General features: G+C 51.0%; 52 protein-coding genes, 2 tRNA genes and 2 pseudogenes. 31 read left to right on the top strand and 25 right to left on the bottom strand.

What is annotated here, in order from left to right; genetic code table 11:
* The first annotated feature begins 208 nt into the window (after window positions 1-208).
* The 10 genes from ACEVJL_RS15095 to ACEVJL_RS15050 are packed head-to-tail and all read left to right on the top strand — an operon-like array spanning window position 209 to window position 12,181.
* Window positions 209-2,374, top strand: a complete 2,166-nt coding sequence (locus ACEVJL_RS15095) for a Z1 domain-containing protein (protein WP_071429294.1) — start codon at window positions 209-211, stop codon at window positions 2,372-2,374.
* Window positions 2,374-3,324, top strand: coding sequence for a PD-(D/E)XK motif protein (locus tag ACEVJL_RS15090; RefSeq protein WP_374738307.1), 951 nt, complete (start codon window positions 2,374-2,376; stop codon window positions 3,322-3,324). Before ACEVJL_RS15095 ends, ACEVJL_RS15090 begins: the two co-directional genes overlap by 1 nt.
* Entirely contained in the window at window positions 3,324-3,626 is a 303-nt protein-coding gene (locus ACEVJL_RS15085; RefSeq protein WP_071429292.1) for a hypothetical protein, read from the top strand. Before ACEVJL_RS15090 ends, ACEVJL_RS15085 begins: the two co-directional genes overlap by 1 nt.
* Window positions 3,627-3,676: 50 nt before the next feature.
* Window positions 3,677-3,994 (top strand): phosphoribosyl-ATP pyrophosphohydrolase, encoded by a 318-nt coding sequence (locus tag ACEVJL_RS15080; RefSeq protein WP_374738306.1) that lies wholly within the window; start codon window positions 3,677-3,679, stop codon window positions 3,992-3,994.
* Window positions 3,995-4,342, top strand: a complete 348-nt coding sequence (locus tag ACEVJL_RS15075; protein ID WP_374738305.1) for a hypothetical protein — start codon at window positions 3,995-3,997, stop codon at window positions 4,340-4,342. It abuts the gene before it with no gap.
* The gene (locus ACEVJL_RS15070; RefSeq protein WP_374738304.1) at window positions 4,339-6,636 is read left to right on the top strand and encodes a DEAD/DEAH box helicase; all 2,298 of its coding nucleotides are present in this window, start codon (window positions 4,339-4,341) and stop codon (window positions 6,634-6,636) included. Before ACEVJL_RS15075 ends, ACEVJL_RS15070 begins: the two co-directional genes overlap by 4 nt.
* Entirely contained in the window at window positions 6,633-9,914 is a 3,282-nt protein-coding gene (locus ACEVJL_RS15065) for an AAA family ATPase (protein ID WP_374738303.1), read from the top strand. The genes ACEVJL_RS15070 and ACEVJL_RS15065 overlap by 4 nt, the downstream gene beginning before the upstream one ends.
* Before the next feature lie 30 nt (window positions 9,915-9,944).
* Window positions 9,945-11,237, top strand: a complete 1,293-nt coding sequence (locus ACEVJL_RS15060) for an McrC family protein (protein ID WP_374738302.1) — start codon at window positions 9,945-9,947, stop codon at window positions 11,235-11,237.
* A gap of 33 nt (window positions 11,238-11,270) precedes the next feature.
* Entirely contained in the window at window positions 11,271-11,804 is a 534-nt protein-coding gene (locus ACEVJL_RS15055; protein WP_374738301.1) for a GDSL-type esterase/lipase family protein, read from the top strand.
* On the top strand, window positions 11,801-12,181 hold the full coding sequence (locus tag ACEVJL_RS15050) for a rhodanese-like domain-containing protein (RefSeq protein ID WP_374738300.1): 381 nt from the start codon (window positions 11,801-11,803) through the stop codon (window positions 12,179-12,181). The genes ACEVJL_RS15055 and ACEVJL_RS15050 overlap by 4 nt, the downstream gene beginning before the upstream one ends.
* A 70-nt stretch (window positions 12,182-12,251) precedes the next feature.
* On the opposite strand, the gene ACEVJL_RS15045 is transcribed toward ACEVJL_RS15050, so the two are convergent.
* Genes ACEVJL_RS15045 through ACEVJL_RS15025 form a run of 5 tightly spaced genes read right to left on the bottom strand, consistent with a single transcriptional unit; the run spans window position 12,252 to window position 14,483 of the window.
* Window positions 12,252-13,121, bottom strand: coding sequence for a hypothetical protein (locus ACEVJL_RS15045; RefSeq protein ID WP_374738299.1), 870 nt, complete (start codon window positions 13,119-13,121; stop codon window positions 12,252-12,254).
* Window positions 13,111-13,536: a hypothetical protein gene (locus ACEVJL_RS15040; RefSeq protein WP_374738298.1), complete on the bottom strand. Its 426-nt coding sequence runs from the start codon at window positions 13,534-13,536 to the stop codon at window positions 13,111-13,113. The genes ACEVJL_RS15045 and ACEVJL_RS15040 overlap by 11 nt, the downstream gene beginning before the upstream one ends.
* Before the next feature lie 10 nt (window positions 13,537-13,546).
* The gene (locus tag ACEVJL_RS15035; RefSeq protein WP_374738297.1) at window positions 13,547-13,873 is read right to left on the bottom strand and encodes a DUF5720 family protein; all 327 of its coding nucleotides are present in this window, start codon (window positions 13,871-13,873) and stop codon (window positions 13,547-13,549) included.
* On the bottom strand, window positions 13,860-14,228 hold the full coding sequence (locus ACEVJL_RS15030) for a DUF7768 domain-containing protein (RefSeq protein WP_256319204.1): 369 nt from the start codon (window positions 14,226-14,228) through the stop codon (window positions 13,860-13,862). The genes ACEVJL_RS15035 and ACEVJL_RS15030 overlap by 14 nt, the downstream gene beginning before the upstream one ends.
* 48 nt (window positions 14,229-14,276) lie before the next feature.
* Window positions 14,277-14,483, bottom strand: a complete 207-nt coding sequence (locus ACEVJL_RS15025; RefSeq protein ID WP_374738296.1) for a DUF6017 domain-containing protein — start codon at window positions 14,481-14,483, stop codon at window positions 14,277-14,279.
* Between the two features lie 66 nt (window positions 14,484-14,549).
* Here ACEVJL_RS15025 and ACEVJL_RS15020 point away from each other — a divergent pair, with 66 nt between their 5' ends.
* From ACEVJL_RS15020 to ACEVJL_RS14995, 6 genes are all read left to right on the top strand, one after another.
* Entirely contained in the window at window positions 14,550-15,500 is a 951-nt protein-coding gene (locus tag ACEVJL_RS15020; RefSeq protein ID WP_374738295.1) for a sensor histidine kinase, read from the top strand.
* Between the two features lie 97 nt (window positions 15,501-15,597).
* On the top strand, window positions 15,598-16,236 hold the full coding sequence (locus ACEVJL_RS15015) for a hypothetical protein (RefSeq protein ID WP_374738294.1): 639 nt from the start codon (window positions 15,598-15,600) through the stop codon (window positions 16,234-16,236).
* Window positions 16,237-16,665: 429 nt separating this feature from the next.
* Window positions 16,666-17,088, top strand: coding sequence for an RNA polymerase sigma factor (locus tag ACEVJL_RS15010; protein WP_118572167.1), 423 nt, complete (start codon window positions 16,666-16,668; stop codon window positions 17,086-17,088).
* 349 nt (window positions 17,089-17,437) lie between these two features.
* Entirely contained in the window at window positions 17,438-17,608 is a 171-nt protein-coding gene (locus ACEVJL_RS15005) for a hypothetical protein (protein WP_370824959.1), read from the top strand.
* A gap of 139 nt (window positions 17,609-17,747) precedes the next feature.
* Window positions 17,748-17,933, top strand: a complete 186-nt coding sequence (locus ACEVJL_RS15000) for a hypothetical protein (protein ID WP_118572166.1) — start codon at window positions 17,748-17,750, stop codon at window positions 17,931-17,933.
* A gap of 87 nt (window positions 17,934-18,020) precedes the next feature.
* Window positions 18,021-19,526 (top strand): recombinase family protein, encoded by a 1,506-nt coding sequence (locus tag ACEVJL_RS14995; RefSeq protein ID WP_374738293.1) that lies wholly within the window; start codon window positions 18,021-18,023, stop codon window positions 19,524-19,526.
* 33 nt (window positions 19,527-19,559) lie between these two features.
* Here ACEVJL_RS14995 and ACEVJL_RS14990 read toward each other — a convergent pair whose 3' ends face one another.
* From ACEVJL_RS14990 to ACEVJL_RS14980, 3 genes are all read right to left on the bottom strand, one after another.
* Complete coding sequence (locus ACEVJL_RS14990) at window positions 19,560-19,955, bottom strand: hypothetical protein (RefSeq protein WP_374738292.1); 396 nt, start codon at window positions 19,953-19,955, stop codon at window positions 19,560-19,562.
* A 407-nt stretch (window positions 19,956-20,362) separates the two neighbouring features.
* Window positions 20,363-21,352 (bottom strand): DUF6236 family protein, encoded by a 990-nt coding sequence (locus ACEVJL_RS14985; protein ID WP_374738291.1) that lies wholly within the window; start codon window positions 21,350-21,352, stop codon window positions 20,363-20,365.
* A 645-nt stretch (window positions 21,353-21,997) separates the two neighbouring features.
* Window positions 21,998-22,447: a zinc ribbon domain-containing protein gene (locus ACEVJL_RS14980; RefSeq protein WP_374738290.1), complete on the bottom strand. Its 450-nt coding sequence runs from the start codon at window positions 22,445-22,447 to the stop codon at window positions 21,998-22,000.
* On the opposite strand from ACEVJL_RS14980, the gene ACEVJL_RS14975 reads away from it, so the two are divergent.
* The gene (locus tag ACEVJL_RS14975) at window positions 22,446-22,763 is read left to right on the top strand and encodes a hypothetical protein (RefSeq protein ID WP_083389798.1); all 318 of its coding nucleotides are present in this window, start codon (window positions 22,446-22,448) and stop codon (window positions 22,761-22,763) included. The genes ACEVJL_RS14980 and ACEVJL_RS14975 overlap by 2 nt on opposite strands.
* Window positions 22,764-22,969: 206 nt before the next feature.
* Here the strand turns inward: ACEVJL_RS14975 and ACEVJL_RS14970 are convergent, their stop codons facing one another.
* The 5 genes from ACEVJL_RS14970 to ACEVJL_RS14950 all read right to left on the bottom strand — a co-directional run bounded on the left by ACEVJL_RS14970 (window position 22,970) and on the right by ACEVJL_RS14950 (window position 26,415).
* Window positions 22,970-23,347, bottom strand: coding sequence for a DUF1801 domain-containing protein (locus ACEVJL_RS14970; RefSeq protein ID WP_374738289.1), 378 nt, complete (start codon window positions 23,345-23,347; stop codon window positions 22,970-22,972).
* Between the two features lie 17 nt (window positions 23,348-23,364).
* Window positions 23,365-23,919 (bottom strand): GNAT family N-acetyltransferase, encoded by a 555-nt coding sequence (locus ACEVJL_RS14965; RefSeq protein WP_374738288.1) that lies wholly within the window; start codon window positions 23,917-23,919, stop codon window positions 23,365-23,367.
* 107 nt (window positions 23,920-24,026) lie between these two features.
* Window positions 24,027-24,102, bottom strand: a tRNA-Pro gene (locus tag ACEVJL_RS14960).
* Window positions 24,103-24,504: 402 nt separating this feature from the next.
* Window positions 24,505-25,668: a methyltransferase domain-containing protein gene (locus ACEVJL_RS14955; protein ID WP_374738287.1), complete on the bottom strand. Its 1,164-nt coding sequence runs from the start codon at window positions 25,666-25,668 to the stop codon at window positions 24,505-24,507.
* A gap of 63 nt (window positions 25,669-25,731) precedes the next feature.
* Window positions 25,732-26,415 carry a response regulator transcription factor gene (locus ACEVJL_RS14950; protein ID WP_374738286.1) on the bottom strand — a complete coding sequence of 228 codons (684 nt, stop codon included), beginning with the start codon at window positions 26,413-26,415 and terminating at the stop codon, window positions 25,732-25,734.
* Window positions 26,416-26,598: 183 nt separating this feature from the next.
* On the opposite strand from ACEVJL_RS14950, the gene ACEVJL_RS14945 reads away from it, so the two are divergent.
* On the top strand, window positions 26,599-27,216 hold the full coding sequence (locus tag ACEVJL_RS14945; protein WP_374738285.1) for a CatA-like O-acetyltransferase, family 2: 618 nt from the start codon (window positions 26,599-26,601) through the stop codon (window positions 27,214-27,216).
* 55 nt (window positions 27,217-27,271) lie between these two features.
* Window positions 27,272-28,036 (top strand): annotated as a pseudogene (locus ACEVJL_RS14940) (MerR family transcriptional regulator).
* Between the two features lie 134 nt (window positions 28,037-28,170).
* Here ACEVJL_RS14940 and ACEVJL_RS14935 read toward each other — a convergent pair.
* The 7 genes from ACEVJL_RS14935 to ACEVJL_RS14900 form a co-directional block, all read right to left on the bottom strand.
* Complete coding sequence (locus ACEVJL_RS14935; protein ID WP_374738284.1) at window positions 28,171-28,770, bottom strand: TetR/AcrR family transcriptional regulator; 600 nt, start codon at window positions 28,768-28,770, stop codon at window positions 28,171-28,173.
* 19 nt (window positions 28,771-28,789) lie between these two features.
* A complete protein-coding gene (locus tag ACEVJL_RS14930; protein WP_302668605.1) occupies window positions 28,790-29,149 on the bottom strand; it encodes a dihydropteridine reductase in 360 nt (119 codons plus the stop codon).
* A gap of 215 nt (window positions 29,150-29,364) precedes the next feature.
* The gene (locus tag ACEVJL_RS14925) at window positions 29,365-30,222 is read right to left on the bottom strand and encodes an AraC family transcriptional regulator (RefSeq protein WP_374738283.1); all 858 of its coding nucleotides are present in this window, start codon (window positions 30,220-30,222) and stop codon (window positions 29,365-29,367) included.
* 109 nt (window positions 30,223-30,331) lie between these two features.
* Window positions 30,332-30,841: a helix-turn-helix domain-containing protein gene (locus ACEVJL_RS14920; RefSeq protein ID WP_374738282.1), complete on the bottom strand. Its 510-nt coding sequence runs from the start codon at window positions 30,839-30,841 to the stop codon at window positions 30,332-30,334.
* A 297-nt stretch (window positions 30,842-31,138) separates the two neighbouring features.
* Complete coding sequence (locus ACEVJL_RS14910) at window positions 31,139-31,774, bottom strand: GyrI-like domain-containing protein (RefSeq protein WP_302668604.1); 636 nt, start codon at window positions 31,772-31,774, stop codon at window positions 31,139-31,141.
* A 2-nt stretch (window positions 31,775-31,776) separates the two neighbouring features.
* Window positions 31,777-32,100 carry a TfoX/Sxy family protein gene (locus ACEVJL_RS14905; protein WP_374738281.1) on the bottom strand — a complete coding sequence of 108 codons (324 nt, stop codon included), beginning with the start codon at window positions 32,098-32,100 and terminating at the stop codon, window positions 31,777-31,779.
* A gap of 1 nt (window position 32,101) precedes the next feature.
* Complete coding sequence (locus tag ACEVJL_RS14900) at window positions 32,102-33,010, bottom strand: helix-turn-helix transcriptional regulator (protein ID WP_374738280.1); 909 nt, start codon at window positions 33,008-33,010, stop codon at window positions 32,102-32,104.
* Between the two features lie 128 nt (window positions 33,011-33,138).
* Between ACEVJL_RS14900 and ACEVJL_RS14895 the strand changes: the two genes are divergently transcribed.
* Both ACEVJL_RS14895 and ACEVJL_RS14890 read left to right on the top strand, forming a co-directional pair.
* The gene (locus tag ACEVJL_RS14895) at window positions 33,139-33,669 is read left to right on the top strand and encodes a dihydrofolate reductase family protein (protein ID WP_374738279.1); all 531 of its coding nucleotides are present in this window, start codon (window positions 33,139-33,141) and stop codon (window positions 33,667-33,669) included.
* Between the two features lie 8 nt (window positions 33,670-33,677).
* Entirely contained in the window at window positions 33,678-34,121 is a 444-nt protein-coding gene (locus tag ACEVJL_RS14890; RefSeq protein WP_374738278.1) for a GNAT family N-acetyltransferase, read from the top strand.
* A 54-nt stretch (window positions 34,122-34,175) separates the two neighbouring features.
* Here the strand turns inward: ACEVJL_RS14890 and ACEVJL_RS14885 are convergent, their stop codons facing one another.
* Window positions 34,176-34,652: a flavodoxin gene (locus ACEVJL_RS14885; protein ID WP_374738277.1), complete on the bottom strand. Its 477-nt coding sequence runs from the start codon at window positions 34,650-34,652 to the stop codon at window positions 34,176-34,178.
* A gap of 154 nt (window positions 34,653-34,806) precedes the next feature.
* On the opposite strand from ACEVJL_RS14885, the gene ACEVJL_RS14880 reads away from it, so the two are divergent.
* The 3 genes from ACEVJL_RS14880 (at window position 34,807) to ACEVJL_RS14870 (ending at window position 36,797) form a co-directional block, all read left to right on the top strand.
* Window positions 34,807-35,703 carry a LysR family transcriptional regulator gene (locus ACEVJL_RS14880; protein ID WP_374738276.1) on the top strand — a complete coding sequence of 299 codons (897 nt, stop codon included), beginning with the start codon at window positions 34,807-34,809 and terminating at the stop codon, window positions 35,701-35,703.
* A 75-nt stretch (window positions 35,704-35,778) separates the two neighbouring features.
* Window positions 35,779-36,141, top strand: a complete 363-nt coding sequence (locus tag ACEVJL_RS14875; protein WP_302668598.1) for a MerR family transcriptional regulator — start codon at window positions 35,779-35,781, stop codon at window positions 36,139-36,141.
* On the top strand, window positions 36,138-36,797 hold the full coding sequence (locus ACEVJL_RS14870) for a flavodoxin (RefSeq protein WP_235398658.1): 660 nt from the start codon (window positions 36,138-36,140) through the stop codon (window positions 36,795-36,797). The genes ACEVJL_RS14875 and ACEVJL_RS14870 overlap by 4 nt, the downstream gene beginning before the upstream one ends.
* Before the next feature lie 59 nt (window positions 36,798-36,856).
* Here the strand turns inward: ACEVJL_RS14870 and ACEVJL_RS14865 are convergent, their stop codons facing one another.
* Both ACEVJL_RS14865 and ACEVJL_RS14860 read right to left on the bottom strand, forming a co-directional pair.
* Window positions 36,857-37,075 carry an aspartate dehydrogenase gene (locus ACEVJL_RS14865; RefSeq protein ID WP_374738275.1) on the bottom strand — a complete coding sequence of 73 codons (219 nt, stop codon included), beginning with the start codon at window positions 37,073-37,075 and terminating at the stop codon, window positions 36,857-36,859.
* 13 nt (window positions 37,076-37,088) lie between these two features.
* A complete protein-coding gene (locus tag ACEVJL_RS14860; protein ID WP_374738274.1) occupies window positions 37,089-37,817 on the bottom strand; it encodes an alpha/beta fold hydrolase in 729 nt (242 codons plus the stop codon).
* A 219-nt stretch (window positions 37,818-38,036) separates the two neighbouring features.
* On the opposite strand from ACEVJL_RS14860, the gene ACEVJL_RS14855 reads away from it, so the two are divergent.
* On the top strand, window positions 38,037-38,552 hold the full coding sequence (locus ACEVJL_RS14855; RefSeq protein WP_374738273.1) for a YcxB family protein: 516 nt from the start codon (window positions 38,037-38,039) through the stop codon (window positions 38,550-38,552).
* A gap of 6 nt (window positions 38,553-38,558) precedes the next feature.
* Window positions 38,559-38,945 (top strand): hypothetical protein, encoded by a 387-nt coding sequence (locus ACEVJL_RS14850; protein WP_302668594.1) that lies wholly within the window; start codon window positions 38,559-38,561, stop codon window positions 38,943-38,945.
* Between the two features lie 19 nt (window positions 38,946-38,964).
* On the opposite strand, the gene ACEVJL_RS14845 is transcribed toward ACEVJL_RS14850, so the two are convergent.
* Together ACEVJL_RS14845 and ACEVJL_RS14840 are read right to left on the bottom strand one after the other, a co-directional pair.
* On the bottom strand, window positions 38,965-39,315 hold the full coding sequence (locus ACEVJL_RS14845) for a DUF1801 domain-containing protein (RefSeq protein ID WP_374738272.1): 351 nt from the start codon (window positions 39,313-39,315) through the stop codon (window positions 38,965-38,967).
* An 85-nt stretch (window positions 39,316-39,400) separates the two neighbouring features.
* Window positions 39,401-39,476, bottom strand: a tRNA-Pro gene (locus ACEVJL_RS14840).
* A gap of 146 nt (window positions 39,477-39,622) precedes the next feature.
* On the opposite strand from ACEVJL_RS14840, the gene trmB reads away from it, so the two are divergent.
* From trmB to ACEVJL_RS14815, 5 genes and pseudogenes are all read left to right on the top strand, one after another.
* Window positions 39,623-40,357: a tRNA (guanosine(46)-N7)-methyltransferase TrmB gene (gene trmB, locus ACEVJL_RS14835; protein ID WP_374738271.1), complete on the top strand. Its 735-nt coding sequence runs from the start codon at window positions 39,623-39,625 to the stop codon at window positions 40,355-40,357.
* A 134-nt stretch (window positions 40,358-40,491) separates the two neighbouring features.
* Window positions 40,492-40,935 carry a MarR family winged helix-turn-helix transcriptional regulator gene (locus tag ACEVJL_RS14830; RefSeq protein WP_374738270.1) on the top strand — a complete coding sequence of 148 codons (444 nt, stop codon included), beginning with the start codon at window positions 40,492-40,494 and terminating at the stop codon, window positions 40,933-40,935.
* On the top strand, window positions 40,923-42,158 hold the full coding sequence (locus ACEVJL_RS14825; protein WP_374738269.1) for an ABC transporter permease: 1,236 nt from the start codon (window positions 40,923-40,925) through the stop codon (window positions 42,156-42,158). The genes ACEVJL_RS14830 and ACEVJL_RS14825 overlap by 13 nt, the downstream gene beginning before the upstream one ends.
* Window positions 42,053-42,657 (top strand): annotated as a pseudogene (locus tag ACEVJL_RS14820) (ATP-binding cassette domain-containing protein). Before ACEVJL_RS14825 ends, ACEVJL_RS14820 begins: the two are co-directional and overlap by 106 nt.
* Window positions 42,650-44,452, top strand: a complete 1,803-nt coding sequence (locus ACEVJL_RS14815; RefSeq protein WP_374738268.1) for an ABC transporter ATP-binding protein — start codon at window positions 42,650-42,652, stop codon at window positions 44,450-44,452. The pseudogene ACEVJL_RS14820 and the gene ACEVJL_RS14815 overlap by 8 nt, the downstream one beginning before the upstream one ends.
* Window positions 44,453-44,610: the final 158 nt, after the last annotated feature.

Below are 44,610 nucleotides of genomic sequence, written 5' to 3'. Positions count from 1 at the left end.
CACAAAGCACTACACCGTGGTGATTAAACCTAAAATGACCACCTAATTACGGGTGGCCGCTGCGCCGCAAGGTGGCCGCTGGTGACCGCACCGGTGGCCGCCGAGCGCCGCAGAATGCAGTTTCTCCAGATGGTCGAATTGAGCCGTCTGCAATTCGCCTTAAAATGAATGAAATACTTGAATCTGTACGCAAAGGAGATGAATAGTAATGGTGGATAAGTGGCTTACTGTCTGCGATAGTGAAGAGCCTAAAACTTGGAGCATTTCAGTCGATGGATATTTTCGCTCAAATGTCGAGAAAAGAATGCTCGCAGATGACATGAGCCTTGACGCTATAAATGCGGTATTCTGCAACGCTGTTCGAATTCTTAGCCATTGCCCAAACCCTAATATTCATGAGGAAATTGCAGAAACAGGAATAGTCATCGGTAAGGTGCAGAGTGGTAAAACATCAAATTTTATCTCTGTGCTTGCGCTGGCATTTGATAATGGATATGACATTGCTATTGTTTTAGGCGGAAATACACTCGATCTTCTAAAACAGAATGCGACCAGAATTAAGTCTGCATTTAATGTAGACTCAGAAAAGCTCACTGTGTTAAAAACAAATGACAATAAGACATTAATTAATCCAGCTCGTATTAAAGATTTCCTTGAAAATGGACATAAAGTAATTATTGTTGGGCTAAAACATAACAAGCATATTGATCAGATAGCGGAGATATTTGAAAATTCCTATTTAGCGAGCAAGTCTGTGCTGATTATTGATGATGAGGGCGACCAGGCAACCCTCAATACGCGCGCTTACAAGAATTCTATTAGCAAAACATATGGCTCTGTTTTAAATCTAAAAAACAAGCTAAAAAGCCACTGTTTCCTGTCTGTTACAGCTACTCCGCAGGCTAACATTCTTATAGAAACATTTGATACGCTTTCTCCTGATTTTGGAGAACTTGTTTACCCGGGAGAGGGATATTGTGGCCTACAAACCTTTCACGGAGAAGATTGTGACAAATATGTATATGAAATTCCGGCAAAGGAACCAAATCTTCTTGATGGAACTGGGGTTCCACCATCGGTGTATAAAGCAATGGCAATGTTTTTTGTAGGGAACGCCATTCGTAAAAGTCGAGGTGATATGGGGGATCACGCAATGCTAATACACCCCAGCCAGAAAAAGTATGATCACAAAATTGTTGAGGTGAAAATACAATCCATTCTTGATGACTGGAAATCAAAAGCAAAGACGAAACTTGCTGGACACCGCGATATTTCTTATATATCTCTCCGGAAACAACTTGTTGAGGCATATGACAATTTTGTGTCTGACGGAGTCATCTGTTTGCCGTTTGAGGAAATTGAAAATGAGATCCTATATCGGATCAAAGCTTGTTCTCCAGTCCTTGTATGTAATAGTGATGAAAACGCCAGCGAAAATTCTGAGCATTACAAAACAAATATCTTTGTCGGCGGGAATCTTGTTGAACGTGGTATAACAATTAAAGGACTCGCAGTTACTTACATTACAAGACGCGCAAAAGGTAAGAGTAATGTTGACAATACAGAACAACGAGCACGGTGGTTTGGATATAAATCTCGCTATCTTGATGTGTGTCGTGTTTTTACAACTAAGGATATAAAAGATGACTTTACCAGCATTCTTGAACATGATGAGGATATGTGGGCATCTATTGAACGGGCACAGGAGCGAGGCATTCCATTTAAGGAAATGCCGAGAATTTTTAAACTTGCACGAAGTGCTTTCCTTAGATTAACCCGTGCGAATGTTGCTAAAACCGAAAATTTTGCATTGTCTGAGTGGAAGCCGCAAAAATACTTTATGCTTGATAAGCAGAAAGTGGAAAATAATACAACTACTATTGATTCTTTTAGAAGAAAGTATAGTAAAAAAATTGCATTTGAGCACCACAACGATGTTCAAATTCATGCTGTGCTATGTGAACAAGATTACCATGTACTTTTCGGCGAACTTCTATCAAAATTGGAATATGTTGAAGGAGAAATACTTAATAAACGATATTTTACGCTTTTAGACGAAGCTTTTTTGAAATTAAACCTGAATACACCCGTTGATGTTTATTGGGTACGGGATACAAAACACTCTACACGTAAAATTAATGATGATAATTCAATTGACCAGCTATTTCAGGGCCGAAATCCAAATGTATCCAGTGCCTTATATTATGAAGGAGATCGTAGTCTTGCAGATAAACAACCGGAACATATTCAGTTGCAAATTCACTTTGTTAAACCAACTAACCGACCTGAAATAAACTTTTATGCCCCTACATTAGCAATATATATTCCAGAAAACTGTGCATGTGAATTGGAGAAACTGGTGGTGAGAGCGTGATGGAAATTCGAGAGATATTAAAAGCATTACAGGATAAACATATAACTGACCAACCGTATGAAGTGTTTTTAGTTGACAACACATGCTATTTTGGAAAAGATTATAATAACAATGTAGTCTTTATGATTCCTTCACGAGTCACAAAAGTTATGCCGATATGTCAGGAAACGCGTTCTCTAAGATTTGCTTTTAATAAAAAATGTGTTTTCAAAAGCGAAGATAAAATCGTTACAAGGATAGTGCATCTATTCACATGCAAAGAAAAAGACGAAGAAAATATACTGGCATTTATTCGATTAACAAAAGCATTTTCTCAAAGTGAATTTGATGAAGATCAACTTTATTTAGCAAAGTTATTTTCAGTTATCTCAGCATTGTTTGATAAAGAGAGAAAAGTATCTGAATCAGAACTTCAGGGCCTTTTTGCGGAACTATATACGATTTTGTATTTAGGAGAGGCCGGTTGCAATATAGCTAAATTTTGGCAGTCTCGCAATAGAATGAAATTTGATTTCTCTTTTACAGAGAACAAAAGATTGGAAATAAAATCCACTTTGAAGCCTACCCGTGTACATCATTTTAAGCATGACCAACTCCTCAGCGAATTATATGACATCAAAATTGTGTCTGTTATGTTTCGTAAGAGTGACTTTGGATTATCTCTTCAAGAATTAGTCGATAAAATTCGCGATAGATATGTTGACAATTTTATCTTACTTATGCATGTTGAAACAGCAATTGCAAATGTCGACAAAGACATGCTTTATGGCATTAAATACGATGAAATCTACCTGAAAGAAAATTTGCGGTATTTTGATGCTAAAAATGTTCCTCACTTTAACGAGAAAACCCCTGAAGGCGTATTTAATGCAGAATATGATTGTTGCTTAGATACCGTTCCAACATTTGCAGAAGAAGAACTAATCAATTGGATTAAGGAGGATGATTAATGTTTAAAACATATGATTTATTTGACCATAGAAATATTAATGATCTGATACCAGAAATTATATACTACTATCTCTTTCAGGGCCTAAGTTTGACCGGGATAGAACAAAAATTATTTCGTACTGATGCATACCACGGATGGTTGAGTAAGACATTTTTAAATTATTACGGAATTGACACCGAAAAAGAAAATAAAGGCATCTATGAAAATCGAACTGTTCCTGAAATTGTGGAGGAACTGTATAGAAGTTCAAATATTGCTCACATACGTGTTGCAAAGATTCTTAAAGAAAAATATCTGTAAACAACTTGGAAAATAGAGATTTCGTCGCAGCATAATAGGGGACTTTTGCTATGAAACAATACAATAAACTTGTCCGTGACCGTATTCCAGAAATTATCAAAGCCGATGGGAAAACCTGTGTCTGCGAAACGCTTGCTGATGAGGACTACATGCATCTTCTGGATCAGAAGCTAAACGAAGAGCTGGCGGAGTACCAGGAGAGTAAATCTCTCGAGGAACTGGCCGACCTTCTGGAGGTCATGCAGGCGGTCGTGAAGGCCCGCGGCTGGACGCTGGAAGAATTGGAGCAGGTGCGGGCGGACAAGGCTGCCAAACGGGGCGGATTCGAGAAGAAAATCCTGCTGAAGGGAGTAAAGGAGGATTGCTAAATGGATATTGTAAGAGCAAAAGAGCTATTATCTGCTTTGGCTGATGGCATTGATCCATTCACTGGAGAACTTTTACCCCAAAACCATGTATGCAATCAGCCTGAAATGATTCGAGCCTTTCATGAAATTTTGAATGTGATTCCTCCGCCCAAGAAAAAAAGTCTGCCCCGAAATGCCGGAAAACCATGGACAGATATTGAGGAAGAAAAACTACTGGATGAATTTGACTCAGGAATGACAACTTCTGCAATCGCCAAGGAGCATGGCAGAAGCAAAGGTGCCATTGAATCCCGATTAGCGGATCTCGGGAAGATTACAGATACATATCTTAACAGGAAACCGAGGTGACCTCCATGCCTACTTACCGCTCCGCCTCCGGCAGCAGTGCTGAAGACTTGTTTATTGAGCTGTTTTCCGACACCTTCGGCGCTGAGAAAGCCGGCTATCTCTACTCCCAGTATCCTTTCTCCGACATCTATCAGAACAGCCGGTTTGCCGACTTCCTGATCGAAAACGGCGGGCGGAAGGTGGCCATCGAGATCGACGATGAGGCCTCCCACAACCCGAAGCTGGTCTCCCAGAACAAGTTTTACGACGACCTGCTCAAGCAGAACAGCATGATCTACCTGGGCTGGGACGTATACCGCTGGGCGGTGCGGCAGATGCAGCAGCAGCCAGAAACCGTCAAGGACGAGCTGCGGGTATTCCTGGGCCAGCACCCCAGCTTCAAGGAGATCGAGGACTACCTCCCCACCCAGCGGGGCAAATCCCTAGACGGCTCCCAGCTGGAACTGAAGGAACACCAGAAACAGGCCTTGGCAGCTTTGGAGGAGATGCGCTGCAACTTCGAGACCATCGCCCTGCTCTACCACGCCACAGGCACCGGCAAGACGGTGACCGCCGTTATGGACGCCAAGCGGTTCGGCAAGCGCACGCTGTTCCTGGCCCACACGGTGGAATTGGTGGATCAGGCCACCAAGACTTTCCGGGAACTGTGGCCCCGGGCCACGGTGGGCCGCTATGTGGAGAGCATGAAGCAGGGCAACGCCTTCGTAGTCTGCGGCAGCATCCAGAGCGTGGCGCTGAATCTGGATCAATTCAAGCCGGATGACTTCGGCTACATTATCGTGGACGAGGCCCACCACGCCTCCGCCGATACATACCAGAAGGTCCTATCCTACTTCACGCCGGAATTCACTCTGGGCCTGACCGCCACGCCGGAGCGGGCCGACGACAAAAACATCCTGGACATTTTCAAGAACACCGCCCACAAGCTGGACATCCAGACTGCTGTGGAGATCGGTGCGCTGGTGCCGGTGCGGTGTATCCGCATCCACACCAACATTGACCTGACCAAGGTGCGGTTCAACAGCGTCCAGTACAACATCCGGGATCTGGAGAGCAAGATCTACGTGCCGGAGCGAAACCAGCTCATCGTGGACACCTGGCTCCAGTATGTGAAGGACAAGCGGACGGTCATCTTCTGCGCCTCCGTCAAGCACGCCCAGGAGATCGCTGGGCGGCTCCATGACACTGGTGTGGCCGCCGAGGCCGTGTCCGGAGAGATCAAAGGCAGTGACCGCCGGGAGGTGCTGGCCCGGTTTGAACAGGGCGTGACCAAGGTGCTGTGCGCCTGCGACCTGCTCAACGAGGGCTGGGACTGCCCGGCCACCGAGGTGCTGTTTATGGCCCGGCCCACCATGTCCAAGGTACTCTATACCCAGCAGCTGGGCCGAGGCATGCGGTTGTCCCCCGGCAAGGAGAGCCTGATGGTGTTTGACTTTGTGGACAACGCCAGCCAGTACAATATGCCCTACTCCATGCATCGGCTGTTCCGGCTGAAGGAGTACAAGCCTGGCGCTCTGGTGTTGGGCACAAAGCAGCAGAAAACCGCCGAACAGGGGCTTTATGACAAGGGCGAGCGCCCGGACGCCCTCATCGACTGGCCGGTAGATGCCCTGGATTACGAACTGGTGGACATCTTCAACTGGCAGGAGGAAGCTGCCGGCATGATCTCCCAGATGGAGTTTGTCCGCAGAGTGGACGTGCAGACGGAGACCATCGAGCGGTATGTCCGGGACGGCCTGCTGGTGCCCGATCTGGTGGTGCCCATGAGCGAGCACCGGACCTTCAAGTATTTCAAAGAAGAAACCCTCCGGAAATATGCGGAGCAGTACGGCTGGACACTGATCGACGACTCCAACCGCAAGGATTTATTTCTGGATATGGTGCGGCAGATGGACATGAGCTACTCCTACAAGCCGGTTCTGCTCAAAGCCGTCCTGCTGTTTGCTGATGACAAAGGGCGGGTAAAACTCGGTGATATCGTCACCTATTTCCGGGAGTTCTACGAGGCTCGCCGAGCGGCGGGGCTTGTGGTGGAAAAGGCCAACAGCATCTACGCCAAGGGCGGTTATACTGATGCCCAGGCTCAACGGAATATCCTGTCCAACCCCTTCAAGCGATTCGAGGATATGCAGATGCTCCACCACACCAAGACACTGGGCGTGATCCAGGTGGATGAATCCGTCTGGAAGAAGCTGACCCGTGAGGAAAAGCAGGAGATCGAGCGAATCTGCGATGAAAAGCTGGAGCAGTACTATGGCCGGTTCCAGGTGCGAACGGAGGATGCCATCAAATGAATCAAGCGATATTAAATAAACTGAAAAGCACTCCGGAACTGTCACCGGATGTACACGACGGCAGCTATGAACTGGTGCGTATGATTGTGGCCGCTTATCGTGATGTGGATGAAGCTACGCTGGACTACCAGGATCTCAATGCCATTTATCTCATGTGCATTGGAACATGGCGGCACAGCTATGACAAAAAGCATGAGGCGGTTCATGCGGCGCACTTGCCCGAGGTGCGCAAACAAGAACTGGATCACCTGATTGATGAGCTGAAAAGGCGGGCGGAAGCTGGGGTATACGAGCACCAAGAAAAAGCCGTCTCCGGCACTGGGCATATGGGGCTGTTTGGTACTGGATTCTACTCGTTTCAGAACAAAACCGATGTGAAATCGGTGCGCGTTTTTATTCAGATGTGCGTGGATCTCCTGGACATGACGGACGATGAGGAGATGTACCAGCGTGCCGCATCGGTGCTGACGAAATCGTTCCGCGGAATGCAGGCTGCCGCAGCCTCCGTAGTACTCCACTGCTTAAAGCCGTGTACCTTCCCTGTCATCAACAGCAATGTAGGCAGTGAGGATATTTTTGAGGCCCTGGGGATACATCTGGATGCCCGTGGCAAGTTGGAGACCTACATTGAGAATTGCCGGAAAATCAAGATCTTCCGGGATGCGAACTTTTCTTTCAAAAATTATCGAATTTTGGACATGGCGGCGTGGGAGTTGTCTGCTGATCCCATTCATCGCGTTATCAGCCAATATAAGGACTCCTTTGCCACCTGGTTTCCGGAAGAAGCTTATAAATGGCGGGCCGTTCAATGCTTCCAGGAACACTGGAAGCCAGAAAGGTCAGATTTCGCCGAAATGCTGAAGAAATCCTTGGCCCAAGCAGGAAATCTGATGGACACCAACTACTCGTTTCCCTGTAAGATGATTACATTCTTTGCAGAAAAGGAGCCTGATACGGTTCGCTCCATGTTTCAGCAGCTTCTGGCTCCCGGAGCGGATATTGTCGAGCAGATCCAAAACTTTAAGCAGAGAGCAGATATCCTGTTAGCCAAGTATCAGTTCAAAGAGAGCATGAAGCAGCATTATCAGGGGGATCGCACGATCTGTACCTACCTGTTTTTTGCACAGCCAGACCGGTATTTTCTTTATCAATACGGTAAGCTCAAGGCTTTTCTGGAAGAGACAGGCTTAAGCACTACCTGTAAAATGGGAGACACCCAGAATGTACTTACCTACCAGGAGATTGCCAACCAGGTTCTTTCCTGCGTCCAGCAGGACAGCGAGTTGCTAAACATATTCGAGACAAAACGATCAGAGTTGGGAAGCACATATTATCCGGATGTTGAACATCACCTGTTGACCGATGACATCATCTACTTTGGAAGCCGGCTACATAAAAGCGATTATTGGCCCAATTTGTCAGAGTATGATCCAGAGATCAGCGCAGAACAGTGGTTAAAACTTCTTGCGGACAAAACAATCTGCACAGTGGAAAATTTGCAGATTCTGAAAGCCATTCAACAGGCAGGCGAAGAGACAACCTGCAAACAGTTGAGCCTGAAATTAGGAGGTCCTTCTACCCATTATAACGGCAGTATGGTTCAGCTTGCCCGGAGAGTACAGGAAAAAACAGGCTGCCCACTGGTTCAGAACGAAAACAACGATCAGAAATGGTGGCCGATTCTGTTCGTGGGCCGCACAGCTCTCCAGGATCAGCCTGGTACATACTCCTGGAAACTTCGTGATGAATTGGCAGATGCACTGAAATGTCTACCGCAGAAAGAGGTGAGCAATCCGATGCCTTTTGCAAAGAATACAATCCTTTATGGCCCTCCCGGGACGGGAAAGACCTATCAGACTGCCAACTATGCGGTGGCGATCATAGAGGGAAAATCGCTGGAAGAAGTCCAAGCTGAAAACCATGAAAAGGTCTTGGAGCGATACCGGCAGTATCGGCAGGATGGGCGGATCGAATTTACGACCTTCCACCAGTCCTTCGGCTACGAGGATTTTATCGAGGGAATCCGCCCGGTTTTTGCGGAGGATCAAGAAGAGAACTCCGGCGACATCTCCTATGAGATTGCCGATGGTGTATTCAAAAAATTCTGTGCAACAGCACAGCCTCCTGCAGTAGATCCTCATCAAAACCCCTATGGTTTCTCAGAGGCCCCAACAATCTGGAAAGTGTCTCTTGCAAGCACAGGGGACAATCCGGTTCGAGATTACTGTATGAATCACGGGTGTATTCGGATTGGATGGGATGAATATGGGGAAAGCATCACGGATGATATGGACTATCATGTGGGCGGTAAAACGGTGCTGAACGCATTTTTGTCCAGGATGCAGCCTGGAGATATTGTTCTTTCCTGCTATACTGCGCACTCCATTGATGCGATTGGTGTCGTAACTGGAGAGCCTGAGTGGCATCCAGAATTTGATCACTATAAGCGGCTACGAGCCGTTAAATGGTTGGTACAAGGGAAGAACATCGGGATCACTGAATTCCGCCTTGAAAAGAGTTTGACCCTGTCCACTGTGTATCGGCTCAATACCACGGTTCCGACTGTGATAGATGTTCTGAATAAGAATGGATTTTCGGGCGCGGCCTCGGTGAAGGGTACCAAGGGTCCCTATGTATTTATCATTGATGAAATCAACCGCGGCAATATCTCGAAAATTTTTGGCGAGCTCATTACCCTGATTGAGCCGTCCAAGCGCCTGGGGCAGAGGGAAGAATTGCAGGCAAAGCTGCCCTATTCCCATGAAGAGTTTGGAATTCCGGATAATGTCTATCTATTGGGCACCATGAATACGGCAGACCGTTCCATCGCTCTGCTGGATACTGCCCTTCGGCGCCGATTCAGTTTCGTGGAAATGATGCCGGACAGCGGCGTACTGGATGGTGTAGAGGTCGAAGGCATTTCCATCAGTGACCTGCTCACCACATTGAACCGCCGGATCGAGGTGCTGTTTGACCGGGAGCATACACTGGGACATGCTTTCTTTACCCCTCTGCGGCAATCCCCGTCTATTCAGGCCTTAGGGGAGATTTTCCGGGATAAAGTTGTTCCGCTTCTTCAGGAGTACTTCTATGACGACTATGAGAAGATCTGTCTGGTATTGGGGGACAGGAAGCGTCCGGAACAGCAGCAATTTTTCAAGGTGGAACCCGTGGATTTGCAAAGCCTGTTCGGGGTGGAACCTGAGTTTGAAGTAAATCCCACATATCATATCAATCCGGCTGCTTTCTTTGATGTGGAAGTATACCGGAATCTCTGACCGTCGCATTCCATTGGGAGGTGAGCTCCATTGAAACAATATACCATTCGGGAATATATGGGGTTTACCCGGAACGGTCCACTGCGGGCAGGCATGATTTCTCTGCCGGAGCACGCCTTTGATCAGCTGGAGCAGTTTATTCTCTCCAACCGGGAGGAACGTTCCGGCACCCAGCCGCTGGAGTTGATGAGCCTGAGCGCAAAACCCAGCGTGGGTAAAGTGATCACCGCCAAAAACTATGTGGGGGTTATCACCACCCGAGACGGAACAGAGATCGAGATCCTACCCAAACTGACGCTGGAGGGAGACGACAGCGACCAGGCTGTTCGCAAAGTGTTTCTCACCATGCTGCGAACGGTTCAGGAGGCTCCGTTCAAGACATTTCGTACCGCCCACCTGAATACTTCCCGTATGCGCCTGCTGGATCTGTTCGTGCGCATGTTTTTGGACGAGGCGCACCGGCTGATTCAACGCGGCTTAAAATCGGATTATGCGCTAACACAGGACAATGAAACCTGTGTCCGTGGAAAAATCGTATTCTCGGAGCATATCCGAAAAAATCTGTTGCATCGGGAGCGAATCTTCGTGGAGTACGATGTGTTCAGCGTCGACTGCCCGGAAAACCGTCTGGTCAAGTCAACCGCCGTCTATCTACAGCGGTATGCCACAGACCTGCAAAACCGTAAGGATCTTCGAATTGTGTTATCTGTCATGGATCAAGTTCCGGTGTCCAAGCATGTGGAGCAGGACTTCCTGCGCTGCGGTCAGTCCCGCTCCATGGCGGACTACCGGCGACTACTGGAGCTGTGCCGGGTATTTTTGCAGGGAAAGAGCTTTACCGCCTTTTCTGGCGGCGAAGCCGCGCTGGCACTTCTCTTTCCTATGGAGCGTGTGTTTGAAAGCTATGTGGCAGAGGTGCTACGGCGGAATTTGGACTCCAGGCAATATCGTGTGCATGTGCAGGCAAAGGGCAAGTACCTCTTTGAACTACCCCGGAAGCAGTTTGCCCTGCGGCCAGACTTGGTCATTGAAGATTTGAACCGCGGCGAGCGGACTGTATTGGATACCAAGTGGAAACTTCTATCCCCCCAGTGGCACAACTATGGTATCTCACAGTCCGATATGTACCAGATGTACGCATATCAAAAAGAATATGCGGCACAACAGACAGTGTTGCTTTATCCAAATTGTGAAGCAATGGCAGGTCAGCAAGTTCCTCTCTGCTATTCCTCGCCCAGCGGGAATTTGGTCAAGGTGCAGACCTTGCGTTTGGATTCTCCAATTGCCATGGCCGAAGCTGTAAAACAGTTGCTGGATTTATGATAACGATACCATACAGAGAGGATGTGATACAAGATGATGGTAATCTGCTTCGGCGACTCTAACACCTATGGCTACGACCCTCGGGGCTATTTCGGTGGACGCTATGGCGCAGACTGCCGGTGGGTGGACATCTTGGCTGCGGAGACCGGATGGACGATCTCCAACATGGGGCAGAACGGCCGGGAGATCCCCGTCGCAGCCCCGGCCTTCCCTGATGACACGGATCTGCTGATTGTCATGCTGGGCACCAACGATCTGCTCCAGGGGCGAAACCCAGAGCAGGCCACCGAGCGGCTGGAGCGGTTCCTTGCTGGCATCTCTCTGGATCGAAGCAAGATCCTGCTGATTGCACCGCCGCCAATGGCTATGGGCGAGTGGGTGCCCAGCCCACAGCTCATTGAGGAATCCCGCACCTTCGCCCGGCTCTGCCAGGCCCTGGCGGAGCGGCTGGGCATCCGCTTTGCCGATGCCGGAAAGTGGGACATCCCCCTGGCCTATGACGGCGTACACTTTACAGAGCAGGGCCACAGGGCCTTTGCCGCCGGACTTTTGGAGGAACTCAAATGAAACGAATGATCTCCTTGCTGCTCTCCCTTCTGTTGCTGGCCGGATGCGGCAGGAATACCGCCGACGGCGCCTATCAGCAGATCACCCAGGAAGATGCCAAAGAGATGATGGACACCCAGGAGGTCATCATCCTGGATGTCCGGGAGCAGGACGAGTATGACAGCGGACATATCCCAGGTGCTGTTCTGTTGCCGGTGGGAATGATTGATGAAACTACCGCAGCCGAGGTGATCCCGGAAACGGACTCCACGGTTCTGGTCTACTGCCGCAGTGGGAACCGGAGCAAGACCGCTTCCTCCACACTGGCCGAACTGGGGTACACCAATATCTATGAATTCGGCGGTATCAACACCTGGCCGTATGAGACGGAAACGTAAGATAAACGGAACAAAACCTACATCGCCTATACAAAGAATACGGGACTGGCCGGTTGGCCAGTCCCGCCGTTTATTTGGGCAGATAATCCGCTTTTACTCGATATCGGCTAATACCGAAACTATTGCTCCGCTCTATGACCTCCCGAGGAAGTTGGTTCAGATACTTCCGGCCAAAGTTGGTATCGCCGAAGTAACAGTCAAAATTGGTCACAGGGAGTACTACCCAGTCGCTGTCCTCTGGGCGGTTGGCCAGGTAATAAGCCACCAGGGTGGGCAGGACATTGGAAGGCATTTTCTCAGGGCGAATCTGCTCAAGTCTCTCTGTCAGATCCGACGGCAGTTCAGGTTCTGTGCGGCGCAGAGGGCCCAATTCCAGGGCATCGGCAATCATATCATCAAAGCGGATCGTCCACGCACCTTCCGTAGAGGTGGAAAGAGCCTTGGTTTGGTATTGGAGCACCTTGCTGCGCCATACTCGGTCAAACCGCTTGCTTAGCTCGCCGGCAGAATCTGCATAGCTTTTACGGACAAATTCCGGATGCTCGGTGGCAAACTGCATAGCCTGATGGAAGTGGCGACTGAACCAGCCCCAGCTATCCTTATCCACTAGTTTGGGAAACTGTTCGTGGTGTGACGCAAAATCGGTGCGGTGCTGCCAATCTTCTTTCGGCTTCCCGTTTCCCTCCGGAATGCTACACCAGGCGCACAAACCATCGTAAGCAAAACTGATTCGTTCTCTTGGATCGCCTGACAACAGCGTACCATCCGAAGCGTGAAACAAAAAACCACGTGCAATGATGGTCAAAATACGGTTCATACCGCTAAAATCCCGAAGAGCTTCGAAGGTAAACCGCCCCAGCCAGGTGGTGTCCTTTTTACTGGATGCTCGGTACTCCACCGGCTCCGTATAATCTAAAAATTCCTGCCATTCATTCAGCATGGGACACCTCCAGTACATTGGGCTCCAGCGCATCCAGCAGCAGATCCCACAGCAGGTTCCGCTTGCCCAGGGCCTCCACGTAGCGTACAGCCATCTGTGGACGCACGATCTCATTCAGCAGTTCCCTGCACCGGATAGATACCGCCTCCCGGTAGTGTTGGGAGTTTCGCTTGCTAAGATACGCCTCCATCAAATCGTTAAATACAGTTAAGTCTCCAGGGCGGTGCAGTTGCCGTTTCTTCTGCTGCTCATTCTCCTGCAGAATATCACTGAGTAAATCACTCAAAATGCGATATCCGCCACTGCGGAAATCGGAAAACAGGTCAAACAATGGTTCAAACTCTGGAAGCCAGGTAAGAAGGAACTGCATTCTCTGCTCTTCCGTCAGGAACTGCCACTTGGCATTATTGTTCATAGGCCCTCCATTACCGCACCGGGTCCGGGTTGTCGTAGTGCAGGGACCCGTGATGAACTCCGGCATGGGAGAGGATTATGATGTTCCCGCACTTCTGATCTTCCAGCGCATTTTGGTAGCCAGTGTCAGAGAGGAACAGGCGCATCCGATCTCCCTTGAATCCCGCACGGGAATCGTGGGTCAGCACGTCGAAGATAATCATGTGCTGGGTTTTCTCGTCAAACCGGGCCAAATCCATGAAGTCGTGGCCTTTGAAGTTCTGCGCCCCGGCTCTGAAGCGCAGATCCTCCATCAGCTCACGCATGGTCACAGTTCTCAGCGGCTCAACCTCTTTCATGCCTGCTGCCTCCTTTCTCCCGGCCCTGGCCCTTTACCGTCAGGATGCCGTCCAGGGTAGTGGCGGTGATCCGCAGCCGCTCCGCGATGGCAATATCGTTCTTCATGCTCTCATCCACGGTATCACCGCAGACCACCAGCACATGGGAACGGCGGAGGTAGTCACGCGCCATGTCGATGCCGTCCTTATGCTCCTGGGGGATGCTGTCCGCCAGGAACAGCGGCAGGAACAGCAGCGGGCAGACCGGCGAGAAACCGGCTTCATAGACCGCCCTGCAATACTTGGCGGCGGTTTCGGTGTTCTCAAACTCGTTATCGCTCCAGGGGGCGGTGATGTAAGCGAGGGGTCGTTTCATAACAATCAAATCCTTTCTCCCGTGTCCGGGCAGCAAAAAAGCGGCCCATCATGGACCGCTGTGAAAATCATGATTGACCAGCATCGTGTAGTGGTTGTCGATGGTGGAGACAGAGTTGAACAGCGCCGCCAGAAGATAGGCCCTGGTGTTCCAGACACGGGTGGTGTTCTCCCGGATGCCGTCCATGACCTTCTCAATGTGCATGGAAGTGATCTGCTCAAACCGCTGCTGCACAAAGCCGGTGGGGTAGTTCAAGCGGATTTATTCGTCGTTCAGCAGACAACAGAGGTCTTGTGGTCTATATTCCCGTATGTTCTTCTAATGATCTTTGTGCTGTCACTTTTATGCTCCTTGGTCTATGCAAGGTATATTACCCAGCCTATTGTTCGGTTAAGCAAGGTATCAGAGCAGATGGCTTCACTGGATTTTTCCGGCCAATGCAGTATGGGGCGAGAAGATGAATTGGGCTGTCTGGCTCAAAATCTAAATTCTTTGTCCGCATCCTTGTCAACTGCGCTGAATGATCTGCAAGCCGCAAATGAGCAGCTTAAAGCGGACATCGAAAAAGAACAGGCATTAGAGCGCCAGCGGGTAGAATTTTTTTCTGCGGCATCCCATGAATTGAAAACACCTCTAACAATCTTGAAAGGTCATTTGGCCGGAATGCTGAACAAAATTAGCGGATATGAAAACCATACAGAATACATGGAACGCTCCCTTTCTGTTGTTGAACGGATGGAAAAGCTCGTCGAAGAACTATTGTATGTTTCTAAAGCGGACGGAAATCAGAAATCTGAGTATAAAACCGTTGACTTTGCGGAACTGGTTCGGGTGCAGATTGCCACCGTAACAGATTTGCTGGAAGAAAAGAAGCAACGACTTGAAGTAACTATTCCTGACCGGCTTTCCTGTGAAGTAGAACCGGCTCAAATGGAGAGGGCAATTCAAAATATCTTAGTCAACGCTATTCGATATTCTCCGGATGGGGAATTGATCCGAGTATCTTTAGCCAAGGCTGAAAATGTCGTTTGTTTTGACGTTGAAAATACAGGAGTTCACATACCGGAGGATGCGCTTTCTCATTTGTTTGAAGCGTTTTACCGCACTGATACTTCCCGCAATCGCAATACTGGCGGAACAGGTTTGGGCCTTTATATTGTTCGTAAAATCATGGAAATGCACCATGCGGAGTACGGCATTAAAAACACGAAAAGCGGCGTTCTATTCTGGAGTAAACTGCCTATCAAACAATCGGTATTCAACTCCATCTAAAATCCATATTCTATGCAAACTCAATCCAAATCTATTTGTTATATTATAGCCGTCCCTAAAAGGGGCGGCTATAATTCTTGAAAGCGAGGTTTTATCAATGAAAAGCAGAAAATTTCTGGCGGTAAGCCTATGTGGGGCCTTGTGTTTAAGCCTTGCGGGTTTTACCTATGCCAGCGCACAGGCCGCCGATACGCCTAAGACATCGGCGGAAGAAACAGCGCAAACGTCAAGCACCGACATCTTTTTCAATGATGCCAATGGCATTAGCACCGATGGCGAAAACTGGGTGACCGAAGCGGACTATGAGAAAAATAACCCTGCACCGGATGTTGAATGGTGGACGGCAGAGGAATATGAAAAGTGGATCGCTACCCAAAAAGAAGAACTGGAGGCGCTGATCGGCACAGGCAACGGTTGGTATGACGGTCAAGGTGTCTATCACGAATGGACACAGAAAAGCGTAGATGCCATCATTACCGAATATCAGAAAACGCTCGAAAGTATCAAAAGCGGAACCTTATATTCTAAAGACAACGGCGAAGGCGATACCTACTCCATGATCCCGCCCACTGAGGATGTGGTTTCTGAATATGGAGTTGATGTTGCAAAGGAAAATGGCGAGTCCGTTCACATTGGCAATTATGCTTCTAACGAGGAACTGGATAAAGCCCTTAATGATGCGGTTGACAACGGACAACTCACACAGGCTGAGGCTAACGCAGCCCTTCAACAGTAAACAGACTTGTACCTGCCGCACGACGGCAAAAGAAAAAAAGCCGTCGTACAGCAGATACATTTTCATGCGCCCATGAAGCGGCGGCTCATTTTTCAGAGCCGCCGCTTCTCTTTGGATAAACGATAGAGGACACGGCGGCCCATAGGAGGATGCCGCCGTGTCCATTTCACTTTTCTATAACTTCTTTAATTTCCACCAGCTAAAAAAAGCGTAGCTCCCCCTCCGGGACAGTCCGGCTATGAAGGTACAATATACCAGTACAATTATGATAATGTAATTTCATGCGTCCGCATAGCGTCATGCTGTGTGGGCGCATTTCTTTTGCTTCGCCTCGGGCCAAGTTGGCCCGAAGTCCAGCCACGGTGCCGCTCCCCACCGCCTTCCGTTTCGGTCACTCGTCAACACCCAACACCGAAACGGAGGTACACAATGAAAGAAATCAATTTGCGGGATTTTTACCCGTGGTATAAAGAGGATGTCATTATCGAAGTCACCGAAGAAGTTGCGGAAGAATTGCTGGCAGGTCAGCGGTACATAAAGGCCAGCCGCCGCCGTGTCTACCGCAACAAGGCGCATTACTCGCTGGACGCTGAGGACGGTATCGAGTATTCCGCCTGCTTCTCCAATCCCTCCCCACAGGAGCTGATCGAGCGCATGGAGCGGTTTGAACAACTCTGCCACGCCCTGAATAGCTTGCCGGACGCACAGGGCCAGCGGGTGTTTGAGCACTATCTTCTGGGCCACTCGGTCAAGGCGATTGCCGCCGCCGAGGGCGTGACGGAACAGGCCATTACCGCCGCTATCCGCCGGGGCTTGGAGAACATGAAAAAATACTTGAAAAATGTTCTGTGAGCCTGTTGTTTTTGATCTTTCAACTGACACGGTTAATGAGAGGAAGATTATTCCCTCCCACAACTGAATAGCGGGCAACTTGGAGTACCCAGCAGGGAGCCGGGCGGCAGGTACGCAAAGACTTTTCCGTGAGGGAAACGAGCGATAACTACCCATGCCGCAGGTGGGGACGAGCTATCCCCACGGCCACGATCTGCAAAGGGCCGCAAGGGATAAGCTGGCAGCTTATCCGCTCCAACTTGCCGCACAATCCGGCGGGAGTGCTGGCGGAAAATTATCGTTGTCTTGTGACAGGCCGAACATACAGGGCCAGCACTCCCAGCTTTCTATGAAAGGGGCAAATAAAACTATGGGTGAAGAATGGAGCAACAACGCTTGCCGTGGCTATGTCATCAAAGCGATGGAAAACTGCGGCTTCCATGCAAAGGAAATCCAACAGGTATTGACCGAGCTCTATGAGGTCTTTGACTTCTGCGCTGTGGAAGAAGCGGCGGATTATTTTGAAAACTGGCAGTCCTGACCTCGGGCCAACTTGGCCCGAAGCGTGGAGAAACACAAAAGGACGGCACCGTTCTCTTGGTGCCGTCCTTTTGTGTTTCCCCACCGAGACAATGCGGGAAATATGCTGGCAGTCAACCCACTTTGAAAAGGAGGCTTCTATGGTGCAATCCGTTACTTATCAGAGCGAAACCAAGACCGTCCCTTTTCAGGGGAAAACCATTGTGCTGGAGAGTCTTACGCCGGTACTTTCCCCCAAGGAAAAGGAGAAACGGAAAAAAGAGATTGAACGCTGTTTGTATGAGGTATTCAGCAAATACCGGGTGGCCGGGGACAAACGGCACTAACGCTCCACAACATTGTCGGCCGGGGCTATCAATGGTATAATATACTTGTAGGTTGGTAGCTCCATTCCCACAGGAAAGGAGCCCAACATGAATATTAGAGAAGATGTAATTTATGCAAGACAGTCGGTAGACCGCAAGGACAGTATCAGCATTGAGAGCCAGATTGATTTCTGCAAGTATGAGTTGAAGGGAGGCAGTTGCCGGGTTTTCAAGGACAAGGGCTATTCGGGAAAGAACACCGACAGGCCCGAGTTTCAAAAGCTCCTTGGCGAGATCCGCAAGGGCAAGGTTCGCCGGGTAGTCGTTTACAAGCTGGATAGAATAAGCCGCTCCATTCTGGACTTCGCAAATATGATGGAGCTGTTTCAGGAATACGATGTGGAGTTTGTTTCCTCCACGGAGAAGTTTGACACCTCGACCCCAATGGGCAGGGCCATGCTAAATATCTGTATCGTATTCGCCCAGCTTGAACGGGAGACAATTCAGAAGCGTGTCACAGACGCTTACTACTCCCGGTGCCTGAAAGGCTTTCACATGAGCGGTCAAGCCCCCTATGGCTTTGGATTGGAGCCTACGGTGGTAGAGGGTATCCGCACAAAGATGATGGCGGCTGACCCCGTGGCCGCAAACCATGTGCGGCTGATGTTTGAAATGTATGCCGAGCCGGAAACCTCCTTTGGAGACATTACCCGATATTTTGAGGAACAGGGTATCAAGATTTATGGGAAGTCATTGACACGCCCCTTCTTGTCCCAGCTACTCCGAAACCCGGTCTATGCACAGGCCGATTTGGAAATGTACGAGTTCTTCAAAAGTCAGGGTGCGGTGGTAGTCAATGACGCCGCCGACTTTGCCGGGACAAATGGCTGCTATCTCTATCAGGGCCGGGATGTGAAGGAGGACAAGGACAAAAGCCTGAAAGACCAGATACTTGTGATTGCTCCCCATGAGGGCTTTGTACCCTCCGACATTTGGTTACGGTGCCGCAAGAAGCTGATGACAAACATCACCTTCCAGAACGGACGCAAGGCCCGGAACACTTGGCTGGCCGGGAAAATCAAATGCGGGAAATGCGGGTACGCTCTCAAAACGACCCACAACCCCTCCGGCTATGAATACCTGCGCTGTTCCAAACGGGCCGACCACAAGGGCTGTCCGGGGTGCGGTACGCTCCGCAAGAATGAATTTGAACAGTTCATTTTCACAGCAATGGGAGAAAAGTTCCGGGAGTTCAAGCTACTCCGGGGCGGCGAAGAAAAGGCCAACCCGAAGATCACCGCCTATCAGGTGGAGCTTGCACAGGTTGAAGCCGAGATTGAAAAACTGCTTGATACGCTGACCGGGGCCAACGCCACCTTGCTTGCCTACGCCAACAAGAAAATCGAGGACTTGGACAACCGCCGCAAAACACTGTCCAAGGCGATTGCAGACCTGTCCGTTGAAACGCTGTCCTCCCAGCAGATTGAATTGCTGTCCGGGTATCTGGACGATTGGGAGAACATCAGCTTTGAGGACAAAAGGAAAGCCGCTGACGGCCTGATTTCATCAATCAGCGCAACCAGCGACTATGTAAAAATAGAGTGGAAAATATGACCTATTTTCCACTCCGTCAAACCACTTGTTTCTTTATACCGCTTGTAGCCCCTTGTAAACCGTTGCTTGTTGTTCTTTAGAAGACAAGGCTTCATACGCGGATTCCGCTTTAGTAATGTCTTCTTCACTATCAATTGTCACAGTTTCAAGTCCTTGGATTAAATTACTTACATCTTTAATTCGGTTATAAGTTTCTCGCGCATCTAACAGCTTCTGATGGTTTCTAACATGCATCTTGTCCCATCTGCTTAGTGAATCATACGCTTGTTCTGCATCAATAATTGAATCTTCAGTATCAAGGGTTACTGTGTCGATATTAGAGATTAAATCATTTACTATTATTACATTTTCACTTGCCCTACATCCAACGCTCGCAGTTATTAGCAAAAAGCAAAAAGCAACCAGAATGAGATATCTACCTTTTTTCAAAAACTTCACTCCTTGGTATATCCATGATTTTGGGATATAAAGTCAGGTATTGATATTACCCACACTGAGTTGCTTGCTCCAGGAAAATAGAAATTCATTGCTTACACTCTCTTATCCTGTGGCACCTCTAGGCTGTTGATAAAGAAACTTACATGGAAACCATTATAAACTGAGTGGTGAACTTCGCAATTTGTGAATGTTGTCATTTTGATGAAGGAGATGTAAAACAACGGATAATTCTAATCAAAAAGAATTATGGTAGAGAGTGACCTATAACAGCATTAAATACAATCATCTTAGACTTAACTCAATCCAGTTGTACCAAGGGTGCAGACCGTCAACAAAAAGTTTTTATTCTTAAAGCTGAGTATAAAATTTATATCTCAACTTCGATAATACATAATCTCTCATAATATTTCCACAGGATGGTGATTAGATAATAAACCTGATTTTTGGGCGGAAATCAAATAGGCAAACCCCTCCTCTGTCATGTCCTCCCGAATTCGCTCTTTAAATTTTCGGTATGATGCGCCTATGCCAATCAAACCCGCCATACCTACAGCGGCACCCACAGCTATATTAGGAATTTTTGCAAGTGCATATTGCTGTGCCCACTGGGCTAACCCAGCCATTCCGCCTCCAGTGGAAATAAACGAGATTATACTGCCTAAAACAAAATTGACTTTTTCAGCTTTATACAATTTTTCTGATTCAGATAAGACTTTTTCCCAAGTTATTCTAAAAGCTGATATATGATTTTTCAGCATTATATCATTTTCACATTCAGCAACGCCGCGTTCAAATTCTAGCAACTTAAATTGCAGAGATAATAGTTCATCTCTATGAATTTCTTTGAAATCTAATAAAGTCTCAAAACTAACATCATTGGCCGGAATTGGTAGACATTTTTCTAACATTAGGCAGATTGCGGCATTATCATCTTTTCGAGTATAAGTTTGCGGATAAATACTATTCAACTTTGATTTCCGGTCTGTTCCGATTACTATGTTGTGATCATCGTATTTGATCGCAAACTCAGCTAAAAGGCGCATATATTGTGTTGCAAATTCTTCTGTTGTTTCGATATAACCATCCCCCTCTGTGCGTATCAGTCCGCCTTCTGTTAACATACGCCTCACTTCAGGAGGGATCTTTTCATAATAGATTAATGCTGAAAGGCTAGGATCATATAATTGAACGAGATTTGCTTGTTCGGCGTGCTTCCAATATCTCCTATTGATATTTGAGGAATGTAAGAAGTACCTCTTGACCATATTTGAAAATTCAGCGGGCTTCCCAAGGGTGAAAATATCTTTAGGATATATAGCCCTGTACTGTCCTCTTTCCTGCAAATATAGGATCTCGGGAGAAAAACGATTATAATCTCTGTTCGGCACGATAGAGCACACTTCATCCCAATATAAGGCAGCACACCTAAGCCAAGCGCTATCTTTTATATCGATTGTGGGATAGTACAATATTGACTGTAACATTCTTTTTTCACCCAACCTTCATAAGCAACATTGTTACTGCTAAAGTATCCCAATGTATTTCACCTAGTTTTCACCTCATATGCAAAGAGGTGGAGATCAGAAATCTATTTTATTATTTATTAAAGTGTATCACATTATGACAAATTATGCCACTCAAATCAACCTAGAGATGGCGTTTTCATATACAAAAATCTGAATGGAGACGATACTTCTACAAGCCAGATGTAATTCCAACTTTTTCTATTTTGCGGAGAAGACGGTTCTACATTGGCTGACGATAGCAAAATCCACAATATTGACAATGCAGGCAATCCTCTCACGCCGGGAAACCTAGAGTTGGTTAAAATACTAATAGATAATCTCGATGTACGAAGTCAGTTCATAAAACTCATATTATTACGCTGCTGAATTACACAACAAATCGTGAACTATCATCTTATCAGATGATTGGCTTTGCCGACAAGTCCAGGCTGTCTGTATCCTAAGTCCTGAATGATATGAGATAAAAAATACCTCCCTCTGAAACTTCAGGTTTTCAGAGGGAGGTATTTATGTCATGCTCTGCTTCCAGTGGTTAAGTTTGGGCAGCTGAGCTTCAAAGTAGGCCCTGACCTGCTCCGGGGGCCAAGCCTCATTGGACATATGACTTTCCAGAAAATTCAGCAGCTCCTCAAGGCTCGTGTAGACGAATTTTCCGTCGGCATAGCACCACTTGCAGTACTCCTCGTTGAAGGCACCGTTCGGCTCCCGGCTGATATTAGCGTCCTCCATGGGCATACCGCAGCACTGGCAGATCAGCTGCCTGGGGGAACCCAACAGGGTGTTGATAGAGACATCAAACAGCCTGGAGAGCAGTTTCAAGGTTTCTGTGTTGGGCACTGTTTCACCGGTCTCCCAGCGGGAAACCGCCTGTCGGGTCACATGCACTTGTTCCGCCAGTTGTTCCTGGGAAAGTCCACGCTTGGTGCGCAGTTCCAGAAGGATTTCTTTGGTATCCATGTTGATCACCACCTTGCCTGGATTGTACCACAGCGGGAGCAAAAAGCAAAGCAACTGGCTGTTGCCCCAATTCTGCTTCATGCACACATCAGGCATATCAGTTTTTAATATGCCTATACAAAGAATAGCGCCCGCTGAACATCCACAGATTTCAGCGGGCGCTACTGACTTTTTAGTTGTCCTGTTCGGGGTATTTGCCATAGGCGTTTTTCCAATATTCAGCCGCTTTCATGAAAGCAGCATAATCATGGGCGCGGATGTACTCCAGCGCCTGCTTGTACTTCCCGTATTTATAGCCGTGGTGGTTGAGAAATGATTGAATGATTTCGCAGGACTCGTACTCCCTGCAGTCCCCACAAGTGATGTGCCCTTTGGTCAAGCAGCACTTCTTCGTTTTACATTTGGCCCGGCTCAAATCCCGAGAACCGTCCAGATACCCCTGTTTGCAACCCTTGCAGGTCTTCTCAAATTCACGGCAAGTCTTACAGTACGCGCCACAGCAACCGATTTCCTCTGTACCATTCATAGGGAGGAGTTCCCTTCAGAGCGATAGCTCTTCAGAAAATCGCTGATGCATTCTTCGACGGCATAAAGGGACTGTTCATCACCGTATTTGATGTTGATACATCGCTTTCCCTTTTTGCAGGTGGGCAGACGCTCTGCCAAGCGGTTCAGAAATTCCTCGTCGGAAAAATGGATAGAGAAATGGGCCTTCGCAGCAGAGATTGCTACATATCCCTCGTACATCTTCTTTCCCAGCAGCCACATGGGCATGGAAAAGGAGATTTTAGGAGTCAACTGCGGGTATTCCGCACGCATAAAGTCAATAAACGCACTGACATACCGCCGCTGCTCTTCGTTCAGCGACGCCACATACTCGGAAACAGATGCTGCGCCCATATCGTACCTCCAACTGCCTATTGGGACTGCTGACGGTCCCACTCTTTTTTCAGGATGGCATACTGCACCGTGTTTTCATACCTGGGGGTTCCGTCGGGATCGTTCACGAAGGAGATAAATTCCAGGAACACGCCCTCCCGGCGCATGCCCAGCTTTTCGCACAGGTGCTGGCTGGCAAGGTTATAGTCCTCGGTATAGGCGTAGATGCGCCTTGCGCCCTTTTGGGAAAAGAGATAGTCGAAGAAGGCATACCCCTTGCCTTGGTAGGCCCCGTTCAGCATCCAGCAGGGGCTGAAAGTGTCGCGCACGGCGTCCTCGCCTGCGTGAGGCTCGCCCGCCTCCGGATAGGCGTCGATCTCTCCGATGACCTTGCCGCCATCCTTCAGGGTGATGGCAAAATAGTATTCCGTTTCACCGAGACGCTTTTTCATCTCCGCCCTGGCCTCGTCCAGGGAGTGCAGCTTCATGCAGGCAAAGCAGTTGACCGCGAGCTCTTTCAGATACTCATAGACATCCGCCGCGTCACCTTCTAAAAAGGGGCGCAGGATCAGCCGTTTTGTCTCGATCACCATATTTCGGCACCTCAAGAAAAGTAAAAATGGATAATGAAATCTAATAGAATAGTTTTGTTGTAAAAGTTAAGAAAAATCCGCCAAAATCACAAGATTTTGACGGATTTTGGTCCGAGTGGGGAGACTCGAACTCCCGGCATCTTGCTCCCAAAGCAAGCGCGCTACCAACTGCGCTACACCCGGTTATGAAATTTTCCAATTGTGGTCAAACATGTGGTCAACGCCGATTTTTGACCAGTTACCGGCGATGGGGAAAGTGCTGTCAGCCCAAGTGTCCCAAGGTTTTCCGGGTCTTCCGAGGACTGTGGCTCGAACCCGAGCCTCACGTTCCCAAAGCAAGCGCGCTACCAACTGCGCTACACCCGGATATGAAGTTGTGAGGCGGTCCGGTCGTATTCTCCTAAACTGCGCCATACTTTCACATATGGAATTGGAAAATAGTATGGGTATCCAAACTTCCTCCGCTGTACTGGATTGGTCCATGTGTTGGTATATGCAAGACTGGATATTTATAAGCATACCCTTGTCAAGCCCAGGAAAATATCCCCTGGCCAAGCCAGAGGATATTTTCCTGCAATTCGAGCCCTATTCTTGCCGCAGGCGCTCTACCACAGAATAGCGTTGGGCAGCGCGACAGCTCAAAACCGGGATGAGGATGCCCAGCATCCCGAACAGGGGTAGCACTACAGCGATGGGCCAGATGGTAAAGCGATAGGTGAAAAACCAGATCAACCGGTTGAGGGCAGGACCCACAAACGGCGCAGTGACTACAATCAGTGCCAGCGCCAGAAGTGCTGCGCCCACAGTATAGAAGAGTCCCTCCAAGGCCAGCATAGTCCGCAGCTGACGGGCTGTCATACCGATAGACTGGAGCACTGCCAGTTCCCGGCGGCGGGCAGTGATGCCGGTGAGAATCGCGTTAAAGAAGTTCAGTACCCCCACCAGACCAACGATGAAGCTCAGAGCTCCGCCCAGCAGAAGGAACATGCTCCGGGTGCTCTCAAATTCCCCGGCATAAGTAGCTTTGCTCTCGTAGTCAAACTGGGGATTTACGTTCTCCGTGTAGTCCGCTAGGAAGGATTCCATGGCAGCGTTGGCATCATCTGTGGTGTCGAAGGCGTAGTACATGACGGAGTTGGTTTCCGTATCCCGAATAAATGTTTCCGATCCCATTATGAATTCATCGGCACCATAATAGCGGTAGGAGAGGGCAGAGGGTACGGTCACCAGAGCTGCTACAGTGTAGTCCGCGTCTCGGTACTTGATGGCCCGCTCAGTGTAGGCCCAATCCTGGCCCACACCGGCAGTAAAAACTGGGTGCTCGATGTTAAATAAAAAGATTCCATCCTTTTTCAGTGTCTGATGAACTTTTCCAAAAATGGAGTCCAGGTCCTCAAGATAGTGCAAGGCCAGATTGGAGACCACGCAGTCCCATGCAGCCTTCGGATACTCATATTCCTCGATCCCGCACACCTGATAGAGAATACCTTCTCCACTGTTTCGCCGCCTGGCCTCCTCAATCATTTTCTGGCTTAAATCAATGCCCAGTACCTGCCGGGCGCCCTGCTCCACGGCGAACTTGCAGTGCCACCCATAGCCGCAGCCCAGGTCCAGTACGGACTTTCCCTCCAGCGGCGGAAAAAGGGGCTTGAGCTGATGCCACTCTCCCGCCGCGGAAAGCCCTTCCCGGCTGCGGGACATCTGCGCGTATTGCTGGAAAAAAGCTTCATTTTCATATTCATTTCTCATGGCATATTCCTCCTGCGTGTGGCCCTCCTCTGAGGGTAAAGAGAAAAAATATCCCCGTCCCGATCATAGCTTTACCGCCCAGGTGTAGCCGATGCCGTACACGGTTTTCAGATATTCTGGTTTGGAGGGATTGGCCTCCAGTTTGCTTCGCAGCCGTTTTACCGTGACGGACAGAGCATTTTCCTCTACAAATTCCGCGCCATCCGTCCATACACGGTCCACCAGTGTAGCCCGGGACACAGCATGTCCCCGGTTCTCCACCAGCACCCGCAGCAGCTTCTGCTCGGTTTTGGAGAGCTCCATGAACCTGCCGTCCCGGCGAAAGTCCATCCGTTCAAAGTCAAAGGTAAAGGGACCCACGGATAGGGGAGGGGAGACCTTAGGGGAACTTCGACGAAGCTGGGCGTTCACCCTGGCCCGCAGTACCGCCAGAGAGAAGGGCTTGGTGATATAGTCGTCCGCTCCGGCCTCCAGACCGGTGACCTCATCCAGCTCCAAATCATTGGCGGTGAGCAGGATCACTGGAGTGGCGTCGCCCTCTGCCCGCACCTGACGCAGCAGATCCAGACCACTGCCGTCGGGGAGATTTACATCCAGAATCAGCAGGTCAAACCGTTCGTTTAATAGCGCTTCCCGGGCCTTGGCCAGAGTAGAGCGGCAGGTGACGGATGTCTCCGACCCTGTCAGAGCCATGGCAATTCCCCGGCCTAGGGTCTCATCGTCCTCCAAAAGAAAAATCTGGTTCATGTTCGGTCCTCTTCGTTTGGTGTTTCCAGTCAGAGTGAGAGAGTTTTGTGGTTTTCCATTATATCACAAGTTCCGGCCTTTGGAATATGGGGATCGGTTGCCGGCCATAAAGAGCTATGCTATGATAGTGGTTACTTACCGCGGCCAACCGAACCGGATTTGACGAACAGAATGGAGAACAACATGAAAGAAGTAGATCCCAAAAGCACCTCCCGGGCACTGGCCTTTGAACTTTGGATGAAGGCTCCCATGCCAATGGTCACCCTGATGAAGACGCTGGACGTGACGCCGCTCGTGCGTATGAGCCGGAAACGGGGCTATAAATTCAATATGCTCCTTTGCTGGTGCATTGGAAAGGCGGCGGAGCGGACAGAGGACTTCTACCTGCTGCCGGTGGGGGAGAAGCTCATTCAGTATGACCGGCTGGCTATCAATACGGTGGTGACCACCCGGAACGGCGGCATCGCCACCTGTGACATTCCCGTTTCTTCCGACTTGGAGCAGTTCAATCAGGACTACCTAAAGCTCACCGCACAGGTCCACGAGAGCGGGGAGAGCTATGAGCTGGGCGAGGACTATATGGTCATCGGGACCTCGGCTCTGGCAAGATATGAGATCGACGGCGCGGTGAATATCTATGCCGGCTGCTACAACAACCCTTTCCTGATCTGGGGCAAGTACCGGAAAAAGTGGATCCGTGCTACTTTGCCGGTGTCCTTCCAGTTCCATCACACCCAAATGGACGGAATCCCGGCCGCGGAATTTTTAGAGCGGCTGCAGCAGAAAATCCGGAAAATTTAAAAGTTCCCATTGACTTTGACGTTCCGTCAACTGATACAGTTATCCCCAGGGAGGGATGCTTATGGAATATTCCATTCAAGAACTGTCGCGCCTGTCCGGGGTGACCACCCGCACCCTGCGCTGGTACGACCAGATCGGGCTGCTGAAGCCCAGCCGGGTGGCGGAGAGCGGCTACCGCTACTACGGCAGGGCAGAGGTGGACCGACTGCAGGATATTCTTTATTACCGGGCCCTCGGGGTGGAGCTGGCCCAAATCAAGGAATGTCTGGACGACCCCTCCTTTGACCGTCTGGCTGCCCTGCGAAACCACCTGGCCGCACTGGAGACGGAGTAGAAGCGGCTGAAACAGCTTATCCAATCGGTAAAAGATACCATTGGAGTGGAAGAAAGGAAGGAATTTATGAGCGATGAGCAGAAATTTGAGGCGTTCAAGCAGCGCGCTGTGGCCCATAACGAGGAGGCGTACGGAGCGGAGATTCGTGCCAAATACGGCGACAAAGAGGTGGATGAGGCCAACGCTGCGGTGATGAATCTGACCCAGGAGCAGTATCGGGAGTGGAAGGACCTGGGGCAAGAGATTCAGGAGCGGCTGGAGGCAGCTGTTGAGGGAAACATGTCCCCGGAAAGTGAGGAGGGCAAGGAACTCTGCGTCCTCCACCGCCGGTGGCTCACTATTACCGGGAACCGGTATGACCCGGCCAGACACCGGGGAATCGCGGAGCTGTATGTGATGGATGAGAGATTTACCGCCTATTATGACAAACAGGTGCCCGGCTGTGCCCGTTTTCTGCGGGACGCCGTCATCCATTGGGCGAAGTAAGCATTGATGCAGCCCCGGCCTGCATCCGGTGAGCGGCCCATAGAAAAAACCTCCCATGCTGTGTTTATCCAGAGGACAACACAGCATGGGAGGTTTTATGTTTGCCGCTGACACAGGAGCGCCGAATAGCTTTGTCATTCCTCATGTCTTTTGTCTCTGGGCCGCGCACAGGACTCGATGATATCGGCAATCATCTCCACCTCGTCCGCGCAGTCCTGCCGCAGCCACTCTTTGACAATTGCGATGATACCCTCCACATAGTAGGCCATGTAGTAGGGACGATGGGAGGCAGGAATGTCAAAGCGCTCCAGAATAGGGCCGAGGATACGCTGCTTTAGTTCCCCATATCGTGTATGAGCCTGCATGCTGCCTGGGTTCCGGAAGGCTGCCCGATAGACTTTTTTGTTGTCGCGGATAAAGCGGAGATAGGGGAGAAGATATTCCCGGGTGACCAGTACCAGATCTTCCCGCTCTCGGCTGCCCATATTTCCAAGGACTTCCTCTTCCTGCTGGGGAAAGTAGGAGAGAAAGCGCTGGTTGATCATCTCCAAGGCTTCATTCACCAGGTCAGAGATCGTTTCGTAGTGCAGGTAAAAGGTGGACCGGTTTACGCCGACCTGGCGGCAGATCTCTTTCACCGTGATATATTCCAGGTCCTTTTCCTCCAGCAGAGCCAGGAGGGCCTCGTCCATCCGCAGGGCGGTATTAAAATATTTACTTTCAGACTTGTTCATTTGCCGCCCTCCTCACGGGTTACTCCGCCGATTCGCTGATTTCCCGGGCCAACTGCATGATCTCAAAGGCATACTTTTCCTTACCGGTGCGGAGAAGCTTTTTGTAGACAGGGTAGTTCAGGCCTACACCGACAATGCCCAGAATACCCAAAAGAATCCCGCCGCCTGTCATCAAGATGCTGCCGTCTCCGATCACTTGCATGGAAAGGCACATTCCCAGCCCAAGGACCAGCGCCATCCCAATGCCAAATCCATAGGCAAAGAGAGTTGCCGAGCGCTTTGCCTTCCAATCCAGTTTTCTCAGAGCAACGACCTTGGAGGTGTCCTTAGGGGCATATTCGTTGGCGATGGCCTCCGCAAAAATTTTATCTGTGTTCATAGTGATGTTCTCCTCTCATAACTTCATTCTCTGCAGCTGCTGATATGATCATAGAGGATGGAACAAGAAAAGAGAACGACACGGTTTGAATTTCATGATGATTTCAGAAGTTGCGTTATTATGAAAGAGCCGCAATCTGATACTCATTGTATCAAAATTACGGCTCTTATCATAGTCAAAGATTACATTTGAAATACGCTTTAATACGCTTTGCTTTATTTCTTTTCCACCGGGATCCAGATCTCACAGTAGTAATCCTGATCCTGGGTACCGTTCTCAAACTTGCTGGCGTCGCTGTAAAGCTCCACATTGATGCCCGCGGTAATCTTGTAATCGGGGTTCGTGGGCAGCCACTGGGAGAAAATCTGCTGGTTCAGGCCCTGAAGTGCCTGGGGCATACGGCCGGTACAGGGAAACACCGCCCAGGTGTGGGCCGGGATGGTGCGGGTGATGAAACCGTCAGGAACTTCCTTGGCGGGATCATAGTTGTCGGCGATGAGATATTCAAACTCGTTGCCGCCCATGCTCTCGTCCAGGTTAATGCCGTACATGCCGCACACCACCTTGCCGCCGCCTGTGCCGAAATGCTCCGCCCAGAACTCGGGAACCTGTGCGGCAGCGTCTTCATACTTGAAAGTCTTTGCCCGGCAGAGCACGGTGAACGCCTCTTTTTTCATGATCTTGCAATCCATATTTTGACCACCTTCCAATGTCACTTTGATCCGAAGCGGAGCAAAGGAACGGACCGCGCCTCTGCTTTTTCGCAGTGCGACAGGTGTGAGACCATGGAAACGGGCAAAAGCCTTGGTGAAGCTGTCCGGCGAGTCGTAGCCGAACTCCAGCGCAATATCGATGATTTTCCGGTCCGTCGTGAGGACCTCCAGCCCGGCGGCGGAGAGCCGGCGCTGGCGGATGTAGTCGCCCACCGTCATACCGCAAAGCATGGCAAAGCCCTTCTGAAAGTAAAAGGGAGACAGGGCCGCCTGCTGTGCGATCTCCCGGATGGTCAGCTCCTCCCGGAGATGTTCTTCGATATACTGGATTGCCTGATGAATGCTTGTTACCCAATTCATAGGTCACACCGTCCTTCTGAAACCAGCATACCGGAAATCTGTGCCCTCTGCCCGATTTTCTGTGCTCATATTTGTCCGGTGGCTTTTAAGAATCGCGGAGGTCAAATATTTATACTTTTTTCCGCGTCATAAAAATACCGACAAGTGCCGCGAGCAACACAATGGGAGCCAGCCTGACAAACAGCCATTCAAATGCATGAAAAACCGTGCCGACAACGGCGATTTCTGGGTCACGAAAGTCCCAACTCAAGTAAGGGCTATTGACTACGACCAAGGCCGCTGAAATGACCACGATAACCGCGCATAATGCGATTAACGACCAATGAAGGAACGCTCTTCGCATTGCCGCTCTTCGTGCAAACTGTAAATTGATGATCTCCAGTTTTTCGGAGAGCACCTTGACTGTATCCGCATCTGCCTCTGCCACGTTCTCTCCCAACAGCGTGCTCACAGGTGTCTCCAGGGCTTCCGACAGGGCGATGAGCAGATCCGAATCTGGGACAGACAGTCCCTGCTCCCATTTGGAGACCGTTTGCCGCACCACATTCAGTTTTACGGCAAAATCCTGTTGGGAAAGTCCTTTTGATTTCCGGATTGTTTTTATATTTTCGCTTAACATGAGGGATAAGGTAAGCCTCCAAACCCAGTCCTTGGGCCAGAGTAATATCCTTCTGCCGGTTCCGGTGGGGGACAAAGGAATCCCCGTCGTCGAAGCCCTCGTAGTGGGGGCAGGGGTACTCCGGGCACTGCCAGCAAAACGGAACGCCGCCGTGCTCCAGAGAACAGCGGGCTATCGTGCAGCTCTGGTTGCCTGCTCCGCCGCCGCAGCCGGGACAGTAGCCGCCCAAATGCATGGAGCACAGGGCACAGTTGAGACCACACAGAGAGAAACGGGTTTCTGTACGGGTAAAGCCTTTCATAGTGCCCTCCTGATTGGGTGCCGGATGACGGTTTTCAGCCGCTCCGGTTTGCACCGCCGCACATCGCTTAAATAGATTTCGTGGTGGAACCGACCTTCCACAAAGTCCGCCTCGTATCCCTGCGCCTTGGCGTATTCCTTCATGGCGGTCACCGTGGCGGGCTCGTCGTCGTAGGGACCGATGTGCATGCACTGGACGCACAGCCCTTCCTCCCAAGAAAAGAATTCTACCTTGGAGAAGTCCTGCTGTTTCTTTTCTGTGGCCTCTCGGATGGCCCAGTCAAAGACCTCTTTCGTTACAAACTCCGGCAGGCGGATGAGGGAGATCCACTGGAAATCTTCCTTACGGGTATAGTCCACCCCATGAACGCCCTCCTGCCACCACAGGCCTTCCAGAGGCGGCACCACATAGTCAAAGTAGCCTTCCAGCTGGTGTTTGCCCAGCTTGCTCATTTTAATGGTGAAAGCCACGGCGTAGAGCATCCCCAGAGCCTGCTTGTAAGCGCCATTCTCCGCATTGGGATCACCATGGCCCCGTACAGCCAGAAAATTCATGGCAGGCACGGTGATGATGCCCGGCGTTTTGGGCGGCAGATAGAATTCCTTATACTCTTTCTTGTAGTCAAAAGCCATGGTCATTTCCTCCCCGTCTTTTGTGGCTTACTTTTCAACGCCTCGCAGGTTATGCGGGTCAGCTCTGTCATAAGCTTCCGGTTCTCTACATCTTCCACCAGAAAGGAGTCCTTGGCCCCCTCGTAGGGCGGAGCCTTGGGCAGGTCAGGGAACGCCGCTTCACCTTGCGGGGTGACCTTTACAAAAAACTGATCGTCGCAGATGACGGCAAAGAACACATCGTCGCAGTAGAGGCCATATTCGCCGAACATCTTCCGGCTGCGGATGGCGCCAGCCTCCCGCAGCTGCTCGGCCACATAGTCTACAAAGTCCTGATGAGACGCCATATCAATCCCTCCTGTAACGATTGGCCAGAGTTTTGGTCAAATTTTCGAGCTGTTCTCGTAATTCCTGTGGTTCCAGCAGCTCCGCTTTATACCCAAAGGTCAAAACCCAGCTGAGCACGCTGTCCGCATCGGGAAAGCCTCCGGTAAAGCGCAGTTTGCCGTCCGGCTCCACGGTAAATCGGTCCGCGCCGTACTCCTCCACCAGCCGCCAGCGGCAGGTGGAGTCAAAAAGAACAGTGACCTGATATTTGACTGGAAAGACCTGCTCCGGCTCCAGGTTGGGCAGAGGTGCGCAGCGAGGGGAAAAAGGCTCGCTGGTGGAGAGCTCCGTCATGCGGTTAAGTTTAAAAAGGCGGTAATCCTTCCGCATCCGGCACCAGCCCCACACATACCAAGTGGACCAGTGGAATACCAGGTAGCAGGGCTCGACGGTGCGCACTGACTCCTCCTTGGGGGAAAAATAGGTAAAACAAATGGTGCGGTGCTGCTCAATGGCTCCCTGGATGAGCTCAATTTTCGGCGGCAGGCTGGTTTTGTACCAGGAGGAGAGGTCAATAAGCATGTGGGCGCCGCCGGGTACCAATCCACCTGTCCCGGCGGACAGCTTCTCCATCAACTGGGTATAGCGTCGGGTGCCGCTGACGCTGTCAAGGCTGCGCAGTCCCGCCAGGATGGCCTGCATCTCCGGATCGGTGAGCACGGTGCGGTCCACCCGGTAGCCCTCCATGATGGAGATACCGCCGCCCGCTCCTTGAGCGGTAGAGATGGGAATGCCTGCCCGGCACAGAGACTCAATGTCCCGCTGGATGGTCCGGCGAGATACCTCGAATTGCTCCGCCAGCTCCGGGGCGGTGACTTTCTCTCTTTGAAGCAGGATGGACAAAATGCCGATGAGCCGCTCCATCTTCATAGGAGCCACCGCCTTTCTGATTTCTGCCTGTATTATAGCACAGGAACCGGACAACAGTCTGTCATGTTTCTTTTGCCTTGTTCTTTTCATCACTCTTGGGTACAATAAGGGCAACGGAGGAAATGGTTATGGGACAGGTTTTGCTATATCTCGCCATCAGCGTGGATGGATATCTTGCGGACGAACAGGGCGGCGTGGCTTGGTTGTCAGGCGACGGCAGTGAGCCGGATGCCCCCGGCAGTTACCCGGCGTTTTTGGATACGGTGGACGCCATTGTTATGGGCTGGACCACCTATCACCAGCTCGTCACAGAGCTCTCCCCGGATAGCTGGCCCTATGAAGGTCGGCCCAGTTATGTGGTGACCCACCGGCAGAAAGAAGATCTGGAGAATATTTTCTTCTGGAATGGGGACTTGACTGCCTTGGTGGACAAGCTGAAAGAGTCACATGAGGGCAATGTCTGGATTTGCGGTGGCGCGTCGGTGGCTGGGCAGCTGTTGAAAGAGGGGTGCATCGATAAACTGTGGCTGTCCATCATCCCCACGGTACTGGGAAAAGGTGTGCGACTGTTTCCGGAGCTTCCTCGGGAACTGCCGCTGAAGCTGGTGGGGACGGAACATTGGAACGGAATCGTGGATCTGGTGTATGAAAAGCGGTGAATGCAGGTATGAAGCTCAAGAAAATCGAAACAGATAAAAAGCAGTATCTGGATCTGCTTCTGCTTGCGGATGAGCAGGAGGACATGATTGACCGCTATCTGGAGCGTGGAACCATGTATGTGTTGGAGGACGGCGGGGTCAAGGCTGAATGTGTGGTGACGGACGAGGGCAGCGGCATCCTGGAACTGAAAAATATTGCCGTAAGACCGGAAGTTCAGGGCAGAGGCTACGGAAAAGCCCTGGTGGACTTCCTCGCCCGAACCTACAAAGAGCAGTATACCGTGCTGCAGGTGGGCACCGGGGACAGTCCCTCCACCATCCCGTTTTATGAATCCTGCGGCTTTCGCAGGCACCACCTGGTCAAGAACTTTTTCACCGACCACTATGACCACCCCATCTACGAATGCGGGGTTCAGTTAGTGGATATGGTGTATCTGCAAAAAGAAATATAAAAAATGTGGAGTGTCTGTTAGTGCACTCCACATTTTTTCAATATACGGGATGCTTTACAGCTTCAGCCCTTCCACCCAAGCTTTCAGCTCCGCTTCATTCAGACGGCCATTGAGCATCCGGCCATCCACGATCTTGGCGCCAGGAGCGCTGGAGCGCAGCCCAGCGGCCGACTTGCCCAAACCGCTGCCGCCGGAGGTGGCAAAGAGGACGATGGTTTTCCCGGAGAAGTCATAGGCCTCCAGGAAGGTATTAAGGATGGTGGGAGCCACATACCACCACACAGGGAAGCCCAGGAAGATCACATCATGTCCAGCCACCGGAGCGTTGGTGTCGGCCAGAGCGGGGCGGGAGTGGGTATCCTTCATCTCCACGCTGGAGCGGGAACTCTTGTCCATCCAGTTCAGATCGGTGCTGGTGTAGGGGACGGCAGGTTTGATCTCATAGAGATCCCCGCCAACAGCATTTGCCAGAGCCTTTGCCGCCTTGGCAGTGGTGCCAGTGGCGGAAAAATAAGCAACCAATGCGTTCATACGAATAACCTCCTTACGCATCTTCTGGCTCCATTGTAAATCCAGCATCCAGAAATGTAAAATACTCATTTTCTATTTGCAGGTATTCTGTACAGGCATTTTTATCTTGCGGGAGCGAGACAGGAATGGTAGGATGAAGGAAGGAGGGATACCTATGGAACTTCGTGTTTTGAGATATTTCCTGGCGGTAGCCCGGGAGGAAAACATCACTAAGGCTGCAGCACTGCTCCATTTGACCCAGCCCACCCTGTCCCGGCAGTTAATGCAGCTGGAGGAGGAGTTGGGGGTGCAGCTCTTTCACCGCAGCCGTTACCACATTGTCCTGACCGACGAAGGGATGCTGCTGCGCCGCCGTGCCCAAGAGCTGGTGGACCTGGCGGATAAAACAGCCCGGGAATTTGCCGCTCGGGAGACAGAACTGATGGGGGAGATTGCCATCGGCGCGGGGGAGACCCGGAGCATGACCTTTCTTTCTCAGGCCATCCGTACTTTTCAGGAGCGCTATCCCAAGGTCACATTCCGCATTTTCAGCGCCAATGCCGACGATGTAAAGGAGCGGCTGGACATGGGACTGCTGGATATGGGACTGCTGACGGAGCCGGTGGATGTAGGAAAATATGCCTTCTGCCGGATGAAGGAGAAGGACCGCTGGGGCGTGTTGGTGCGGACAGATTCCCCCTTGGCTGAACTGGACGCGGTTACACCTCAGGATCTGGAATCGGTTCCTCTGTTGGTCAGTGGGCGGGAAAGCGTACAGCAGGAGCTGGCCAGTTGGTTTGGAGATCGTTGGGATCGTCTTCAGATTGCCGCCACCTTCAACCTCATCCTCAATGCCGCCAATATGGTGCGCTGCGGTGTAGGAGCGGCGCTGGGCTTTGATCTGAACCTGGCCTTTGATGATCTGCGCTTCCTGCCTCTTTCGCCTGCTATGGAAACAGGAACGGTGCTGGTCTGGAAGAAGGATCAGGCGCTGACGGCGGTGATTGAGGCCTTCCATGAACACATCAAAAATGTCCAAGAGGCATATCAGGAGAAAGAAAATAAGCATTAGACATAGAGGACAAACCGTTTTAGAATGTGGGTATCCGAAGAAGGACGCCCACATTTTTTATTTGGAGGCTTTGATATGACCATACAGGAGGCGAGCGAGCGCTATCATATCCCCATGCACATTCTGCGGGAATACGAGAGTTGGGGTTTGTGCGGCGCGGTGAAAAAGGTGATGGGCGATTGGCAGTATGACGATGGCGACCTGGAGCGGCTGAGCACCATCATGACCCTCCACGATATTGGATTTACCGTGGAGGAAGTGGAGGCCTACATGCGCCTTCTGCTGGAGGGGGATCATACGGCCGTACAACGCCTCAGCATGCTGGAGAAAAAGCGTAGTGCTGCCTTGGAAGAGATCCACTTCAAGGAGCGCCAGCTCCAGCGGCTGGATTACCTGCGCCATGAGATTCGAAAAACACAAGGAGGGAAGAGAGAATGAAACGAATCCTTGCCATGCTGAGCGCTGTGATGCTGCTTTGTACTCTGACGGCCTGCGCAGAAGCGGAGAACCAAAGTGGTTCCCATTCATCTCAGACTGTCCAGGGGGAGAACGCATCCGAAGACGAAATTTTCTCCATGCCGGATGAGAGCAAGTCGACCGTGCATGAGAAATCCCGTGTGTTGGTGGCCTATTTTTCTGCCACCGGTAATACAGAGTGTGTTGCCCAGTATGTCCAAACTGTTTTGGATGCCGACCTCTATGAGATCGTCCCCGAGGAGCCTTATACGGATAACGATCTCAATTACAGCAACGGTGACTGCCGTGCTAACCTGGAACAAAATGATCCCGATGCCCGGCCCACTATTGCCGGAACACTGGAGCATCCGGAAGATTATGATGTGGTGTTTTTGGGTTACCCGATCTGGTGGGGACAGGCGCCCAAGATCATGCAGACCTTTCTGGAAAGCTATGATTTTGACGGCGTGACCATTGTGCCTTTTTGTACATCCGGCTCCAGCGGTATTGGTTCCAGTGCTGAGAATCTCCACAACTCTGCTCCTGACGCCAAGTGGCTGGCAGGCCAGCGCTTTGGCAGCAATGCCTCCCAGGAGGAAGTGGCGGCATGGGTGGAGGAACTGGAGCTGTCTGAATAAGCGATCAAGTTCCGTGATATAAAGCGCAGAGCAGATCCCATTTGGGATCTGCTCTGTTTTCAGTATTGTGTAGAAATCTCGCGCTCGTCGATGCCGTAGAGGCGCCGAAACTCCTCCAGGTCGCCGGGAGTGCGGATCAGCATGATTTCAGTAAACTTTCCGGTATGCATGTCCTGAAATCCCGCAGCCTTCTCTCCGGTACAGATGCTGGAGCGAATCACCGGTTTCTGATTTTCCTTGTCATAGGACCGCTTTTCCTGCTTTTTCTTGAAAAACATCCTGTATCTCTCCTCATTTTTGAGATTCAGCTGATTGCAGAAATGCCTCAATGGCAGCCACCGTCTGGGTCTGCTGTTCCTCCGTAGAAATCGTTGCGGGCAAGTTCCCCTTCTGTGGGCCGTAGTTGCCGAACTGAGCGTGGTTTCCGCCTTCGATCTCCACAATGTTCTCCGTGTAGTCGATGTGGTCCTCCACGCTCTGGTTAAGGGAGCCATAAACAGTCAAAGTCTTTTCATCCGGATAATCTCCATAGATGTAGGCTCCCAACAGGATAAGCCCATCAACCTGATCGGGATAATCAGAGGCGAACTTGGAAGCCATGGCGCCGCCCATGGAGTGTCCGGCGATATACCAATGCTGGATTTCAGGGAATTGAGCAATCACTTCTTCTGCCGCATTGGCATCAAAAATCGCCATATGGAACGGCATATGGACCAAAATGCAGGTAACCCCGGTCTGTCGAATCTGATTGAGCAGAGGAAGGTAGGCCTCTGCTTCGACTTTGGCGCCGGGATAGAAAATGATGGCGGTGTCGGTGGGGGAAGATGGAGAAAGGATAGTCAGATTGTCTTGCACCGAGATGCCGCTGTCCTGAGCCAGGACCTCAAGAGCCACATCCTCTGCCCGGTAATAATCGGACACGTACCAGAAAAACGCGGCCGCCAGAATGGCCAGGACCAGAAGAACGATTCCTCCGGCAATGAGCCATTTTTTGCGCCGGGACGTTTGCTTTGTCTTCATGTTTCAATCACCTCAGTCAGTATAGGCCCAATCAAGCCCCGATCATCCGGCCAGTGGCTTTGGAATAGACCTTGGGAGCAGTGTGCCGGTGGTTTAGAAGAACGAGAACGATACAACCTTAAGGGCAATTAAGAAAAAATTCATCTCAAATGTGTTTTTTACATGGTATAGTGGTGCTCACATTGAAAAATAACTGTTGTGACGGCCTGGGAGGTACCTATGGAGTTTACTTGTCATACCACATATGATCACAAGGCACTGACCGCGATGGCACGGGCGATTCGAAAGACGGTCCGGGCCAAAAGAAGTCGGCAAATCCGCGTGTATGCCTGGATCATCATCGGGCTTTTACTAGTATCCCTTTGGCTGTCCTGGGGGAGAGTATGGCAGACGGTGCTCCACTGCGCAGTGATTGCAGCATTGCTGTTGCTTCACTGGAAAGAAGATTCCATCAATGCGTATTTTGCAAAGCGTAAGGCTTTGCCGGGCACAGACTTTGCCGATACCACATTCTATGCCGACCATTACCTTGTAAAAACTCCCGCGGCGGAGACTAAGTGGCAGTATGAAAAGATCCTTGCGCTGGCAGAGAGCGGAGGTTATCTTGTTTTTGTAATGGGAAAGAACCACGCCCTGGCTATGGAAAAGGCGGCGCTGAAGGGCGGCAGTATCCCGGAATTCTACCGTTTTATAGAAGAGAAGTCCGGACGCAGAGTACAGGACATTGGAGGATAAAAGAACATGAAAACAGGTCACAAAGCTGCGGCTCTGAGCTGTCTGGCAGTTGGAGCTGGTGCGGCTGCCTGCTGGCGCTGGATGTTTCGGATGCCGCTCAAGGAGTTCACACGATATGCGCTCTATATGGCAGTCATGGACGATGAGATCTGCCGGAACGAGTTAGAGGGGAACTGGATTGGAGACAAGGTCATTACATTCCCACCTAAGATAGACACCCTGCAGGGGCGGTACCATCTTTTCTTGAACATGAATCAAACAAAAAGTCGTCGGCAGCTTCAGAAGGAGATTAGAAAAATGGAGCAGCGGCTCCAGGAGTCCCGGCAATATATCGGCCAGCCCAAAGAGCAGCTGGAGGTGGAGTTTTTCGAAGAAAATGATCCACTGCAATAGCTGCGTCCATGGTTTCCTCTTACAGCTTCAGGAAGTCGCCGATGCTTTCCTCAACGGTATAGAGCGACTGCTCATCGCCGTATTTGATGTTGATGCAGCGTTTTCCGCGTTTGCAGGCCGGAAGACTCTCGGTCAAACGATTCAGAAATTCCTCATCAGAAAAATGGATGGAGAAGTGATTTTTTGCAGCAGAAACTGCGACATATCCTTCGGACATCTTTTTTCCGATCAGCCACATGGGCATGGAAAAAGAGATTTTATTGGTCAGCTGAGGATAGTTGGTGTTCATAAAATGAATAAATGCATTGACAGGCTGCTGTTGCTGCTCGTTTAGTGATGCAGCGTACTCGGAAACAGAAGCTGCGCCCATACAGTACCTCCAAAGTTTAGATACTAATAAAATTGATAATTAAACGCAGAAAAACCGCCAAATGTGGCGGTTTTTCTAATAAAAATGGTCCGAGTGGGGAGACTCGAACTCCCGGCATCTTGCTCCCAAAGCAAGCGCGCTACCAACTGCGCCACACCCGGTTATAGGATCGTTGATGCAAAATTGATTTGCTCACAGAGCACCAACATGCGCGAAGCTATATTAGTATAGTATATTTTTAAAAAGATTGCAAGTGTTGTTTGAGTATGGTAATATGATTGCGAAAAAAGTGTGAGGTGAACATGGGATGCGAATGAGAAAAAAGCCCAACCTGATCCCCAGAATGGAGCGCTGCGCTCAGTTTTTAGTGTCTGATCCGGCAGGTCAGCGAGGAAAGTGGCGGGAGCTGATGCCCGAGGCAAAGCAGATCTGGCTGGAGCTGGGATGCGGCAAGGGACGTTTTACAGCGGAAATGGCGGAGCAGCACGCTGACGTTTTGTATATCGCGGTGGAGCGCGTACCTGACGCGATGGTCATTGCCATGGAGCGCTGTGCAGAGAAGAAACTGACGAATGTGTTCTTTGTGGACGGCGATGCGGCCCGGCTGAGAGATTATTTTGCCCCGGAAGAGGTAGACCGGCTGTTTATCAATTTCTGCGATCCCTGGCCGTCCAATCACCATGCCCGGCGTCGTCTGACCCATAAGAACTTCCTGGTGCTGTACCGCGGAGTGCTGAAGGACGGGGGAGAGATCCACTTTAAGACGGATAACCGGGACCTGTTTGAATACTCTTTGTTTCAGTTCCCCAAGGCGGGGTATACGCTGTCGGAGGTGACCCGAGATCTGCATGCCAACGGCATTCAGGGGGTCATGACCGATTACGAGGAGAAGTTCCATAATCTGGGCACCCCCATCAACCGCTGCGTGGGGACCAAGGAACATATGCAGGAGGAACCGGAGTTTGTTCCCATTGCCGGGCCGATGAATCGTCCGGTAGAGAAAGAGGCGCAGCCGGAAGGCGCTGCAGAACAGGCAGAGTAAATCAAATTATACGCCGGAGAGGAAGTGCAGAGCCCCTCCGGCTATTTTTTATGGGGGAATTGACAGAAAAAAGTGAACTGTTATAATTGATATATCAATAATTGATATGTCAAGAAAAGGGAAGGGGATAACCGATGGAACGAACCTTTCACATGCTGCTCTACCGGGCGTTTCATGCTCAGCGCAATTATTTGCGTCCCTGTTTTGGGCGCGTTGGCCTGGGGGCGGGGCAGCCCAAACTTCTGGTCTATCTGAACAGCCATGGTCCCTGTCGGCAGAAGGAGTTGGCGGACTATTTTGAGATTGACCCGGCGGCGGTGTCCCGGATGATAGATGCCTTGGAGCGAGGCGGCTTTGTGGTGCGCAGAAGGGACGAGACAAGCCGGCGCGGCGACCTGGCAGAGCTGACCGAGAAGGGACGGCAGGCGGTACAGGCTTGGACAGAGTTTTGCGCCCAGGAGGAGGAGCAGATGCTCCAGGGCTTTATGCCGGAGGAGCGGCAACAGTTTGCGGACTTCCTGGTGCGGGCGTACCGGAATCTCCGGGAGGGGAAGGAGGAAGAGCGATGGGAGAGCTGAAGCGTCTGCTGCGCTATCTTGGTCCCTATCGAAAGGATCTGCTGATCGGCGCCTTGCTGGTCGTGGTAGAAACCTGCTTTGAACTGGTGATCCCGGTGCTGATGGCAGACCTCATCGACGTGGGTGTAGCCAATCAGGATATTGATTACGTTCTCCATAAGGGAGGCCAAATGGGAATATGCGCTCTTTGTGCCCTGGTGACTGGGCTGCTCTATGCCCGGTTTGCTGCCCGGGCATCCTATGGTTGGGGAGACCAGGTGCGCCGCGCCCAGTTTGCTCAGGTTCAGCGCTATTCCTTTGCCAATCTGGACCACTTTGACGCCGCTTCCTTGGTTACTCGGATGACCACTGACGTGACAGTGCTGCAAAGCGCCATCAACGGCGGATTCCGGCCTCTGGTGCGCAGCCCCATCATGCTGGTGATGGGAGTGGGATTGTCGTTCTGGATGAATGCCCGGCTGGCCGTGATTTTTATCGTGTGCGCACCCATTCTGGGAGCCATTCTCTTTTGCATCGTGCGGAAGGTAGCACCGATGTATGGACGGCTCCAGAAAGCAGTGGACCGGCTGAACAATGTAGTGCAGGAGAATCTGACAGCCATCCGCGCAGTAAAGGCCTTTGTTCGGGGTAAGGCGGAGGAGGAGCGCTTTCAGGTGGTCAACAGCCGTCTGGCGGATACCTCCAAGGAGACCTTCCGCTGGGCGGTGCTGAATCTGCCTTCCCTGCAGTTGACCATGTATACCGCCATCGTGCTTATCATGTGGTTTGGGGGAAACATGATTCTGGATGGGGACCTTTTGGTGGGAGACCTGACAGGATTTCTCAGCTATGTGTTTCAGGTCATGAACTCCATGATGATGCTCTCAAACGTATTTTTACTGCTCACCCGGTCTCTGGCCAGTGTCCACCGCATTACCCAGGTGTTGGAGGAGCAGCCCCAGATCACCTCGCCCCAGGATGCGGTCACCCAGGTGGCCGACGGCAGTGTGGACTTTGAGGGAGTATCGTTTAAATACCATGCAGACGCGCAGGAATATGCCTTGTCTCAGGTAGACCTGCAATCAAGGCGGGGCAGACTGTGGGCATTCTGGGCGGCACCGGCTCGGCCAAGAGCACCTTGGTACAGCTCATTCCCCGCCTTTACGACGCCACCGAAGGAACTGTCCGGGTGGGCGGCCGGGACGTGCGGGAGTATGATATCCACGCCCTGCGGGACGCGGTAGTATTGTGCTGCAAAAGAACGTGCTTTTTTCCGGTACAGTGGAGGAGAACCTGCGCTGGGGCGATGCCCAGGCAGAGGATGAACAGCTGTGGGCAGCCTGCAGGGCGGCCTGCGCCGATGAATTTGTCTCGGAAATGCCCGGCGGCCTCAAGAGCGACTTGGGGCAGGGCGGCGTGAATGTCTCCGGTGGCCAGAAGCAGCGGCTGTGCATCGCTCGAACGCTGCTCAAGCACCCCAAGGTGCTCATTTTTGATGACTCCACCAGTGCGGTGGACACCGCGACCGAGGGAAAAATCCGCCGGGAGCTGGCCAGCCTGGAGGGTGTGACCAAGATCATCATTGCCCAGCGGATCACCTCGGTGATGAATACGGACCAGATCATCATTCTGGATGACGGCAAGGTCCACGCGGTAGGAACCCACCAGCAGCTCCTGGAGCGTGACCCTATCTACCAGGAGATCTACGCATCTCAGATGAAAGGAGGGGAGCTCCATGGCTAGAACCTTCAGCGGGAAAAAGCCCAAGCGTCTGGGCTATACGGTAAAGACCTTCCTCTCCTACCTGGGACGGCACAAGTTCCTGCTGCTGGCAGTGGGGGTGCTGGTGGCTGTCAGCGCCACGGCCAATCTACTGGGGACATACATGATCCGTCCGGTGGTCAACGCGCTGGTGTCGGGAAATATGGAGACCCTGATTCAGGGAATTGCCCTGACGGTGGTCATCTATGGGATCGGCGTGCTGTGTTCCTTTGGATATACTCAGACCATGGTGCGGGCGGCCCAGAAGGTGCTGCTGGATATTCGGCGGGATCTGTTTGCCCACCTCCAGACTTTGCCTCTGCGCTTCTTTGATACCCGCCGGCACGGCGATATTATGAGTTACTTCACCAACGACGTGGACACCATCGCCGATGCGCTGAACAACAGCTTTGCCATGGCCATCCAGAGCTTCATTCAGATGACGGGCACCCTGATTTTGCTCTTTGTACTCAATTGGCAGCTGTCCCTGGTGGTGGTTGTGTGTTATGCGGCCATGTTTGCCTACATCCGCTTCAGCAGCCGCCGCAGCCGGGCTTACTACACCAAACAGCAGGCCTGTCTGGGCGATCTGGATGGTTATATCCAGGAGATGGTCAACGGACAGAAAGTGGTACAGGTCTTCAACCACGAGCAGGTCAGTCTGAAGATTTTTGATGAGAAGAATGAGGCTCTCCGCCGGGCAGGTACCGGAGCCCAGGGCTATGCCGCTACCATGATCCCCGCGGTGGTGACCATCTCTTATATCAACTACGCCATTGTTTCTGTCCTGGGAGGCATTATGGCCCTGAAAGGGATGACCGACGCGGGCAGTCTGGCCAGCTATCTGGTCTTTGTGCGTCAGGCCGCCGCGCCCATCAATCAGTTTACCCAGCAGAGCAACTTCCTGCTGGCTGCGCTGGCAGGTGCCGAGCGTGTCTTTGAGGTCATGGATGAAGCTCCTGAGGTGGATGAGGGAGCCGTGAGTCTGGAAAAGGCAGGGCAGGGCTGGGCCTGGCATAAGCCGGCGGGAGAGGATATTCCCCTGCGGGGCGATGTGCGCTTTGAGCATGTGGACTTCGGCTACGAGCCCGGACACCCCGTGTTGAGAGAAGTGAGTCTGTATGCCAAGCCGGGGCAGAAGATCGCCTTTGTGGGCTCCACCGGTGCGGGAAAGACCACCATCACCAACCTCATCAACCGGTTTTATGATGTGCAGGGGGGACGCATCCTCTATGACGGGATCGACGTGAGGGATATCCAGAAGAGCGCTTTGCGCAGTTCTCTGGGGATTGTTCTCCAGGACACCCACCTGTTTACCGGGACCATCGCTGACAACATCCGCTTCGGGAAACTGGATGCTACCATGGAGGAGATCCAGCGGGCGGCCTGCATCGCCAATGCCGACTCCTTTATCCGCCGGTTGCCCCGCGGCTACGACACCCTGGTCACCGCCGACGGCTACAACCTCTCTCAGGGGCAGCGGCAGCTACTGGCCATTGCCCGGGCGGCAGTAGCCGACCCGCCGGTGCTCATTCTGGATGAGGCCACCTCGTCCATCGATACCCGCACCGAGGCCCTGATTGAGAAGGGCATGGACCAGCTGATGGAGGGACGCACGGTATTTGTCATTGCCCACCGGCTGTCTACGGTCCGCAACGCCGATGCCATCATGGTGCTGGAGCACGGGAAGATTGTTGAACGGGGCAATCATGATGAACTGCTGGAACAGCAGGGGGTATATTACCAGCTCTATAACGGAATGTTCGAGCTCTCCTAAAATACAGACAGAAAGAAACCCGGCTGGGAGACTAAATAGTGGAGTGCCCCAGATTGTACGGACAGCACAAAAAAGCCCCTTGGTAGGAAAATATTGAAGTTTTAAGCGGAGTGGCGCAGCATGAGCGGTGCCACTCCAGTTTTTAACTGGATGCGCTG

It is taken from the genome of Flintibacter porci (genome assembly GCF_041925195.1).
In the GTDB taxonomy this organism is placed as follows: domain Bacteria; phylum Bacillota; class Clostridia; order Oscillospirales; family Oscillospiraceae; genus Lawsonibacter; species Lawsonibacter porci.
This window is presented reverse-complemented; position numbering and strand designations above follow the sequence as displayed.

Coding starts and splice junctions, on each gene's coding strand:
- ACEVJL_RS15095 (WP_071429294.1), top strand. CDS start 209: ATGGTGGATAAGTGGCTTACTGTCTGCGATAGTGAAGAGCCTAAAACT.
- ACEVJL_RS15090 (WP_374738307.1), top strand. CDS start 2,374: ATGGAAATTCGAGAGATATTAAAAGCATTACAGGATAAACATATAACT.
- ACEVJL_RS14945 (WP_374738285.1), top strand. CDS start 26,599: ATGAAAGAAGTAGATCCCAAAAGCACCTCCCGGGCACTGGCCTTTGAA.
- ACEVJL_RS15085 (WP_071429292.1), top strand. CDS start 3,324: ATGTTTAAAACATATGATTTATTTGACCATAGAAATATTAATGATCTG.
- ACEVJL_RS14890 (WP_374738278.1), top strand. CDS start 33,678: ATGAAGCTCAAGAAAATCGAAACAGATAAAAAGCAGTATCTGGATCTG.
- ACEVJL_RS14980 (WP_374738290.1), bottom strand. CDS start 22,447: ATGGATACCAAAGAAATCCTTCTGGAACTGCGCACCAAGCGTGGACTT.
- ACEVJL_RS14955 (WP_374738287.1), bottom strand. CDS start 25,668: ATGAGAAATGAATATGAAAATGAAGCTTTTTTCCAGCAATACGCGCAG.
- ACEVJL_RS14825 (WP_374738269.1), top strand. CDS start 40,923: ATGGGAGAGCTGAAGCGTCTGCTGCGCTATCTTGGTCCCTATCGAAAG.
- ACEVJL_RS14975 (WP_083389798.1), top strand. CDS start 22,446: ATGTTGATCACCACCTTGCCTGGATTGTACCACAGCGGGAGCAAAAAG.
- ACEVJL_RS15075 (WP_374738305.1), top strand. CDS start 3,995: ATGGATATTGTAAGAGCAAAAGAGCTATTATCTGCTTTGGCTGATGGC.
- ACEVJL_RS15030 (WP_256319204.1), bottom strand. CDS start 14,228: ATGAAACGACCCCTCGCTTACATCACCGCCCCCTGGAGCGATAACGAG.
- ACEVJL_RS14895 (WP_374738279.1), top strand. CDS start 33,139: ATGGGACAGGTTTTGCTATATCTCGCCATCAGCGTGGATGGATATCTT.
- ACEVJL_RS14830 (WP_374738270.1), top strand. CDS start 40,492: ATGGAACGAACCTTTCACATGCTGCTCTACCGGGCGTTTCATGCTCAG.
- ACEVJL_RS14905 (WP_374738281.1), bottom strand. CDS start 32,100: ATGGCGTCTCATCAGGACTTTGTAGACTATGTGGCCGAGCAGCTGCGG.
- ACEVJL_RS14930 (WP_302668605.1), bottom strand. CDS start 29,149: ATGAACACAGATAAAATTTTTGCGGAGGCCATCGCCAACGAATATGCC.
- ACEVJL_RS14950 (WP_374738286.1), bottom strand. CDS start 26,415: ATGAACCAGATTTTTCTTTTGGAGGACGATGAGACCCTAGGCCGGGGA.
- ACEVJL_RS14935 (WP_374738284.1), bottom strand. CDS start 28,770: ATGAACAAGTCTGAAAGTAAATATTTTAATACCGCCCTGCGGATGGAC.
- ACEVJL_RS15035 (WP_374738297.1), bottom strand. CDS start 13,873: ATGAAAGAGGTTGAGCCGCTGAGAACTGTGACCATGCGTGAGCTGATG.
- ACEVJL_RS15010 (WP_118572167.1), top strand. CDS start 16,666: ATGAAAGAAATCAATTTGCGGGATTTTTACCCGTGGTATAAAGAGGAT.
- ACEVJL_RS14860 (WP_374738274.1), bottom strand. CDS start 37,817: ATGAAGACAAAGCAAACGTCCCGGCGCAAAAAATGGCTCATTGCCGGA.
- ACEVJL_RS15020 (WP_374738295.1), top strand. CDS start 14,550: ATGATCTTTGTGCTGTCACTTTTATGCTCCTTGGTCTATGCAAGGTAT.
- ACEVJL_RS15045 (WP_374738299.1), bottom strand. CDS start 13,121: ATGCTGAATGAATGGCAGGAATTTTTAGATTATACGGAGCCGGTGGAG.
- ACEVJL_RS14970 (WP_374738289.1), bottom strand. CDS start 23,347: ATGGGCGCAGCATCTGTTTCCGAGTATGTGGCGTCGCTGAACGAAGAG.
- ACEVJL_RS15015 (WP_374738294.1), top strand. CDS start 15,598: ATGAAAAGCAGAAAATTTCTGGCGGTAAGCCTATGTGGGGCCTTGTGT.
- ACEVJL_RS15050 (WP_374738300.1), top strand. CDS start 11,801: ATGAAACGAATGATCTCCTTGCTGCTCTCCCTTCTGTTGCTGGCCGGA.
- ACEVJL_RS14880 (WP_374738276.1), top strand. CDS start 34,807: ATGGAACTTCGTGTTTTGAGATATTTCCTGGCGGTAGCCCGGGAGGAA.
- ACEVJL_RS14855 (WP_374738273.1), top strand. CDS start 38,037: ATGGAGTTTACTTGTCATACCACATATGATCACAAGGCACTGACCGCG.
- ACEVJL_RS15000 (WP_118572166.1), top strand. CDS start 17,748: ATGGTGCAATCCGTTACTTATCAGAGCGAAACCAAGACCGTCCCTTTT.
- ACEVJL_RS14925 (WP_374738283.1), bottom strand. CDS start 30,222: ATGAATTGGGTAACAAGCATTCATCAGGCAATCCAGTATATCGAAGAA.
- ACEVJL_RS15040 (WP_374738298.1), bottom strand. CDS start 13,536: ATGAACAATAATGCCAAGTGGCAGTTCCTGACGGAAGAGCAGAGAATG.
- ACEVJL_RS14875 (WP_302668598.1), top strand. CDS start 35,779: ATGACCATACAGGAGGCGAGCGAGCGCTATCATATCCCCATGCACATT.
- ACEVJL_RS14995 (WP_374738293.1), top strand. CDS start 18,021: ATGAATATTAGAGAAGATGTAATTTATGCAAGACAGTCGGTAGACCGC.
- ACEVJL_RS14900 (WP_374738280.1), bottom strand. CDS start 33,010: ATGAAGATGGAGCGGCTCATCGGCATTTTGTCCATCCTGCTTCAAAGA.
- ACEVJL_RS14850 (WP_302668594.1), top strand. CDS start 38,559: ATGAAAACAGGTCACAAAGCTGCGGCTCTGAGCTGTCTGGCAGTTGGA.
- ACEVJL_RS14920 (WP_374738282.1), bottom strand. CDS start 30,841: ATGTTAAGCGAAAATATAAAAACAATCCGGAAATCAAAAGGACTTTCC.
- ACEVJL_RS14845 (WP_374738272.1), bottom strand. CDS start 39,315: ATGGGCGCAGCTTCTGTTTCCGAGTACGCTGCATCACTAAACGAGCAG.
- ACEVJL_RS15080 (WP_374738306.1), top strand. CDS start 3,677: ATGAAACAATACAATAAACTTGTCCGTGACCGTATTCCAGAAATTATC.
- trmB (WP_374738271.1), top strand. CDS start 39,623: ATGCGAATGAGAAAAAAGCCCAACCTGATCCCCAGAATGGAGCGCTGC.
- ACEVJL_RS15005 (WP_370824959.1), top strand. CDS start 17,438: ATGGGTGAAGAATGGAGCAACAACGCTTGCCGTGGCTATGTCATCAAA.
- ACEVJL_RS14865 (WP_374738275.1), bottom strand. CDS start 37,075: ATGTTTTTCAAGAAAAAGCAGGAAAAGCGGTCCTATGACAAGGAAAAT.
- ACEVJL_RS14965 (WP_374738288.1), bottom strand. CDS start 23,919: ATGGTGATCGAGACAAAACGGCTGATCCTGCGCCCCTTTTTAGAAGGT.
- ACEVJL_RS14910 (WP_302668604.1), bottom strand. CDS start 31,774: ATGGCTTTTGACTACAAGAAAGAGTATAAGGAATTCTATCTGCCGCCC.
- ACEVJL_RS15055 (WP_374738301.1), top strand. CDS start 11,271: ATGATGGTAATCTGCTTCGGCGACTCTAACACCTATGGCTACGACCCT.
- ACEVJL_RS14815 (WP_374738268.1), top strand. CDS start 42,650: ATGGCTAGAACCTTCAGCGGGAAAAAGCCCAAGCGTCTGGGCTATACG.
- ACEVJL_RS15065 (WP_374738303.1), top strand. CDS start 6,633: ATGAATCAAGCGATATTAAATAAACTGAAAAGCACTCCGGAACTGTCA.
- ACEVJL_RS14885 (WP_374738277.1), bottom strand. CDS start 34,652: ATGAACGCATTGGTTGCTTATTTTTCCGCCACTGGCACCACTGCCAAG.
- ACEVJL_RS14870 (WP_235398658.1), top strand. CDS start 36,138: ATGAAACGAATCCTTGCCATGCTGAGCGCTGTGATGCTGCTTTGTACT.